Source organism: Acidocella aquatica, assembly GCF_030160635.1.
GTDB lineage: Bacteria > Pseudomonadota > Alphaproteobacteria > Acetobacterales > Acetobacteraceae > Acidocella > Acidocella aquatica.
The window spans coordinates 1-56036 of record NZ_BSOS01000033.1; the positions used below are offsets into that span (position 1 = coordinate 1).

Here is a 56036-nt window from a genome sequence, read left to right on the forward strand (position 1 = left end):
CATGGTGACCCATTGATTCAGAGATTAAGCCGCTTCGCAACCAAAAAATCACAACTGTAATGCTAGATCAATATTGGTTTAGCTTGAATCACCCGATTCAAGCTAAACCAATGAAATTGATCGTAAAACATAAGGTAGAGCGTGATTGACGTGAGGCAATCACGCTCTAGAGTGCGATCGTTTGAGGTTCGCTCAACCGAGCGAGCCGAAAGCGTGAATCGCCCTCAGAAAAATGGCCAGAGCCTGATCGCAATTAAAGCGATCATGCTCTGGCGCAGTATGCGTCTAACATGCCGCAGAACGCTTAAACAAAACGCTGGAATATTCAACGAATAGCTGAATATTCCAGCAGGCAATCGGTCCAGCTGCCGCCATGGGCGGCGGAGTGTGCCGCCGCCTCGATGAACTTCATGCCCTTCGCGCCGTCCAGCACGGTGGGGTAACGCAGCAGGGCCTCGGGCAAGGTTCTGCCATCCCGCCGGGCCTCGATGGCGATAGCGAATTCCGTGTAGAGATTGGCCCATGCATCGCTCAGCGCCTCGGGATGGCCGCGCGGCATGCGCACGAAGCGGCTGGCCTCCACGCCCATTCCGCCACCCAGCCCGCGTGAGATGATCTGCGCTGGCATGCCAACCTGGTTGAAACGCAGATATTCAGGATTCTCCTGGTCCCATTCCAATCCACCGGTTTCGCCAAATACCCGCAGGCGCAATCCGCATTGCGTGCCTGCGGCGGCCTGGCTGACCATCAGCGTGCCGGCAACATCGCCCGCGAAGCGGACATGCATGAAGGCCGTGTCCTCCTTTGGCTTGGGCGAGCCCGTGACCAGAAAATCCGCGCGCAAGGCGGTCATCTCCAGCCCGGTGACAAAGCAGGCGAGGTGATGCGCATGCGTGCCGATATCACCGGTGGTGAAGGTGGGCCCACCCTTGGCGGAATCCAACCGCCAGGCATCCGCGACGTCCATCGCCCATTCCTGGAAATATTCCACATGCACCTGCCGCACCGCGCCGATGGCGCCTTGCGCGATCATCTGCCGGGCCTGCCGCACCATCGCGTGCCCTGAAAAGCTGTAGGTCACGCCAAAAACGAGTCCGGTTTCGCGCTGCAGCCGCACGAGGTCCAGCGCCTCTTCCAGCGTCACGGTCAAGGGTTTGTCGGAGATCACATCGATGCCATGCTCCATGAAAGCGCGCGCGATGGGATGATGTGACGCATTGGGCGTGGTGATCGCCACGGCATCAATCCCATCCGCGCGCGCCGCCTCGGCCGCCGCCATCACCCGATAGTCGGTATAGATGCGATCCTCGGCCAAAAACCAGTCGCGGCCTGATTGGCGGGCGATTTCAGGCCGCGAGGAGAGCGCGCCGGCAACCACCTCCCAACGGCCGGAAAGCCGCGCGCCGTTGGCGTGGACAGGGCCGATGAACGCCCCCTGCCCGCCGCCGGCAATGCCCAGGCGCAACCGGCGCTTGGGCTTGGGAAACGCCAGCTCATCCGCGGCTTCGCCTTTATGCCACGCGTTCACGCCAGTTCCTCCAGGCCGATGATCTTGCGGTTGAGCTGGCTGCTGGCTTCCGCCTTCACGAAATCATCGAAGGCATGGGTTGAAACCCCGATGATATGGTCGCGGATGAAGCGCGCTCCTTCCGCCGCGCCGTCCTCGGAGTTCTTCAGGCAGCATTCCCATTCCAGCACCGCCCAGCCATCGTAATCATAGCCGGTGAGCTTGGAGAAAATGCCCTTGAAGTCGATCTGCCCGTCGCCCGGCGAGCGGAACCGCCCGGCCCGGCTGACCCAGGGCTGAAATCCGCCATAGGCGCCCGTCTTGCCCGTCGGGCGGAACTCCGCGTCCTTGACGTGGAACATTTTGATCCGCTCGTGATAATGATCGATATAGGCCAGATAATCGAGCGATTGCAAAAGCAGATGGCTCGGGTCGTACATGATGTTGCAGCGCGGATGGTTGTTCACGCGCGCCAGGAACATCTCGAAGGTCAGCCCGTCATGCAGATCCTCGGTGGGATGAATCTCAAAGCAGAGATCCACGCCGTTATGCCCGAACGCATCCAAAATCGGCAGCCAGCGTTTCGCTAGTTCGTCGAATCCCTCATCAATCAGCCCATCCGGCCATTGCGGAAAGGGGTAGAGATAGGGCCAGAGCAGTGTGCCGCTGAAAGTTACATGCCGGTCTATGCCAAAACGCGCCGAGGCGCGGGCGGCGAGGTGAAGCTGGTTTACCGCCCATTCCTGCCGCGCTTTCGGGTTATTGCGCAGGTGGGGGGGCGCGAAGGAATCGGCCGGCAGATCAAAGGCCGGATGCAACGCCACAAGCTGGCCCTGCAGATGGCTGGCCAACTCGGTGACCACCAGCCCGTGCGCGGCGAGTTTGCCCTTATATTCGTCGCAATAATCCTGGCTTTCGGCCGCCAGTTCCAGGTTGATGGCGCGCTTGTCCCAGGTCGGGATCTGCACGCCCTTGAACCCCTTGCCCGCCGCCCAGCGCGCAAGCCCCTCGATGTTGTTGAACGGCGCCTCGTCGCGCGCGAACTGCGCGAGAAACACGCCAGGGCCCTTGATGGTTCTCATGACAATGCGCTCGCGGCTGTTATTCTGGAATAGCGTGTGGTGGCGCGCGCAGGCCCCGATGCGGTGTTGAACTCCGCTGACATTGGCTTTCCTCCTCTGGCACGGGAGAGGCCCCATGCCGCTTGCTGACGATTTCTTGGAATGATAATTGACAAATCATGGTACTTGCAATAATTTTTGCATCCCGAGGGCGGGAGTTGTCAATAGGTGAAAAACAGCCATGAGGCGCGATGTGCCATGGCGCGGCGCCCGCCATGGCGTGAACAGGGAAGTAGAAGCGATGTCACTTGATAATGCAATCACCGGCACGTTGGCGCGGCGTTTACGGCTGGGCATGGTGGGCGGCGGGCACGGCGCCTATATCGGCGGCATTCACCGTTATGCCGCCCGTCTGGACGGCCAGTATGAGCTGGTGGCCGGCGCCTTCGATGTCGACCCGGAAAAAGGCAAGGCCTTCGCGGCGGAGGTCTTTATCGACTCCGGCCGCTCGTATGGTGATTATCAGGAGATGATCGAGGCGGAGCGCCAGCGCGCCGATCGCATCGATGTCGTGGCGATCTGCACGCCCAACCACACGCATTTCCCCATCGCCGCGGCGTTTCTGCAAGCCGGGTTCGACGTGATTTGCGAAAAACCGCTGACCACCACACAGGAGGACGCGGTGAAGCTGGTGCAAATCGCCGGGGAGACCGGCCGGTTCCTGGGCGTGACCTATACCTACAGCGGCTATCCGCTGGTGCATGAGGCACGGGCCATGGTGGCGGCTGGCAAAATCGGCAAGGTGCGCGTCGTGCAGGTGGAATATCCGCTGGAATGGATGGCAACCGCGATCGAGCAGGGCGGCAACCAGCAGGCAAGCTGGCGCACTGACCCGAAACGCTCCGGCCGTGGCGGCAGCATCGGCGATATCGGCACCCATGCCTATCACCTCGCCGGCTTCGTCACCGGGCTGAAGCTCGAATCCCTCTGCGCGGACCTGGCAACTTTCGTCGGCGGCCGCGTGCTGGACGACAACGCCCATGTAATGCTGCGCTATGAGGGCGGGGCGCGCGGGCTGCTCTGGTCATCGCAAGTGGCAATCGGCTCCTCAAATGGCATCCGGCTGCGCGTGTTCGGCGAAACGGGCAGCCTGTCCTGGTTCCAGGAGGAACCGAACGTGCTGGTGCATGCGCCGCTGAACGGCCACCCGGTAACGATCAAGCGCGCGAACGCGGCATCAGGCACCGGCGCGCAGGCGCGAACAAGAACACCGCCGGGCCATCCTGAAGGCTATATCGAGGCTTTTGCCAATCTCTACGGCGGCTTCGCGGAGGTGATCCGCGCCGGCCGCGAAGGGCGGGACCCTGGGCCGATCGGCCAGGCCGTACCGGCAGGCTATGACGGGCTGAAAGGTGTGGCCTTCGTGGACGCGGTGGTAGACTCCCACGAAGCAGGCCAGATGGGCTGGGTCAAACCAGCCTATGTGTGAACGCCCTGGAGGAAACAGGCAGCGCCCTGTTTCCTCCAGGCGCGCCGGGGCGGAAGCCTTGCGGCGGTCAGGCAAAAGATCATCTCAGCAATTTTCCACCGTGTGCAGGGTGAAGGCAATATCGTTGCCGCCCGGCTGATCCGCGCCGCCCCTGATCCGGCTGATCATGATATCAATCGCGCGCCGCGCCTGTAGCTCCGGCGCCTGGTCTATGGTCATGGTCATGAGCCCCTCCTTCAACAGGGCCGCGCTCTCCTCCGTCAATTCATGGCCCGCGAACATGATCGCGCGGCCCTGCCCCCTATCGCGCAGGGCATGGCCCACGCCTTCGTTGCCGCCGCCGGTATTGTAGATTGTCACGAGCTCCGGCCGCTCCCGCAGAGCCTGCGCGACATGACGATACGCCAACTCAGGATCGTCATGCGTCATGACCACGGGCGCCACGGCAACATCCGGCGCATGCAGCGCCAATGCGGCGCGGAATCCGTCGATCCGCTGCTTATGAGCCCGAAAACCCGCGCTGGCCGCGATAACGAGCGCCACCCCCTCGCGGCGCCCCATGCGCGCCGCGAAAAAGCCCGCGGTCCGGCCGGCCTTGCCGTGGTCGATGCCCACATAGGCCATGCGCGGCGAATCCGGCACATCCGTCACAATGCAGATCACCGGCCTCCCGGCGGCGGCCGCGGCCGCGATGGCAGCGATGTTCGCTGGATGCTCCTCGCAATAGACGACGATGCCATCCGCCCGGCAACTCATGATCCGAGCCGCGACCCGCGCCGGGTCCGTCATCTCGATGCTGGATCGCAACACGGTAATCGAGCGGTCCAGCGTCGCGGCGACCTGGCTCACGGCCATGCTCAGGCGTTTCATGAACGGCGAGACCGGAGGTGCCAGCATCACCTCGATGCGCAACTGCCGCGAATGCGGCGCGGGCAAAATCCGGCGCAGCCCGAGCGCCCGCGCAGCCTCCAGAACACGCTGTTCGGTCATGGCCGAGACGCTGCCCCGCTCGTTCAGAACGCGGTCAACGGTCGCAACCCCCACCCCCGCGCGCTTCGCCACATCTTCCAAGCCATGGCGGGTCTTACGCCGGTCCATCGCCGCCTCCGTTATTCTTCTCAGGGGCAGAATAGCGAATTGATGGAAATCCATCAAATGTTCCGTCCAGCAAGGGCGGCGTCATCGCTATAGAAGCTGAAATTGCATCCGTAGGGGGAGTCAGTGTCAACAACAACCATAAATCAGCGCGATTACAGCCTGACAGGTGAGGAGGCGCGCCGCGCCGAAGCGCGGGGCCTTGCATCGGCAGATTGGCATCAGGCCACCATCTCACGCAAACAGATGAAAGAGCTGATGCGCCGCAAGGACGGCCCCGCCATTCGCGACACTGCGATCTGGCTCGGCACCATGGCGCTCTGCGCCGTGCTGGGCGTCCATTTCTGGGGCAGCTGGCTGGCCGTGCCGTTTTTCATCGTCTACGGCGTCCTCTACGGCTCCGCCTCGGATTCGCGCTGGCATGAATGCAGCCACGGCACCGCCTTCAAAACAGCCTGGATGAATAACGCCGTTTATCAGCTCGCCTGTTTCATGATCATGCGTGAGCCTGCGGTCTGGCGCTGGAGCCATACGCGCCATCATACCGATACCATTATCGTCGGGCGCGACCCGGAGATTTCCGTAAAGCGCCCTCCTGATTTCGCGGGCCTCCTGCTCAATTTCTTCGCCATCAAGTCAACCATCGCCGCTCTGCAGAAGCTCGCCATCCACGCCACCGGCCGGCTCACAGCCGAGGAGCAGACCTTCATCCCAGAGATGGAGCGGCATAAGGTATTCTTCACCGCCCGCGTCTACATCGCCATTCTTGTTGCCATCGCGGCCCTCTCATTTGTCCTGCATAGCTGGATTCCAGCAATGCTCGCCGGGCTGCCCACGCTCTACGGCGGCGGCCTCACCATCGTCTACGGCATCACCCAGCACGCCGGTCTTTCCGAGGATGTGCTCGACCATCGCCTGAACAGCCGCACCGTCTACATGAACCCGGTTTCGCGTTTCATCTATTGGAACATGAATTACCACGTCGAGCACCACATGTTCCCCATGGTGCCCTACCACGCGCTGCCCGCGCTGCATGCCGCGATCAAATCGCAATGCCCCGCGCCCTACCCCAGCATCATCGCCGCATACCGCGAAATCATCCCCGCCTTGCGCAAGCAGCGCCATGACCCGGATTATCATGTCCGGCGCCACCTGCCATCCGCCGCGCCGGCGGTTGATTACGCCGCCCAGCCCGCCTGAACACATAAAGATATTTTGGAGGAATATAATGGAACATTGGGTTGATGCCTGCGCCGTGAACGACATCGAGGAAGAGGACACCATCCGCTTTGATCACGCGGGCCAGAGTTTCGCCATCTACCGGCTGGAGGATGACCGCTACTTCGCCACCGGCGGCTTCTGCACGCATGAGAATGTGCATCTCGCGGATGGGCTGGTCATGGGCCGCATCATCGAATGCCCCAAACATAACGGCCGTTTCGATATCCCCACCGGCCAGGCCAAGGGCGCGCCCGCCTGCATCAATCTGCGGACCTTCGGCGTGAAGGTCGAGGAAGGCCGCGTCTTCATCAACCTCGGCTAAGGCGTCCGTTCATGCAAACAACACCAGATCCCGGAATCGTCATTATCGGCGCCGGAGAAGCCGGCACCCGCGCGGCCCTCACCTTGCGCGAGAAGCACTATGCCGGGCCCATCACCCTCCTCGGCGCCGAAAGCCATTTGCCCTACGAGCGCCCGCCACTCTCAAAGACCGTGCAAACGGCACCGGAACCGCCAGCCCCCACGCTCATCGGCGGCGCCGGCACGCTGGCCGCGCAGAACATCTCCTATCGCGCGGGTAACACGGCAACGCGCATTGATCGCGCTTCCCAGGAAGTGCATCTGCGCGACGGCACCGCCCTGCGCTACTCCCGCCTGTTGCTCGCAACCGGCGCCCGGCCGCGCACCCTGCCATTGCCGGGCGCCGAACAAAACGGGGTGCTCTATCTGCGTAGTTTTGGCGACGCCATGGCCTTGCGCAACCGGCTCGCGCCCGGCCTCCGCCTTGCCGTGATCGGCGGCGGCTTCATCGGCCTGGAAATGGCGGCCAGCGCCCTGGAGCGCGGCTGCGATGTCACGGTGGTCGAAATGGCGCCGCGCATTCTCGGCCGCGCCGTACCGGCGCAAATCGCCGCGCTCGTGGCCGCCGAGCATCGCGCCGCGGGCATCACCATCATTGAAGGCATCGGCCTCACGGCGATCGAGCAACGCCCGAACGGATGCGCCGTCATCCTCGCCGATGGCCGCGAATTGGAGGCAGACGCCATCATTGCCGGCATCGGCGCCATTCCCGAAACCGCTCTCGCCGAAGCGGCCGGCCTGCCCGTTGAAAACGGCATCCGTGTCGATGGCCGGCTCGCGACCGAAGACCCCCTCATTTTTGCCGCGGGCGATTGCTGCTCCTTTCCACATCCCGTTTTCAGCGGCCGCCGCCTGCGTCTTGAAGCCTGGCGCAACGCGCAGGACCAAGGGCGGCATGCCGCGGGCTCCCTGCTGGGCGAGACGGCGGCTTTCGCAACGGTTCCCTGGTTCTGGTCGGACCAGCACGGCAGCACATTGCAAATCAGCGGCCTGCCCGATGAAGGCAACCAGACCGTGACCCGCGACATCGATGGCATGCCCTTCCTGTTTCACCTAAGGGATGGCTGCCTGGTGGGCGCAAGCGCCTTCGGCCCCATCGGCAAAGTCGCGCGCGATATTCGGCTCGCTGAAATGCTCATCGAATCAGGCGCCAGCCCAGATCCCGCGGCCCTGGCCAACCCGTCCGTCAAACTCAAGACATTTTTGCAACCCCGCGCGGCGGTTGCCTGACGATGCAAAAACTCCTCATCTTTCAATCCCTTTGGGGCATGCAGCGTTTGCGCGGCCAAACCGGCGAGCCAAGCCTCCCGGAAAAAATCGCGCGAATCGCGGCCGCCGGTTTTGATGGCGTCACCGACCATTTCTACGACCGGGCCCATGCCGCCCCCCTGATGGCGCTTCTGCGTGAGCATGGGCTGGCCATCGAGGGTCAGGTTTTTCCGCGCAGCGTTGCCGATCTGGAGCCCGCGCTCGCCATGGCGGAAGAATTCGGCTGCCACCACATCACCATTCAGGCCATGGCCTGCCCGATGACGGTGAATGAGTGCCTCCCGCTTCTGGAAGGCTGGCAGCGGCTCGCGGAAAAAACCGGCGTCGCCGTCAATGTCGAGACCCATCGCGGCCGCATGACCAATGATCTGCTGTTTACCATGCAACTTCTTGAGGCCTTTCCCGGCCTGCGCTTTACCGCCGATCTTTCGCACTATGTAAACGCACGCGAGGTGGAACTGCCGGTCTCCCCGGAGACAGACGCCATGATTACCCGCATTCTGGATCACGCCTGGGCGTTTCACGGCCGCGTCGCCGCATCGCATCAGGTGCAGGTGCCAATCAGTTTTCCGCAGCACCAGCCCTGGGTTGCGCAATTTGAAACCTGGTGGCGCGCGGGCTTCATCAATTGGCGAAACCGCGCGCCGCGCGATGCCACCCTATCGTTCACCTGTGAGCTGGGCCCGGCCCCCTATTCCATTACCGGGCCAGACAATGAGGACCTGACAGACCGCTGGCGCGAGGCCCTATTGCTGAAGGAGATGGCGCGCAACCTCTGGAGCGGCTGATCTCACAGCAGCCCGAGCACCCTCCCGGCATCTTCCTTTCTGCAAATCAGCAAATCCGGCAGATACGGATTTTCGTTGTTATAAACCAGGGGCGAGCCATCAATCCGGCTCACATGCAGCCCCGCCGCCAGCGCCACGGCGGCGGGCGCGCAATTGTCCCACTCATATTGCCCGCCGGAATGCAGATAGATATCCGCCTCGCCGCGCAACACCGCCATCGCCTTCGCCCCCGCCGAGCCCATCGGCACCAGCTCGGCGCCCAAAGCCCGCGCCACCGCCACCGCCTCCGCCGCCGGCCGCGTGCGGCTCACCAGCATGCGCGGCGTGGCGCCCGCCGGTGGCACCACATGCCCCGCCGCCGAGGTCAGCGTCAGCCCCAGCCCCGGCAGCGCCACCGCGCCCACGACCGGCGCGCCGTCAATCGCCAGCGCGATATGCACAGCCCAATCCGTGCGCGCCTCGCCATATTCGCGCGTGCCGTCCAGCGGATCAACAATCCAAACCCGGCTGGCACTCAAGCGCGCCGCATTGTCCTTCTCCTCTTCCGAGAGAATCGCATCATCCGGCCTCTGGCTTTTCAACGCCTCCATGATGAACGCATTGGCCACACGGTCCCCCGCCTTGCCCAGCGCCTTCTCCCCGAACAACCCCGATTGCTGCAAGGTCAGCAGCAATTTGCCCGCCGTATCGGCCAGATGCCTGGCCAGCTCTGTATCGTTCATGGGATCAGCCTTTCGATGATGATATCCACCGCCTGCTCCGGCGTCAGCTTTGTCGTGTCAATCCGTATCTCCGGTGTCTGCGGCGGCTCGTAGGGGCTGTCGATGCCGGTGAAATTCTTCAGCGCCCCGCTGCGGGCTTTTTTATACAGCCCCTTCACGTCGCGCGCCTCGGCCTCGGCCAATGGCGTGTCGATGTGAATTTCGATGAACTCGCCGCCCGCCATCATCTCGCGCACCATCTGCCGCTCGGCGCGGAACGGGCTGATGAACGCGGTGATCACGATCAGCCCCGCATCGGTCATCAGCTTCGCCACCTCGCCCACGCGGCGGATGTTCTCGATCCGGTCAGCTTCGGTAAAGCCGAGGTCCTTGTTCAGCCCATGGCGCACATTATCGCCGTCGAGCAGGAAGGTATGCCGGTTCATGCGCACCAGTTTCTTCTCGACCAGATTGGCGATGGTGGATTTGCCCGCCCCCGAGAGGCCGGTGAACCACAGCACCGCCGGCTTCTGGTTCTTCAGGCTGGCATGCGTCTCGCGGGAAATATCCAGCGCCTGCCAATGCACATTCTGCGAGCGCCGCAGCGCGAAATGCAGCATGCCCGCCGCCACCGTGGCGTTGGTGATCTTGTCGATGAGGATAAACCCGCCGAGCGTGCGGTTGGCCTCATACGGCTCAAAGGGGATCGGCCGGTCGGTGGCGAGGTTGGTCACGCCGATGGCGTTCAGCTCCAGCGTCTTCGCCGCCATATGCTCCATGGTGTTTACATTCACCTGATATTTCGGCGCCTGCACCGTGGCGGTCACCGTCTGCGTGCCAAGCTTCAGCCAATAGGGCCGGCCGGGGATCAACGCTTCATCGGCCATCCATACAATCACGGCCTCGAACTGGTCCGCCACTTCCGGTGGCGCATCGGCAATGCTGATCACATCGCCGCGTGAGCAATCCACCTCATCGGCGAAGCACAACGTCACAGATTGCCCGGCCACCGCCTGGTCCAGATCGCCACCGATGGTGACAATGCGCGTAATCGTCGAGGTCTTACCCGACGGCAGCACCCGCACGGCATCGCCCGGCCGCACCGCACCGCTGGCAATCAGCCCAGAGAAGCCACGGAAGTCCAGATTAGGCCGGTTCACCCACTGCACCGGCATGCGGAACGGTTTGGCCTGGTCCGCCGTGACATCAAGCTCAACCGCCTCCAAATGCGCGATCAACGGCACGCCATCATACCACGGCGTGTTCTCCGATTTGGTGGTGATGTTGTCGCCCATGAAGCCGGAGATCGGCATCGGGGTGAATTCCTTGATGCCGATGCTCTGCGCGAACTTCGTATAATCGGCGACAATCGCATCATATTTCGCCTGATCGTAGCCGATCAGGTCCATCTTGTTCACCGCCAATACGATGTTCTTGATGCCGATGAGATGCGCGAGGTAGGAATGCCGCCGCGTCTGCGTCAGCACCCCCTTGCGGGCATCGATCAAAATCACCGCCAGGTCGGCCGTCGAGGCGCCGGTGACCATGTTGCGCGTATATTGCTCATGGCCGGGCGTGTCGGCGACGATGAACTTGCGCTTCTCGGTGGCAAAAAACCGGTAGGCGACATCGATGGTAATACCCTGCTCGCGCTCGGCCGCGAGGCCATCCACCAGCAGCGCAAAATCAATATTCTGCCCCTGCGTGCCGGCCCGTTTGGAATCCGCCTCAAGTGCCGCCAGTTGATCCTCGAAGATCATCTTCGAATCATACAGCAACCGCCCGATCAGCGTCGATTTGCCGTCATCCACCGAGCCGCAGGTGATGAAGCGCAGCAGCGATTTGTGCTGGTGCTGCACCAGATACGCGTCAATATCCGCGGCGATCAGCGCATCGGTCTGATAGGAGGACTCTTTTGTGGTGCTAACGGACATCAGAAATACCCCTCCTGTTTCTTCTTCTCCATGCTGGCCGCCTGGTCGTGGTCAATGGCGCGGCCCTGACGCTCGGATGTCGTGGTCAGCAGCATCTCCTGGATCACCTGCGGCAGCGTGGTCGCCTCGGATTCCACGGCGCCGGTGAGCGGGTAGCAGCCCAGCGTGCGGAAACGCACGGATTTCATCTCCGGCACCTCGCCGGGGCGCAGGCGGAAGCGCTCGTCATCGACCATGATGGTCAAGCCATCGCGCTGCACCACCGGCCGCTTCGCCGCGAAATACAGCGGCACGATCGGGATGTTCTCCAAATGGATATATTGCCAGATATCAAGCTCGGTCCAGTTGGAAATCGGAAACACGCGGATGCTCTCGCCCTTGGCCTTGCGCGCGTTATATAAATTCCACAGCTCCGGGCGCTGGTTTTTCGGGTCCCAGCGGTGGTTGGCGGAGCGGAACGAGAAAATCCGCTCCTTCGCGCGCGATTTCTCCTCATCGCGCCGCGCGCCGCCAAAGGCCGCGTCAAAGCCGTATTTGTCCAGCGCCTGCTTCAACCCTTCGGTTTTCCACATATCCGTGTGCAGCCCGCCGTGGTCAAACGGGTTGATCCCCCGTTCGGCGGCCTCCGGGTTGTGGTACACCAGCAACTCCATGCCGCTCTCGCGCGCCATGCGGTCGCGCAGCTCATACATTGCCTTGAACTTCCAAGTCGTATCCACATGCAGCAACGGAAACGGCGGCGGGCTCGGGTAGAACGCCTTGCGCGCCAGATGCAGCATCACCGCCGAATCCTTGCCCACGGAATACAGCATCACCGGCTTCTCAGCCTCCGCCACAACCTCACGCATGATATGGATCGACTCAGCCTCCAGCCGCTGTAGGTGAGTCAGGTTCGTGTTGGCCGCGCCCGTCATGGAAATGCCCCTCCAATTTCTTGCTTTCGCTCCGCACTCATGATAACCGCTCGCCTTCAGCTCCACCCCCATATGGGGGCAAAACGGCGAGATCGCGGGAAATGAGAAGCATCGACGAACTGGATATGGTCGAAGCCCTCCACGAGGGGCAGTTCGAGCAGCCGCTATGGTCCACATTCCTGGAGCGGCTGCGCCGGCGTGCCCAGGCCGATTACGCAAGCCTCCTCATCCGCCGCGCGGAGGCGCCGTTCAATGAGCTGATCGAGCTGTTCGCCCGCGCCCCCGGCGATCCCGGCCGCCTGCGCTTCGAGACCATCTACCTGCTCGACCCGCAGCGTTACCATGCGCTGAGGCCCGGCCGGGTGTACGACCTGCAGGACCTGCGCGAGCCGCCCGCCGCACCCCAAAACGCCGGCAACCCGGAGCTTGGGGAATTCCAGCATGCGCAGCTCATGCGCGTGGCCGAGCCGGGCGGCTGCACGGCCTGGGTGGTGATCGCGCGCCGGGCCAGGCCGTTCGGCGCGGCCGAGGGCGCGTTGCTCAGCTCGCTTGCCCGGCATATCGGGCTTGCGGTCCGCGCCTTCGTCGCGGTCGAGCGCGAACGCTACCGCAGCGAGGTCGCGCAGCACGCCCTGCACCGGCTCAACTTTGGCTGGATGTCGCTGGCGGCCGATGGCCAGTTGATCGATTTCGACGTCAACGCCGAGCGGATGCTGCAACGCTCCCAGGTGCTGCGCCGCACCTCCCGCGGCAGGCTGATGCTCGCCTCGCCGGAGGCGGACCGCGCGCTGGGGAAGGCGCTGCGTACCTTCGAGGCCAACCCCCTGGCCCGGCCGCAGGCGATTCACCTGTCGGACGAACCCTGGATTGATATATTGGTCCTCTCCACGGCCGACCGCGCGATGCCCGCAAACCGGACCCGCGCCCCCATGACGATCATCTATATTCACGGCGATGAGCAGACGAGCACGCATCGCGTGGAACAGATCGTTGATCTCTTCGGTCTGTCGCGCAACGAGGCCCGGCTCGCCCTCGCCCTCAGCCGGGGGCGCAGCATCGCCGAGGCGGCGGAGGAGATCGGCATCAGCCTTGAGACCGCGCGCAGCTACTCCAAAAACGTCTACGCCAAAACCGGCACGCGGCGGCAGGCAGATCTCGTGCGGCTGATCCTCATCAGCGTCATCACCCTGGCCTGACCGGCCGCAACCGCCCCCCCGCGCCGATCACCTCCCGGCAATGCGTGGCCAGCATCGCCTCTTCGTCAGCCGGGATCACGCGAACCTCGACACCGCTGGCGGCGGTGCTGATGAGGGGAGCGTTGGCGGCGTTGGCCTCGGGCGCGAGCGCCAGGCCGAGCCAGCCGAGGCGGGCGCAGATGGCGGCGCGGATCTCCGGGGCATGTTCGCCGATCCCCGCCGTGAAGATCAGGCCGTCCAACCCGCCGAGCGAGGTGATGAGACCGGCGATGTGGCGCGCCGCGGTGGCGGCGAAAAGTGTGAGCGCCTCGGCGGCTTCAGGTGCCGGGCTGGCGAGCAGGGTGCGCACATCGCCCGAAAGGCCGGAGACGCCGAGCAGGCCCGATTGCTTGTAGAGCAAGGTGGTCAGCGCCTCGGCGTTCATGCCGCGTGACTGCATGAGGTAGAGCAGCACGCCAGGGTCGATGGCGCCGGCGCGGGTGCCCATCATCAACCCATCAAGCGCGGTAAAACCCATGGAGGTATCAACCGATTTTCCCCCCGCCATGGCGCACAGGCTGGCGCCGTTGCCAAGATGCGCAACGATGACGCGGCCCCGCGCCAGGCCGGGCGCCACCACGGGCAGGCGGGAGGCGATGTATTCATATGAGAGGCCATGAAACCCATACCGGCGCACGCCTTCATCATAAAAATGCCGGGGCAGGGCGAAGCGCGCGGCGGCCTCGGGCAGTGTGTGGTGGAAGGCCGTGTCAAAACTGCCGGTCTGCGCCAGGCCGGGGCGCAGCGCCATCACCGCGCGCACGGCGGCGAGATTGTGCGGCTGATGCAACGGTGCGAGCGCCACAAACGTCTCCAGCTCGCTCAGGGTGGCGGCGGTGAGGCGGATGGGAGCGGTGAATCTGCCGCCGCCATGGACGATACGGTGGCCGCAGGCGATCAGGCGGTCCTCGCCCAGATGCGTGTCCACCCAGTCCAACAGGGCGCCGAGCAGATCCTCATGCGTGAGCGGGGCATGGTCCGGCCATGTATGTTCCAGAGCCAGCTTACCCCCGGTGTGGATGCAGAGATGCGGCGCGGCGCCGATGTTCTCCACCTCGCCGGCGGCGATGCGGATAAGGTCTGGGCCGGTTTCAAACAATGCGAATTTGATGCTGGAAGACCCGGCGTTGAGCGTCAGGATCGCGTCAGGCACCCGCCGCCGCTCCTTGAGCGAACGCCGCATTCGCTTCTGGCGCAACCAACGCCTTCGCCCCGGCCAGGATCACCGCCAGGGCGCAGGAGGCCATGCGCGCGCGCGCATCGTCGGCGCGGCTGGTCAGGATGATGGGCACGCTGGCCCCAAGCACGATGCCGGCAGCGTCCGCATTGGCGAGGAAGGTGAGCTGCTTGGCCAATATATTGCCAGCCTCGATGCTGGGGACGACCAGAATATCCGCCAGCCCCGCGACCGGCGAGGAAATACCCTTCTGCGCCGCCGCGGTCGCGTTGATGGCGTTATCAAAGGCGAGGGGCCCATCCAGCAAGGCGCCGGTGATCTGTCCGCGCTCGGCCATCTTGCACAAGGCCGCGGCATCCAGCGTGGCCTGCATCGCCGGATTCACGGTCTCCACCGCCGCCAGAATGGCGACGCGCGGCGTGGCGATGCCCAGCACATGCGCAAGCTCGATGGCATTCTGGATGATGTGGGTTTTGTCTTCCAGATCGGGCGCGATGTTGATGGCGGCGTCGGTCACCAGCAGAGGCTTGGGGTAGGATGGCACGTCCATGACATAAACATGGCTGAGGCGTTTGCCGGTACGCAGGCCGGTCTGCGCGGCGGTGACCTCGTGCAGCAGCTCATCGGTGTGCAACGAGCCTTTCATCAGCAGCTTGGCCCGCCCCATGCGCACCAGCTCAACCGCGCGGGCGGCGGATTGGTGGCTGTGGGCGGTGGGCTCAATGCGGAAGGCGCTGATATCCAGCCCATGGGTCTTGGCGGTGGCGCGGATTCTGTCCGCCGGGCCGACCAGGATGGGCGTGATAAGCCCCGCCCGCGCGGCCTCCACGGCGGCGAGCAGCGAGACTTCGTCGCACGGATGCGCGATCGCGGTGGGCAGCGGCGAACCCGCACCCGCACGGCTGAGCAGGCTGCGCAAATGCTCATGGCGCAGCAGCCGCACCTCCGGCAGCACAATGGCGCGGCGGCTGATCTTCTCCTCCGGCGCCTTCACCGTGGCGGTGCCGTGCAGGACGATGGCGCCATCCTGGTTGCGGCAGGTGCAATCAAGGATAACACGATGGTTCTGGGCAATTTTCTCCGACACGATAACCGTGGCGGTAACCGTGTCCCCAGGGCTGACAGGGGCCAGAAACCGCAAATCCTGGCCGAGATAGATGGTCCCCGGCCCCGGCAGCTTGGTGCCGAGCACGGCGGAGATCAGCCCGGCGGTGAGCACGCCCTGGGCGATGATATGGTGGAACAGGCCCGATGCCGCATATTCGGCGTCGAGATGCGCCGGGTTGATGTCCCCGGAAATGACCGAGAACAGAGCGATGTCGTCCAGCGTGATCTTGCGCGACAAGCTGGCGCTATCACCGGGCGCGATGTCGCCGAAAACCCGGTTCTCAATAATTTCGGTGTTTATATCCATGCAGGCCTCTCGCAACTTCAGAGCTTTAGAGCAACATCCGGTCAGATGGAATCATTTGAGCGGATAAAGTCGTCCGCAAAACAACGCGTCAGCAGGTTCTCCGGCCTCTGGCTTCAGGCGGCGCGTTCATCGGTTTTGCGCGCCGCCTCGCTGGGGCGTTCGGCCTCCGCCGGGGCGGCCTGGGCGAACAGGGCGCTGAGAAAAACGGTGTTGGCCCGCATCAAGGCCTGACCATAGGCGACCTGCGCCTCGGCGAGGTTGCGCGCCATCTGATTAAGCTGTTCGAAAGCCTTGCCGCTGGGCATGAAATTCTGCGGCGCGGCGAACAGGTTCTGCGGAATCTGGAAGGCTTCGAAAGGGTTCGTTGGTTTCCCGGTCATGGCAGTCTCCTCAGGCAAAAGCTGAGTTTAACCTTTGCATGAAACCGGGGGTGAAAGCTTGACCTGAATCAACATTAACAAAACGCAATGCGGAACGAGGAGCGGTTTCTTAAACATTTCGTGCCTAAACCTGCGGGTATGAAGGCTTCCCGACCTGCGCGCCACCCGGCCGCATCCTGGCTCCTGCCGTCCGCGCTGGCGCTCTTCTCGCTGGCCGCGGCCGTGGGGATAGATCTGCAACCCGCCGCGCGGGGGCCGGTGGCCGCGGTGTTTCCGCCCTGGTGGAGCGGCGCGCGCGCCATGCTGGCCGCCGCGTCCGCTGGGCCTGTGGTGCGCCTGGGCGCGCTGCCGTTCATCGTGGTGGCGCTGCCGGTTGCGGGCGATGGCTTCGCGCGGTTGCGCGGCCAGGGCGCCTGGCTGCTGCTCAATCCACAAGCCCTTGGCGGCTGCGGCAAATGATCGCGCCTGGAAACCCTAAACGCGCTGGAAACCCCAAACCCGCCGAAAAACTGAAACTGCTTGGAAAACCGACATGAAAACCGAGATGGACAAATTACGCGACACGGTCAGCCGCTGGATGGTGCCATGGCTGTGGCTGCATGTGCCCTTGGCGGGCTTCGGCGCCTGGACGGCGGGCAATGGCCTCTGGGGGCCGTGCGTGGCGGCGGCGCTGGTGGCCGGCGTGGCGAGCGCCGCCTGGTCACTTGCGCCGGGGGCGAAATCAACGCGGCTGACCATCGCGGTGGCATATATCGCCCTGGTCTCGATCATTCTGGCCGCCTGCCGGGGCGCCTATATGCAGCTTGACGTACATATGTATTACTTCGCGGCGCTCGCCATCCTGGCCGCCTATTGCGACCGCGATGTGATCCTCGCCGCCGCGGGGGCGACGGCGCTGCAGCATCTGAGCCTGAATTTCCTGGCGCCCGCCCTGGTGTTTCCCGAGGGCGCGAACCTGCCGCGCGTGCTGCTGCATGCGGTGGTCGTGGTGGCCGAGGCCGGGGCGCTGGTCTGGATGACGCAGCACATTGTTGATTTGTTCGACAGTTCGGCCCGGCATCTCGACGAGGCGCTGAGCGCCACCACACAAATGAAGGTGGCGGAGGCCGAGGCGGCGGCGCAGCGCCTGGTGGTGGAGGAAGAGCGCAAGCGGGCGGATGCGCTCCGGGCCGATGCGGCGCGCGACCTGAACCAGGTGGTGAGCGCGCTGGCGCAGGGGTTGGCGCGGCTGGCGGGGGGAGAATTGCGGGAGCATCTGGAGCAGCCGTTTCCGTCCAATTACGAAAAACTGCGCACCGATTATAACGCCGCCGTGGCGCAACTGCGCGAGACCGTGACCTCGATTTTGCGGGCCACGGGAACAATCAACGCCGGCACGGCCGAGATCATCTCCGCCTCCGGCGATCTGGCGCGCCGGACCGAGCAACAGGCCGCAACCCTTGAGGAAACCGCCGCATCGCTTGATGAAGTGACCAGCGCCGTGCGCGCCACCGCCACCGGGGCGGAACAGGCGCGCGGCGTGGTGGGGGCGGCGCGCGGTGAGACGGCGCTCTCCGGCACTGTGGTGGCGCAGGCGGTGGAAGCCATGAGCGGGATTGATGCGTCCTCCCGCCAGATCGGCAATATCATCGGCGTGATCGACGAAATCGCCTTCCAGACCAACCTGCTGGCGCTCAACGCCGGGGTGGAGGCGGCGCGCGCGGGGGATGCCGGGCGCGGGTTCGCGGTGGTGGCCACCGAGGTGCGGGCGCTGGCGCAGCGCTCGGCCGGAGCCGCGAAAGAGATCAAGGCGCTGATCCAGACCTCCGAGACCCAGGTGCGCGAAGGCGTGGACCGGGTGGCGAAAACCGGCGAGGTGCTGGTGCGTCTGGCCGCGCAGGTGGGGGAGATCGCCCAGGCGGTGAACGCGATCAGCGCCTCGGCCAGCGAGCAGGCGGCGGCGCTGGCGCAGGTGAACGACGCGGTGAACACCATGGACCACGGCACGCAACGGACCGCGGCAATGGTCGAGGAAGCCAACGCGGCGGCGCACAGCCTGGGTCAGGAGGTGCGTCATCTGGCGGCGCTGGCCGCAAGGTTTGATGTGGGTGACATCCAAGCCGCCCCGGTGCGCACCCCCCGCGCGCGCCAACTCGTGGAGTCATGACGCCGCCATGCAACTGACAAGGCGCGGCGCGCTGGGTGGGGCGGCGCTTGCCCTGGCGCTCTCCCCGGCGCGCGCGCAAAGCGCCATCGGCGGCCCCTTCAGCCTCACCGGCGGCGCGGGCCAGAGCATCACCAGCGATAATTTCCCCGGCAAATTCCTGCTGATATTTTTCGGCTACACGCATTGCCCGGATGAATGCCCGGCCACAATGTATCAACTGGCCCGGGCGCTGGCCGAAATGGGTGCTGCGGCGCGGCGGCTGCAATGCTTGTTCATCACCATTGACCCTGCGCGCGATACCCCGGCCATCGCCAGCCGTTACGCCGACCTGTTCTCGCCCGATATCATCGGCCTGTCGGGCACACCCGCGCAGGTGGCCCAGGCCATGCAAGCCTACCATGTATATGCCGCCCCCGCCGGCCCGCAGGGCGGTGAAATCACGCATAGCGACTTTATCTACCTCATGGCGCCCAACGGCAGCTTCATCACCGCCTACCCCGGCAACCTCCCCGCCAAAACACTGGCCGCGCGGATAACACCGGCAATGGGCGGCGCATGAGCGCACCCTTTATGCCCGGCGCCGGGCCGTGCTAGGCCCCATGCCATGTTCAGAACCATTGATCCCGCCAGCGACCTCGCCATTGCGCAATCTGCCCGCCTGCAGCCCATTGAGGCCATTGCCGCGGCGTTGAACATCCCGCCCGAGGCGCTCTACCGCTACGGCCCCTACAAGGCCAAGATACCGCTGGATCTCGCAACCAGCGCCATGGCCGCGCCACGCGGCAAGCTTGTGCTGGTCACCGCGATCAGCCCCACCCCGGCGGGCGAGGGCAAAACCACGACGAGCATCGGCCTGGGCGACGCGCTGCGCCGCCAGGGGGTTAACGTGGCGATCTGCCTGCGCGAACCAAGCCTCGGGCCATGCTTTGGCGCCAAGGGCGGGGCCACCGGCGGCGGGCAGGCGCAGGTTGGGCCGATGAGCGAGATCAACCTGCATTTCACCGGCGACCTGCACGCCATCTCCGCCGCGCACAATTTGCTGGCCGCGATGATCGACAACCACATCTACTGGGGCAACACGCTGAACCTGGATACGCGGCGGCTCACCTGGCGGCGGACGGTGGATTTGAACGACCGCGCGCTGCGCGACATCGTGACCGGGCTGGGCGGCCCCGGCAACGGCGCCCCCCGCCAGACCGGCTATGACATCACCGCCGCCAGCGAGGTGATGGCCATCCTCTGCCTCGCGGAATCGCTGGCGGACCTTGAGCAACGGCTGGGCGACATCGTCATCGGCCGCGACATGAACAAGCGCCTGGTGCGCGCGCGCGAACTCAACGCCACCGGCGCCATGGCGGCGCTGCTGCGCGACGCGCTGGCCCCCAACCTGGCGCAAACGCTCGAAGGCACCCCGGCCTTCATCCATGGCGGCCCGTTCGCCAACATCGCGCAGGGCTGCAACTCGGTCATCGCCACCAAAACCGCGCTCGGCCTCGCCGGTTACGTGATCACCGAAGCCGGGTTCGGCGCCGATCTGGGGGCCGAGAAATTCCTCGACATCAAATGCCGCAAGGCCGGGCTGGCCCCCGCCGCCTGCGTCGTGGTCGCCACCGTGCGGGCGCTGAAAATGCACGGCGGCGTGGCCCTGCACGAGCTTGCCAGCGAGCATGTGGAGGCGGTGCGCGCCGGTTGCGCCAATTTGCTGCGCCATGCCGGCAACATGCGCAAATATGGTCTGCCGGTGGTGGTCGCCATCAACCGCTTCACCGCCGACACCCAGGCCGAACTCGCGGCGGTGGAAGCCGCCTGCGCCGCCGCCGGCATAAGGGTGGTTGCCTGCAACCACTGGGCCGAGGGCGGCGCCGGGGCGCTGGAGCTGGCCAGCGCCGTGCGCGAACTCTGCGATACGCCTTCCGAATTCCGGCTGCTCTACCCCGATGAGATGCCGCTGGAAGAGAAAATCCGCACCGTCGCCCAGCAGATTTACGGCGCCACGGAGGTCAGCTTCGAGCCTGCCGCGGCCCAACAACTCCGCGAATTCACAAGCGCCGGGTTCGCGGCCCTGCCCGTCTGCATGGCCAAAACCCAATACAGCTTCTCCGCTGACCCAACCCTGCGCGGCGCGCCGGATCACTTCAGCATCAACATCCGCGAAATCCGCCTCGCCGCGGGGGCGCAGTTTGTCGTCGCCTTCTGCGGTGAAATCCTGACCATGCCTGGATTGCCCCGCCACCCGGCGGCTGAACGCATCTTCCTCGACGCCCAGGGGAATATCAGCGGGCTCTCCTGACGCCCTCCGCCCTTTAGCGGCCCAAAATGTGCGCCACCCTCGGAAAAGAGCATGATCGCCCTTAAAATCATCATGCCCTGGGGCAATATGTGTCCAGAGTGACGCGGAGCGTTCAAGCCAGCGTATTTTCCGCGACTCTAGATCAATATTGGTTTAGCTTGAATCACCCGATTCAAGCTAAACCAATGAAATTGATCGTAAAACATAAGGTAGAACGTGTTTGACGTGAGGCAATCACGCTCTAGGCGAACGGAAAATGCTCTAGGTAGTTTCCGAAGCTTTTCCAGCGGCACAGGTAGACTTACTTAACACCTGATCAGGTTCACACGGCCAAACTGGTGTCCTGCCCCTGAAGTCCGTTGCGTTCCGCGGCGGACGGAAGCGACAAGCAGGCCACTGAAAACAAAGGGCTAGTGTTCCGTGAGGGAAGATATTTCGATGCCACGAATTTTAGTATCGGGATATTAGAGCGCGATCGTTTGAAGTTCGCTCAACCGAGCGAGCCGAAAGCGTGAAACGCCCTCAGAAAAATGGCCAGAGCCTGATCTCACCTAAAGCGATCAGGCTCTAGCAAATGTCTCGCCTTTTCCATTTCACAGTCGAGGATGCAATGACCTTTTCCAGAAGCCTAGCCCTGCGCCGCACCTTGCTTGCCACGGCCATTCTTGCGGGTCCGTTGCTCCTCGCCGCGCCGGCTCCCGCGCGCGCCCAGCTGATGATCGGAATTTCGATCACCATCGCCCCGCCGATGCTGCCGGTCTATGTTCAGCCGCCACTGCCCGAGGAAGGCTATATATGGATCCCCGGCTACTGGGCCTATGGCCCGGTGGGCTATTACTGGGTGCCCGGCACCTGGGTTCTTCCCCCCGAGATCGGCCTGTTGTGGACCCCGCCTTACTGGGCCTGGGAGAATGGCTACTATATTTTCCATAGCGGCTACTGGGCCCGGCATGTCGGCTATTATGGCGGCATTAATTATGGATACGGCTACGGCGGCGAGGGCTACGACGGCGGCCGCTGGCATGACGATCATTTCGACTATAACCGCGCCGCCAACAATTTCGGGCAGATGCGCGTCCGCAATGCCTATGAGCAGCATCTGCGCAACATCAACGATACGCGGGTGAGTTATAACGGCGGCAACGGCGGCCTCAGAATTCCCCCATCGCCGCAAGACCTTCAGGCCGCGCATGAAAACCACATGCGCCCAACCGCCGAGCAGGAGCGCCACATCACCGCCGCCGAAGCTGATCCGGCGCTTGCCTGGCGCCATAACGACGGGCGTCCACCGATCGCCGCCACCTCACGTCCCGGCGATTTTCGTGGAACAGGATGGCAAAACCCCGCGCAACCGATGCTGAACCAACCGGCCTCGCCCATGCAGCCTCGCCCGCTGAACCAACCAGCGCCACCTGCCTACCAGCAACAACAACAGCAACAGCAGATGAACCGCCCCGCCCCACCTGCGTACCAGCAACAACACATGAACCAACCCGCGCCGCCCATGCAGCCTCGCCCGCTGAACCAACCCGCCCCACCGGCGTATCAGCAACAACACATGAACCAACCCGCGCCACCGGCGTACCAGCAGCAACAGATGAACCGTCCCGCGCCACCGGCGTACCAGCAACAACAGATGAACCGTCCCGCCCCACCGGCGTACCAGCAACAACAGATGAACCGCCCCGCCCCACCGGCGTACCAGCAGCAACAGATGAACCGTCCCGCGCCACCGGCGTACCAGCAACAACAGATGAACCGCCCCGCGCCACCGGCGTACCAGCAACAACACATGAACCAACCCGCGCCACCGGCGTACCAGCAACAACAGATGAACCGTCCCGCCCCACCGGCGTACCAGCAACAACAGATGAATCGCCCCGCCCCACCGCCTCCTGAGCCACAAAAGAACAATGGCGGCGGAGCACCCTCACAGCATTGGAATGACCAGAAAAAGGATTAGCCATGTGATGGCTCAGCCTTGCATCGCCATCGCGGCGCAAGGCTGAGCCCACCCGCTATTTCTGCGCCACCATCGCCCGCCCCGGCATGCGGTGCCGGTAGGCCAGCGCCTCGGCGATATGCCCTTTCTGCACCTCCAGTATCCCGGCCAGATCGGCAATCGTGCGGCCTACCCGCATGCTGCGCGTATACCCACGCGCTGAAAGCCGCAGCTTCGCCGCCGCCATTTCCAAAAATGTCTTCGCTTCGGGCGTGAGCCTTATCAAATCCGCCAGCGCCTCGGCATTGGTGGTTGCTCCGTCCTCACCGTAACGCTCGCGCTGGCGCTCGCGCGCGGCGGCCACCCGCGCCGCCACCACAACACTTGCCTCCCCCACCGGCGCCCAGGACAATTCCTTTGGTGTCAGCGGCGTGATTTCAATGATGATATCAATCCGGTCCAGCAGCGGCCCGCTTAATTTCGTCTGATAATCCTCACCGCACCGCGGCGCCCGCCCGCATTCGCGCGCGCCATCGCCCAGATACCCGCAGCGGCAAGGGTTCATCGCGCCGATCAACTGAAACCGTGCCGGATACGTAATATGCGCCGCCGCGCGCGAGACCGTGGTGTGCCCCGCCTCCATCGGCTGGCGCAAAGCCTCCAGCGTGGCGCGCGGAAATTCCGGCATCTCATCCATGAACAGCACGCCCCGGTGCGCCAGTGAAACCTCGCCCGGCTTGGCCCGGTTGCCGCCGCCCGCCACCGCCGCCATGCTCGCGGAATGATGCGGCTCGCGAAACGGCGGGCGGGTGACAAGCCGCCCCCCATCCAGCATCCCCGCCACCGAATGCACCATGCTCACCTCCAGCGCCTCGCGCGGGGTGAGGTCGGGCAGCAGCCCCGGCAGCCGCGCCGCGAGCATCGATTTCCCCGCCCCCGGCGGCCCGATCATCAGCATGTTATGCCCGCCCGCCGCCGCCACTTCCAGCGCGCGCCGCGCCGTCTCCATGCCGCGCACATCCGCCAAATCCAGCGTCCTGCACCCGCCGCCCAGCAACCCGGCGGGCGGTGCCGCAAGCTGCTGCGTGCCCCGGAAATGATTGATCAGGCTCAACAAATCCGGCGCCGCCAGCACGCTAATGTCCCCCGCCCAGCTCGCCTCTGGCCCCTGCGCCTCGGGGCAGATCAACCCCAGCCCGCGCCCCGCCGCGGCAATCGCCGCCGGCAGCACCCCCGCCACCTGGTTGATCCGCCCATCCAGCGAAAGCTCGCCCAGCGCCGCAAACTGCGCCAGCTCCTCGCGCGGCAAAACATCCATCGCCGCCAAAACGGCGAGCGCCACCGGCAGGTCAAAATGGCTGCCCTCCTTCAACACATCCGCCGGCGCCAGATTAACCAGCACGCGCTTGGGCGGCAGCGCCAGCCCCATCGCCGTCAGCGCCGCGCGCACCCGCTCGCGCGCCTCGCCCACCGCCTTGTCGGGCAGCCCCACCATCAAAAAATTGGGCAACCCGGCGGCTATCTGCACCTGCACTTCCACCGGCTGCGCGTCGATCCCCGCGAAGGCAAAACTGTTCACACGCGCGATCGACATAAAACACCCGTTAAAGTTGTTAACAGGTTACGAACGCGCGGCGTGATTGTCTACTCCCGCTTCACCGCGAACGGCCCATTGGCCTGGCAGGTCGGCATCATCTCGATCCGGTTGATATTCACATGCGGCGGCAATGAAATCAGCCACGCCGCCGTCTCGGCGATATCCTCCGGCACCATGGCGTTCGTGCCCGCGTAAACCGCCGCCGCCTTGTTATCGTCACCGCCGAAGCGCACCTTGCTGAACTCCGACCCCTGCACCATCCCCGGCTCGATATCCGTGACGCGGATATTCCTGCCCACCAGATCAGCGCGCAAATTCAGCGAGAACTGCTGCACAAACGCTTTTGACCCGCCATAAACATGCCCGCCGGGATAGGGATAAACCCCCGCCACCGAGCCAAGGTTCAGGATAATCCCGTCGTTGCGCGCCACCATTCCCGGCAAAATCGCCCGCGTCACATGGATCAGCCCGGTGATGTTCGTCGCGATCATGGTGTCCCAGTCGCTCAAATCCGCTTCCCAGGCCGGGCTGAGCCCCAGCGCCAGCCCCGCGTTGTTCACCAGCACGTCGATCCGCCGCCAGCCCTCCGGCAGGCTGTCCACGAACCCGGCCACGGCGGCCTTGTCGGTCACATCCAGCGCCACCGGCAGCAGCCTCTCGCCCAGCTCTCCGGCCAGCGCCGCCAGCCGCTCCACCCGCCGCCCGGTGGCGATCACCCGGTGCCCATCGGCCACGAACCGCCGTGCGAATGCCGCGCCAAATCCCGCTGTCGCGCCCGTAACCAGAATCGTCTTCATCTCATGCTCCCGCCAAATTCGCGCGTGTAAAATCCACGGTCTTCACCGTGCCGCCAAACGTCACCACGCTCTGGCGCGGCGCCGCCTGCGCGAGCACCTTGCCCCGCCGCAGCACATATAGCCGCTCCGCCGAAATCCGTATCGCCTCGATCGGGTCCGCCGCCTGCAACACCACCATGTCGGCGTAACATCCCGGGGCGATGCCGTAGTCCACCAAATTCATCACCTTCGCCGCAGTCTCCGTCACCCCGGCGAAGCAGGCGTGGATTTCCGCCACCCCGGTCATCTGCCCCACATGCAGCGCCATGTTCGCCACCTCCAGCATGTCGTGGCTGCCCAGCGAATACCACGGGTCCATCACGCAATCATGCCCGAAGGCCACGTTCACCCCGGCGGCCAGCAGCTCCTTCACCCGCGTCATCCCGCGCCGTTTGGGGTAGGTGTCGTGCCGCCCCTGCAAGGTGATGTTGATCAGCGGATTCGCAATCGCCGCAACGCCTGCCTCGCGTATCAGCGCAATGAGCTTGCTGGCGTAGTAATTGTCCATGCTGTGCATCGAGGTCAGGTGCGACCCCGCGACCCGCCCGGCCAAGCCATGGCGCACCGTCTCGCCCGCCAGCACCTCGATGTGGCGCGAGAGCGGGTCATCGCTCTCGTCGCAATGCATATCCACCATCAAACCGCGCTCGGCGGCAATGCGCATCAGCGCCTTCACGCTGAGCGCGCCATCCTGCATGGTGCGTTCAAAATGCGGAATCCCGCCGACCACATCAACGCCTTTGTCGAGCGCCCGGTGCAGGTTCTCCTCCGATTTGGCGTGGCGGTAAAAACCATCCTGCGGAAACGCCACAAGCTGGATATCCAGATACGGCTTCATCTCCTCGCGCAGCGCCACCAGCGCATCCACCGCCAGCAGCCGGCCGTCGCAAATATCCACATGGCTGCGGATCGCCAGCGTGCCGCGTGCCATCGACCACATGCAAAGCTGCTTCGCGCGCTCATAAATCGCCTCCTGCGTCAGCGATGGCTTCAGCTCGCCCCACAGCGCGATGCCCTCCAGCAGCGTGCCCGATTCGTTCATCCGCGGCATGCCAAGCGAGAGCGCGGAATCCAGATGCACATGGCTATCGATGAAGGGCGGGCACACCAGCCGCCCGCGCGCTGCAATCTCGCGCCCCGCGCTCGCCTCCAGCCCCGGCTCCACGGCAACAATCCGCTCGCCCCGTACGCCGATATCCACATTATGCCGCCCGTCCGCCAGATTGGCCCCGCGAATGATCAAATCAAGCATGCCGCATCTCCTTTTCCCGCAGATTGGCCGGGTGCTGGTTGCCGTGCAAGCCGGGCGCCGTTACATCTGGTTTATGCGCAAAATCTCCCTCCTGGCTCTGGCTGCCCTAACCGCCTGCTCGCTGCCAGGGCGGCAAACCTTTGCCCCAACGCCCCTCGCGGCTGACCCGGCTTCCATCGCCGCCGCCAACGCCTTCGCCGGGCGCATCCCGCTGGTGAGCATCGCCCCCGGCACCGCCGATTTTGCCGCCCCCCTGTCAGGCGCCGTGCGCCAGGCCCTGGCCATCAAGCCCGGTGCCGCCTTCGATGTTGAGGCGCAAGCCCCCGCCGCCGCCACGCCGGGCGCCAGCGCCGCCGCCCTCGCGCCGCTCACCCCGCTGGCCAGCGCCGTCGCGCAGTCCATCGCGGCGGATGGCGTCGCCCCTGACCATATCATGCTCACCGCGCGCACCGGCGGCACCGCACCGGTCATTCTCGTCTACGTCAAATGAATCTCGCCGCCGCTCTCATGCCGGTCATGCGCCGGCTCGACCCCGAGACCGCGCATAACCTCTCGCTGCGCGCCCTGCGCCTGGGGCTGGCGGGGCGCGATGCCACGCCCGATGACCCCATCCTCGCCACCCCCGCCTTTGGCCGCTTGTTGAAAAACCCCATCGGCCTCGCCGCCGGGTTTGACAAAAACGCCGCCGCCCTCACCGCGCTGGGGCGCCTAGGCTTCGGCTTCGTCGAGGCGGGCACCGTCACCCCCCGCCCGCAGCCGGGCAACCCCCGGCCCCGGCTGTTCCGGCTGGAGGAGGATGCCGCCGTCATCAACCGCATGGGCTTCAACAACGCGGGGCTTGAGGTCTTTCTCGCCAATCTGCGCCGCGCCGGGCGCACCACCGCCGCCGTGGGCGCCAATGTGGGCATCAACAAAGAGGGCGCGGACCCCGAGCGCGACTACCCCGCCCTGGTCAACGCCCTCTCCCCCCATGCCGACTACCTCACCATCAACATCTCCTCGCCCAACACCCCCGGCCTGCGCGATCTGCAGTCCGAGGCGCGGCTCACCGCCATCCTCTCCGCCATCACCACGGATAAGCCGGTGTTCGTGAAAATCGCGCCGGACCTCTCGCCCGAGGGGCTGGAGGCGGTGATCTCGGTCGCCCTGGCGCGCAGCATCGCGGGGCTGATCATCTCCAACACCACGCTGGCCCGGCCGGATACGCTGCGCAGCCCGCGCAAAACCGAGACCGGCGGGCTCTCCGGCGCGCCGCTGTTCGGCCCCTCCACCGCCATGCTGGCACGCGCGCACCAGCTTTGCGGCGGAAAGCTCACCCTCATCGGCGCCGGGGGCATCTCAACGCCCGAGCAGGCGCTCGCCAAAATCCTCGCGGGCGCCTCGCTGGTGCAGCTCTACACCGGCTTCGCCTATGGCGGCCCCGCGCTCATCCCGGCGCTCAAATCCGGCCTCGCCGCCCTGCTGCGCGCGCGCGGCTTCAGCTCTCTCGCCCAGGCGGTGGGGGCAGGGGCATGACCAGCTTCGGCGCGCTCGCGCAAAATTATGACGGTTTCATCGTCGATCTCTGGGGCGTGGTGCATGACGGGGTCAAACCCTATCCCGGCGTGCTGGACTGCCTCTCGCGCCTGCGTAACGCGGGCAAAACCGTGGTCTTTCTCTCCAACGCCCCGCGCCGGCCGGATTCCATCGCCGCCACGCTGGGCGCCATGGGCATCGGCCCCTCGCTCTACACCGGCATCATGTCCAGCGGCGAGGCGGTATATCTGGCCTTGCGTGACCGCACCGATGAATTCGCTGCCCTGGGCAACAAACTCTACCACCTCGGCCCCGCGCGCGACCGCGGCGTGTTTGACACCTTGCCCCTCGGCCAGGTGGACGACCCCGCCGCCGCTGATTTTCTCCTCAACACCGGGCCGGACGACGTGCTCGGCCCGCAGGACCCGGAGCTTTACGCACCGGTCCTGAAAGCCGCCCTGCGCGCGCGCATCCCCATGGTCTGCGCCAACCCTGATCTGGAAGTCGTGCGCGACGGCGTGCGCATCATCTGCGCCGGGCTGCTGGCTGAATACTACAAAGCGGATGGCGGAACCGTGATCCAGCGAGGCAAGCCGGACCCGGCGATCTACAAACCCACCCTCGCCATGCTCGGCACCACGCCGGCGCGCACTCTGGCCATTGGCGACTCGCTGCGCACTGACATCGCGGGCGCCAAGGCCGCCGGCATCGCCTCCTGCTGGGTGCTCTCGGGCATCCACGCCCTGCACCCCGATGCCGCCCCGCAGGAAGCCGCGCAGCTGGGCCTCGCCCCGGTCTCGATCCTTCCCGGTTTCAGCTGGTAAGCCCGCTTCCGCCATCATCCTTCCTTAATCATTGCGGCCCTATAAATCGCCCACCTGAACAGCGGTTAAAGGTCGGTTTCAAAAATGAGCATCATGGACTGGGTCGATAGTGGTGACAACGCGGCGGTTTTGCGCGCGCTGAAAAAATCTTTCGCGGTGATAGAATTTGAGCCCAGCGGCAAGATCATCACCGCAAACGAGAGTTTTTGCGCCCTCACCGGCTACGCGCTGAGCGAGCTGCAAGGCAAGCACCACAGCCTGCTGGTAGACCCTGAATATGCCCGTTCCGAGGCGTATCAGGAATTCTGGCGCCGCCTCAAAAAAGGCGCGTTCGAGACGGGTGATTTCCGCCGCATCGGCCGTGGCGGGCAGGAGGTCTGGCTCCAGGCGTCATACACCCCGGTCACAATGGCGGGCGGGCATGTCAGCAAGATCATAAAGCTGGCGCTGGACATCACGAAAAGCAAAGCGGCGGCGGTGCGCAACGCCAGCCTGCTGGAGGCGATCTCCCGCTCGCAGGCGATGATCGAATTCAGCCTCGATGGTGTGATTTTAGGCGCCAATGAGAATTTCCTGCGCGTCATGGGCTACAGCCTGGAAGAAATCGTCGGCCGCAAACACGCCATGTTCGTCGAGCCCGCCTACGCGGCCGGCGCGCCGTATCATGAGTTCTGGGAGCATCTGCGCGCGGGCGAATTCATGTCCGCGGAGTTCAACCGCACCGGCAAAAACGGCCGTTCGGTCTGGCTCCAGGCGAGCTACAACCCGGTGTTCGGCAGCGGCGGCAAGATCACCAGCGTGATAAAATTCGCGACCGACCTCACCGGGCGGATGGAAAATGTCGCCATTGTCGGCGCTTCGATGTCGCGCCTGGCGGAGGGAGACCTGGAAGCGCGGATTACCGAAAACCTCATGCCATCGCTGGATAATTTGCGGATTGACTTCAACGCCGCGGCGGAAACACTGCAATCGGCGCTGCACAAGGTTTCAGGTGCTGCGTTCACCATTCAGTCCGCGACGGGTGAAATCAGCACCTCCGCGCGCGACCTCTCCCGCCGGACGGAGCAACAGGCCGCCAGCCTGGAGGAAACCGCGGCGGCGCTGGACCAGATAACCGCCACGGTGCAAAAAACCGCCACCGGCGCCCTGCACGCGCGCAAGATCGTCGCCACCGCCACCGGCGATGCCGAAAAATCGGGGGACATTGTGCGCCACGCCGTCTCCGCGATGGACGGGATCGAGAAAAGCTCGCGGGAAATCGGCCAGATCATCGGCGTTATCGACGAAATCGCCTTCCAGACCAATCTGCTGGCGCTCAATGCCGGGGTTGAGGCGGCCCGCGCGGGCGATGCCGGGCGCGGCTTTGCCGTCGTCGCCTCCGAAGTGCGCGCCCTGGCGCAACGCTCCGCCGACGCCGCGAAGGAGATCAAGCGGCTCATCACCACCTCGGGCCGGCAGGTGGCCGATGGCGTCAGCCTGGTGGGGGATGCAGGCAGCGCGCTGGAGCGAATCGCCAGGCAGGTCGCTGAAATCAACACCGTGGTCGCTGAAATCGCGGCCAGCGCGCAGGAGCAGGCAACGGGCCTCGGCCAGGTCAACACCGCCATCAACCAGATGGACCAGATGACCCAGCAGAACGCCGCCATGGTCGAGGAGACCACCGCCGTGAGCGAGAGTCTGGCGCATGAGGGGCATGATCTGGCGCAGCTGATCTCGCGCTTCAAGGTCGGCCGGGCCGCGCCCGCTGCCCCACAACCCGCGCCGCCGCCCAAAAAGAGCATGGCGCGGCCTGCACAATCCAAAACCCCGGTCAGCAGCGCACGCCGCCTGGCGCCCAGGGAAGTTCCGGTGGTGGAGGACGAATGGGCCGAGCTTTGAGCGGCCGGGCCGTCAGTTCGTTGTTTTTTCGACACAAACTCGCACAAATTGGGGTGCAAGCAAAAAATAAACCAAATCTAACAACGCGTTAGAAGGTTTTTAGCGCAAAAGCTTCACGTGAAGCTTTATGGCGCCTTGGCGAGTGCGTCGAACCCTTGCAGCCGCTTCACCAACGCCGTCATCTGGTCCAGCGGGATCATGTTCGGCCCGTCGGAGGGGGCGTTGTCCGGGTCTGGGTGGCATTCAATGAACACCGCGGCGCAGCCCACTGCCAGCGCCGCGCGCGCCAGCACCGGCGCAAAGCGCCGCTCGCCGCCCGAGGATGTGCCCATGCCGCCCGGCTGCTGCACGGAATGCGTGGCATCAAACACCACCGGGTAGCCGGTCTCCGCCATGATCGGCAGTGAGCGCATGTCGCTCACCAGCGTGTTGTAGCCAAAGCTGGCGCCGCGCTCGCATAGCAGGATTTTCTCATTGCCCGTGCTGGCGATTTTGGCGGCGACATTCTTCATATCCCAGGGCGCCAGAAACTGCCCTTTTTTCACGTTGATAGCCTTGCCCGTGGCGCCCGCAGCCAGCAGCAGATCCGTCTGGCGGCATAAAAACGCGGGGATTTGCAGCACATCCACCACTTCGCCGACCGGGCCGCACTGCGCCGCGTCATGCACATCGGTCAGCACCGGCAGGCCGAAAACATCGCGCACTTCGCTGAGGATTTTCAAACCCTCCGCCATGCCGATGCCGCGCGCGGCGCTGGCCGAGGTGCGGTTGGCCTTGTCGAAACTGGATTTATAGATCACGCCGATGCCAAGCTCGCGCGAAAGTCTGGCCAGCACGCCGGCAACTTCCATGGTGTGCGCGCGCGACTCAATCTGGCACGGCCCCGCGATCAGCGTGAAGGGCAGATCGTTGCCAATTGTCAGATTGCCGGCGGTAACATGTTTCATACAAGCCTCGACTGCGCCACGGCGGCGGCGATAAAGCCCTTGAACAGCGGATGCGGGTCAAACGGCTTGGATTTCAGCTCCGGGTGATATTGCACGCCGATGAACCAGGGGTGGTCCGGGTATTCGACGATTTCGGGCAGCACGCCATCCGGCGAGAGGCCGGAGAATTTCAGCCCGGTGGCTTCCAGTTGCTCGCGGAAATGAATGTTGACCTCATAGCGGTGCCGGTGGCGCTCCGAGATTTGCGCCGCGCCGTTGTAAACTTTGCGGACCAGCGAGCCTTCGGCAAGGGCGGCGGGGAAGGCGCCGAGGCGCATGGTGCCGCCAAGGTCGCCACCGGCGCGGCGGCGCTCGATATCGTTGCCGCGGGCCCATTCGGTGAGCAGGCCGACGATGGGGATCTCGCAGGCGCCAAACTCGGTGGAGGAGGCGCCGGGCAGGCCGGCCAGGTTACGCGCGGCCTCGATCACGGCCATCTGCATGCCGAAACAAATACCCAGGAACGGCACCTTGCGTTCGCGCGCGAACCGCACGGCCTCAATTTTGCCCTGCGTGCCGCGCTCGCCGAAGCCGCCGGGAACCAGGATGCCGTGCACGCCATCAAGCTGCTGCACGGTGTCGGGCTGTTCGAACACTTCCGAATCCACCCAGTCCAGCCGCACCCGCACCTTGTTGGCGATGCCGCCATGGGCCAGGGCTTCGGCCAGGGATTTATAACTATCCAGCAAATTGGTGTATTTGCCGACAACCGCGATCCGCACCTCGCCCTCTGGGGCGCGCACGGTCTCCACGATGCGCCGCCAGCGGCTCAGGTCCGGTTCGCTCTCGAAGGGCAGCCCGAAATGGCGCAACGCCTCACGGTCCATTCCGGCTTCATGATACGAGATCGGCACGGCGTAGATCGTGTTCACATCCAGCGCCGGGATCACCGCTTCGGCCCGCACGTTGCAGAAGCTGGCGATCTTGCGCCGTTCGTTCTCGGGAATTTCGCGGTCGCAACGGCAGATGAGCATCTGCGGCTGGATGCCGACGTTGAGCAGCTCCTTCACCGAATGCTGGGTCGGCTTGGTCTTCAGCTCACCGGCGGAGGGGATATAGGGCACCAGCGTGAGGTGCACGAACATCGCGCGTTCGGGGGTGAGTTCGTTGCCGAGCTGGCGGATGGCCTCCAGGAAGGGCAGGCTCTCAATGTCGCCGACCGTGCCGCCGATTTCCACCAGCACGAAATCAAACTGTTCAGACTCGCGCAGCACCACGTCCTTGATGGCGTCGGTGATATGCGGGATCACCTGCACGGTGGCGCCGAGATAATCCCCGCGCCGCTCCTTGGCGATCACATCCGAGTAGATTTTGCCGGTGGTGGCATTGTCGAGCTTGTTGGCGGCCACGCCGGTGAAGCGCTCATAATGGCCGAGGTCAAGGTCGGTCTCCGCCCCGTCATCGGTCACGAACACCTCACCATGCTGGTAGGGGCTCATCGTGCCGGGATCGACATTAAGGTAGGGGTCAAGCTTGCGCAGGCGCACGGAATAACCGCGGGCCTGGAGCAAAGCGCCAAGTGCCGCCGAGGCGATACCCTTACCGAGGGAAGAGACCACGCCGCCGGTGATGAATACAAACCGCGTCATGGAATCCAATCATACATGAGTGGTGAAAAAAGCGAGAGGGGAAAATGCGCGCGCGGCTGGATGGCAGCCACGCGCGGCTGAGCGGGCGAGACTATTGCGCAGGGGGGGCGCCCGGCGCGGGAACCGCCGGGGCGGCGGGCGGGGGCAGGGCATCGGCCGGGGTCTGCGGCAGGCTGGGAATGGCCGGCGCCGAGGTGGGGGCCGGCACGGCGGGGGCGCCTTGTTGCGCCGGGGCGTTGAGGATGGCGGCGGTGTTCTGAGCGGTGCCGCCCTTGTAGAGCATGGCCAGCGAGAGCGAGAGCACGAAAAAGGCCGTGCCCAGAATCGCGGTGGCGCGGGTGAGCAAATTGGCGGTGCCGCGCCCGGACATGAAGCTGCCCATGCCCTGGCCGCCGCCGAGGCCAAGCCCGCCGCCTTCGGAACGCTGGATCAGCACCACGCCGATGAGCGCGATGGTGACGAAGACGTGCAGCACGAGAAGAACTTTAATCATGGCAACCTTTAAGGAAACTGTTGCGGGGCTTCTAGCCGCAGGGCGCGCCCGCAGCAATGGCCAGCAGATCTTCGGCCCGCAGGCTGGCGCCGCCGACCAGCGCGCCGCCGACCTCGGGCAGGGCGAGCAGGGTGGCGGCGTTGCTGGGCTTGACCGAGCCGCCGTAGAGAATTTTTACCCCCGCACCCGCCTCGCCGAGGTGGCGCAGCAGCACAGCGCGGATGGCGGCATGCATGGCGGTGACATCGCCCTCGGTCGGGGTGCGCCCGGTGCCGATCGCCCAGACCGGCTCATACGCCACCACGCCGCTGAAATTTTGCGGCAGGCTGTGGATCAGCTGGCTGCGCACCACGGCTTCGGCATCACCGGAGTCGCGCTGGGCCTCGGTTTCGCCGGCGCAGACGATCGGGGTCAGCCCGGCGGCGATGGCGGCTTCCACCTTGGCGGCGACGTCGGCATTGGTCTCGCCGTGGTTCTCGCGCCGCTCGGAATGGCCAAGGATGACGTATTGTGCACCGGCCTCCCGCAGCATCGCGGCGGAAACATCACCGGTATGCGCGCCTTGCGGGCAAGGCGCACAATCCTGCGCCCCAAGAGCCACTGCACTGCCTGCCAGTGCAGAACCGAAGCGGTCCAGCAGGGTGAAAGGCGGGCAAACCAGCAGGTCGGCATGGGGCGGCGCCTGCCGGATGGCCGCGGCGTAACCCGCCACATCCGCCAGTTTTCCGTGCATTTTCCAGTTTCCTGCAATAAGTTGCCGCATTTTTTCCTCCGGTTTAGCTATGAATATTACAAATGCTGCTATGCAGCAAAAAAGCTTGATTCAGAATGCCGCAATGCAACATGATCTGGTGAAAGTTAAGGAGTACAGACCATGTTGGCATTTTTGATCATTTTCACGCTGGCGATTGCCGGGCTTCTGATTGTGCAGGCGATGGATGTTGAATGCACCAAGCCGCGCACCCGCCGTGGCAAGGTTACGCGCCCGGCCCCGGCCGCGCTGTTTTTCGATACCCTGGCGGGGCTGCGCTAAGCACGGCGGTTGCCCGGCGGTTCGTGTGGCCGCCGCCCCGGCATGTTTCGCCGCGAATGCCCGTATGTTGGTGATCCTTCCCTGCAATTGCCCAGTCCTGGCCGTCTAGCTATAGAGGCGGGGGTTTGGGGTAAATAGGGCCGATGATCGTCTGGGTACGCAAGTTGCTGGAAAACTGGGTTGCGCGAGGTTTTTTCGCGCTTCTGGTGATAGGTTTTGTGTTTTGGGGCATTTCCAATGTCACCACGCTGATCGGCAGCAACACCGCCGTGGCGCGTGTGGGCGGGCAGGATATTGATGTCTCCCTCGTGCAGGCGGCGTATCAGCGGGCGCTGAACCAGGCCAGCCAGAACGGCCAGGGCCAGCCGGACCTCGCCACGCGCAGGCAGCTTGCTCTTGGCGCGCTTTCCGGCGTGTTGCGCCAGCAGGTGTTGCAGGATGAGCAGCGCAGGCTCGGAGTCGTGGTGCCCGACAGCGCGTTGCGCGCGATGATCGGCGCGATCCCCGCGTTCCAGACCAATGGCGCGTTCGACGAGCAGAAGTTCAACCAGGTTTTACAGCAGAACAATATTACGCCGGACCATTTTATCGGCGAGATCAAGGATGACATCGCCGGGCGGCAGATGCTGGGCGCAATCCTCGGGGGCGTCGCGCCGCCCGATGAGCTGTTGAAGCAGTTGTTCAGTTATATCGCCGAGCAGCGCTTTGCCGCGGCGGTGAACATTCCCTTTGCCGCGCAGGCCCAGCCCAAGCCGCCGGGCGATGATGTGTTGCAGCGTTTCTGGCACAACAACCCGGCGCTGTTCACCTCGCCGGAGCTGCGCACGGCCAAGATCGTGATCCTCTCCCCCGCGCTGCTGGCGCCCAAGGAGGTTGTGGCGCAGGCGGATGTGGACGCGGCCTATGACCGCGCCGCGGCGGCCACCCCCCCGGCCGTGCCCTTGCGCAGCGTGCAGGTGATCTCGGTTGACAATCTGGCCGCCTCATCGCGCCTGGAAGCGGCCTGGAAGCGTAATGCGAGCTGGGCGGAGATGCAGGCGATGGCGAAGAAATTCGGCGCCAGCACCATCGAGCTGAAGCAGGCCAAGCAGGTGGAAATTCCTTCTCCCACGCTGGGCGCCGCAGTGTTCGCGGCGCAGCCCGGCCAGGTGAACGGCCCGGTGGCCGGGACCAATGGCATGTATGTGTTCAAGGTGACGGATGTGAGCGCCAGCGGCACGGATGCGGCGGCTTTGCGCGCGCAGGTGTTGCAGAGCCTGCAGATGCAGAAGGCGCAGGCGGATGTGGCGCAGGATGTGGATAATCTGCAGGACGCGCTGGCCGGGCAGACGCCGCTGGACCAGTTGCCGGGAAGCCTGGGGCTGACCGCGGTTGAAGGCACGCTGGATGCGAACGGTAACGCGGCCGGCGGCACGCCGGCGCCGATTCCGGGTGGCGCGGATCTGAAGGCGGCGATTGTGAAAGCGGTGTTCGCGGCCCATGCGGGCGACCCGGCGCAGCTGACCAACGGGCCGGATGGCAGTTATTTTGCCCTGACGGTGAGTGCGGTGACGCCGCCGGCCTTGCAGCCCTATGCGCAGGTGCAGGCGAAGGTGTTGAGCGCCTGGACGCAGCAGGAGATAACCCGCGAGGCGGAGGTGCAGGCGGCGAGCCTGATGCAGGCGGTGAACCAGGGGCAGAGCCTGGCGGATGCGGCCAAGGCCATTGGGGCGAGTGTGAGCATGACGCAGGGTTTCACCCGCGCGGTGCCGCCCAGCGGTATTCCCAGCCAGATGGTGCCGGTGCTCTTTACGCTGAAACCAGGGCAGGCGACGATGCAGCAGACGGACAGCGGCTTTAGCGTCGCGGCGCTGGTGAAGATCGTGCAGCCGGACCCGGCGGCCGACCCCGCCGATTATGCCCAGTTGCAGCAGGCGATGACGAAGGAATTGCAAAACGACGCGGGTGAGAGTTTGCTGAGCGGGTTGCAAAAGCGCGACAAGGTGACCGTTGACCAGAAACTGCTCGCCCAGATTTATCAGTGAGTTTATTAGTGAGTTTATCGGTGAGTTTATCGGTGATTGAAGGATTATGAACGCAATTTCGCCAGACCGTTTTGAAGAGTTTCGTGCCGCCTATGAGCAGGGTCGCGGCGCGCTGGTCTGGCGGCACGGCATTGCCGACCTGCTGACGCCGGTGGCGGCGTTCATGAAGGCGGCGCATGGGCAGCCGTATTCGTTCCTGCTGGAAAGTGTCGAGGGCGGCACCGCGCGCGGGCGCTATTCGGTGATCGGCATGGCGCCTGATCTGATCTGGCGCTGCGAGAAGGGGGTCGCCACCATCAACCGTGACGCGCGCGGCGAGGCGGGGGAATTTCTGCCGGTGGGCGATACGCCATTGGAGAGTTTGCGCGACCTGATCGCCGAGACGAAGCTGCATGTGCCCGAAGGGTTGCCGCCGATGACGGGCGGGCTCTCAGGCTATCTGGGCTACGACATGGTGCGGCTTATGGAGAAGCTGCCGGAGACCAAGCCGGATGTGCTTGGCATCCCCGATGGTGTGCTGGTGCGCCCGGGTGTGTTTATTATTTTTGATGGTGTCACCGATGAGATGACGCTGGCGGCGCCGGTGTATCCGCGCGCCGGAATTTCGGCGGCCTCGGCCTATGCGGCGGCGGAACTGCGGCTCAACAATGTCGCCAAGGCGCTGGATCGCCCGGTGCCGAAGCTGACCGGCACGCTGGAAGGGCCGCTGGAGCAGAGCTGCAACATGGAGAAGGACGAGTTCCTGACCATGGTGGAGACGGCGAAGAACTATATCCGCGCGGGCGATGTGTTCCAGGTGGTGCCGAGCCAGCGTTTTGAGGCAAAATTCTCGCTGCCGCCGTTTGCGCTGTATCGCAGCCTGCGGCGGGTGAATCCGGCGCCGTTTTTGTTTTATCTGGACTTTGGCGATTTTGTCGCCGTGGGGTCCAGCCCGGAGATTTTGGTGCGGCTGCGCGATGGCGTGGTGACCATCCGCCCGCTGGCCGGCACGCGCAGGCGGGGGATGAACAAGGCGGATGATCTGGCGCTGGAGGCCGAGTTGCTGGCCGACCCGAAGGAGCGCGCGGAGCATTTGATGTTGCTCGACCTGGGGCGCAACGATGTGGGCCGGGTCTCCGAGATCGGCTCGGTGAAGGTGGTGGAGAGCTTCGCGGTTGAGCGGTTCTCGCATGTGATGCATCTCTCCTCGACCGTTGAGGGCAGAGTGCGCCCGGAATGCGACCAGCTCGATGTGCTGATCGCGGGGTTTCCGGCGGGTACGCTCTCCGGCGCGCCAAAGGTGCGGGCGATGGAGATCATCGAGGAGCTGGAGCCCTCCCGGCGGGGGCTATATGCCGGGTGCATCGGCTATTTCGCCGCCAACGGCACCATGGACACCTGCATCGGCCTGCGCACCGCGGTGGTGAAGGATGGCGTGATGTATGTGCAGTCGGGCGTGGGGGTGGTGGCGGATTCCGACCCCGAGGCGGAATATGCCGAGAGCGTGCAAAAGGCGCGGGCCTTGTTCCGCGCGGCGGAGGATGCGGCGCGCTATGTGACCGCGCCGGAGCAAATGTCATGATTCTGCTGATCGATAATTACGACAGTTTTACCTTTAACCTCGTGCATTTCCTGGGCGACCTGGGGGCGCAATGCGTGGTCAAGCGCAACGACGCGCTGAGCGTGGAAGAGGCGATGGCGCTGAAGCCGGAGGCGATTGTGCTCTCGCCGGGGCCGTGTACGCCCAACGAGGCGGGGATTTGCGTGGACCTGGTGCGCGCGGCGGCGGGGAAGATTCCGCTGCTGGGGGTTTGCCTGGGGCATCAGGCGATCGGCCAGGCGTTTGGCGGCAAGGTGGTGCGCGCGCCCGAACCGGTGCACGGCAAGACCAGCCCGGTGTATCACGAAAACACCGATTTGTTCGCCGGGCTGCCCAACCCGTTCACCGCGACGCGCTATCATTCGTTGATCGTGAAGCGCTCGGATCTGCCGGAGGAGCTGGTCGTGACGGCGTTCATCCAGGACGGGATCATCATGGGGCTGCGGCATGCCACGTTGCCGGTATATGGCGTGCAGTTTCACCCTGAGAGCATCGCGACCAGCCATGGGCACGATATTTTGAAGAACTTCCTGGACCTCGCGGGCAAATTCAACGAGCCCAAGCAGGCGGCATGACGGCCAGTTTGAAGCCGGTGCTGGCGCGGCTGGGGCGCGGCGAGCGATTGGGCGTTGCCGATGCGCAAGACGCATTCGGCGTGGTGATGGACGGGCTGGCGACGCAAGCGCAGATCGGCGGCATGCTGATGGCGATGCGGGCGCGCGGCGAGAGCGTGGCCGAGCTGACCGGGGCGGTGACGGCGATGCGCGCGCGCATGACGCCGGTGAGCGCGCCCGAGGGCGCCATGGATGTTTGCGGCACTGGCGGCGATGGCGCGGCGAGTTTGAATATTTCCACCGCCGTGACATTTGTGCTGGCGGCCTGCGGCGTGAAGGTGGCCAAGCATGGCAACCGCGCGCTCTCATCAAGGGCCGGGGGGGCGGATGTGCTGCTGGCGCTGGGGGTGAACATCGAGCCGCCGATGGCGCGGCTGGCGGAGATTTTGGCCGAGGTTGGCTGCGTGTTTCTGTTCGCGCCGCGCCACCATCCGGCGTTGCGGCATGCGGCGGCGGTGCGGGTGGAGCTTGGCACGCGCACGATTTTTAATCTGACCGGGCCGATGGCCAATCCGGCGGGGGTGAAGCGGCAGTTGATCGGGGTGTTTGACCCGGTGTGGCTGCGCCCGGTGGCCGAGACGCTGCGCGATCTGGGCACTGAGTCGGCCTGGGTGGTGCATAGTCATGGGCTGGATGAGCTGACGCTGGCGGGCGAGAGCCAGGTGGTGGCGTTGAAGGATGGCGCGATCAGCGAATTTTGCGTGACGGCGGCGGATGCCGGCCTGGCGCCGGTGCCGCTGGCGGCGATAAAAGGCGGCGACGCGGCGGAAAACGCGGCGGCGCTGCGGGCAATGCTGGAAGGCGCGCGCAGCGGGTATCGCGACACTATATTGTTCAACACCGCGGCGGCGCTGATTGTGGCCGGTGTGGTGGGGGATTTGAAGGCCGGCGTGGCCAGGGCCGCGGCGGTGATTGATTCCGGCGCCGCGTTGCGCGTGCTGGAAAAACTGAAAGCAGCCTCAGAGGGGCGGGATTTTAAATGAGTTCGATGGTGATTGAAGACGATATTCTGGCGAAGATATGCGCCGACAAACGACTCGAGATCGCGCGGCGGCAGGCTGTGACGAGCATCGAGGAGCTGAAGCGCCAGATCAAGGATGTGGAAAAGCCGCGCGGTTTTGGCCGGGCGCTGATGGATGCCGCCGCCGCCGGGCGGCCCGGATTGATCGCCGAAATTAAGAAGGCATCACCATCGGGCGGGATGATCCGCGAGCATTTTGACCCCGCCGCGCTGGCGCGGGCTTATGCCGCGGGTGGGGCGGTCTGCCTCTCGGTGTTGACCGACCAGCCGTATTTTGATGGCAGCCCGGAGCATTTGAAGGCCGCGCGCGCGGCGGTGAAGCTGCCGGTGTTGCGCAAGGACTTTATTCTCGACCCCTGGCAGATTTATGAGAGCCGGGCGATGGGGGCTGACTGTATATTGCTGATCATGTCGGCGCTGACCGACGATGAGGCGCACAGCCTGGAAGAGCTGGCGCGCGCGCTGGATATGGATGTTCTGGTTGAGGTGCATGACGAGGCCGAGCTGCAGCGCGCGCTGGGGCTGCAAACTCTGCTGATTGGCATTAACAACCGCAACCTGAAGACCATGGTCACCACGCTGGAGACCACTGAAAAGCTCTCCTGCACATGCCCGCCGGACCGGTTCGTGATCTCAGAATCCGGGATTAAAACGCATGAGGATGTGCTGCGGCTGCGCAAGGTTTGTGTGAGCGGTTTTCTGGTTGGCGAGTCGCTGATGCGCCGGGCGGATGTGACCGCGGCCGTGCATGAGCTGTTGGGAACGGGTTGAGCCGGCTCACGCATACCGACGAGGCGGGGGCGGCGCGCATGGTCGACGTGTCGGCCAAGGATGAGAGCGTGCGCGAGGCGGTGGCCCGGGGCCGGGTGGTGATGCGGGCGGAAACGCTGGCGCTGATCAGCCAGAACAAGGCGGAAAAGGGCGATGTGCTGGCGGCGGCAAGGCTGGCGGGAATCATGGCGGCGAAGCGGACGGCGGAGCTGATTCCGCTGTGCCATCCCTTGCCGTTATCCGCCGTGGCGGTGGAGTTGGCGCTGGGCGATGAGGCGGTGGAAATTACCGCCACCGTGCGCACCACCGGGCGGACCGGCGTGGAGATGGAGGCGCTGACGGCGGTGAGCATCGCGGCGCTGACGATTTATGACATGGTGAAGGCGGTGGACCGGGGCATGCGCATTGAGGCGGTGCGCGTGGTGCGTAAATCCGGCGGGAAATCGGGCGATTTTGCGCAGGATTGAGGCAGCGGCGCATAACGCTTGACGGGCGCGCGAGAACTAAACTAGAACATTTGCTAAGTTGGCGCTTTGTTCCTGTATTGCGCCGCGGCACCGGAGGCTTTGATGCTGACCACCAAACAACATGAATTGCTTGTCTTCATCGACAAGCATTTGCGCCAGACCGGGTGCAGCCCGAGTTTTGAGGAGATGAAGGAGGCACTGGATCTGCGCTCCAAATCGGGGATTCACCGGTTGATCACGGCGCTGGAGGAACGCGGGTTTTTGAAGCGGCATAAGCACCGGGCGCGGGCGCTGGAGGTGGTGCGGCTCTCGGAGGATATGGCGCCGCAGGTGGCGCCGGCGCGGTTTTCGCCAAATGTGATCAAGGGGGATTTTTCTCACCGCTTGCCCGGTGCGCGGGCGGCGAATGTGGCCGGGGCGGTCTCGCTGCCGTTATACGGGAAAATTGCCGCCGGGTTGCCGATTGAGGCGATGCGCGATGAGGCGGAGGAGATCGAGGTGCCGGTGGCGCTGATCGGCGCGGGGGAGCATTTTGCCTTGCTGGTGGAAGGCGACTCGATGATCGAGGCGGGAATCCTGGATGGCGACACTGTGATTATCCGCAAGGGCGAGACGGCGGAGAACGGGCAGATTATCGTGGCGTTGGTGGATGAGAACGAGGTGACGCTGAAACGGCTGCGCCGGCGGGGGAATTCGATTGCGCTGGAGCCTGCGAACGCGCGTTATGAGACGAAGATTTTGCCGCCGGAGCGGGTGAAGGTTCAGGGCCGGCTGGTGGCGCTGTTGCGGCAGTATTGAGGGTTTTATGACACAGGAAGAACTGAGTGCCTGGGCGCTGAAGAACGGCTGGCAGGTTTTGGCGGGGAGTTTGAGCCTGGTGAAGCCATCATCGCCGAAGGAGGCGATTGTGCGGATGATTTTCAAGGCCACGGTGGTGAGCCTGGAGGTTAAAAAACCGGCGGGGAAATGGGAGAAGATCGCCTCCGCCCCGTATGCGCAGGTTGTTTATGACGAGGAGGGCGAACGGCCTGCGGGGCTGGGGTTTGAGAAGATTCCGAGCTTTGCGATGCTGATGCGCGAGAATAAGGACCGGCTGGCGTTCTCAAGGTTTGGGCAGGCCGGTTAGAGCCTGATCGCTTTAAGTGCGATCAGGCTCTGGCTATTTTTCTGAGGGCGATTCACGCTTTCGGCTCGCTCGGTTGAGCGAACCTCAAACGATCGCACTCTAATTACGAGAGTTTCACGCGGGTTTCGCGCGCTGCCATATTCTTGGCCTTTTCGAGTCATAAACAGGACAGACAGAGCGAGTAACGCTTATGTGAGAATGACGGTTTCTGTTTGGTTTGTTGAAGGGGTTTGAAATGGAACGAAAAAGAGCGGGTTTGATCGGCGCGCTGGCCGGCCTCGCCACCATGGGGAGTGCAACTGCTCAGGCTGCCAGCCATGCCGGCCCGATGCCGCCCGAGCCTATGCAAATTTCCTCGTATTCGGATTTGCTCCGGCCTGTTCCAAATGCGGTTGAGCTGTTGAAGGCCCATGATGCGCAACTGCAGGAGCGCGCCCGCAATGCGAAGGTGCTGCCGGTGCAGTATTACGAGGGGGATGACCACCACCATCACCACCACCACCATCATCAGGACTATTATCCGCCGCCGGAATATTACCCGCCGCCGCCGCCGCCGGAATATTATGCGCCGCCGGAGCATCATCACCACCACCATCATCAGGGCGGTGTGACGATTGTGCTGCCGGGCCTGGGCTTGCAGATTAATTAGAGCCTGATCGCTTTAAGTTCGATCATGCTCTAACCGGTTTTTCGAGGGCGATTCACGCTTTCGGCTCGCTCGGTTATGCGAACCTCAAACGATCGCGCTTAATCCTCCGCTGCCCGGTCCCTGGCCCGGGCAGCGCCGAGGATGTGGCGGTATGTGCCGTCAAATATTGTGTTGGTGGAGGATTTCCAGCGGGTCTCCTGGGCCAGGGTTTCGCGGCTGGCGTGGATGCGCCGGCTTTGCAGCTCGCGCTCGGCGGCTTCTTCGATGCCCATTGGCACCAATTCGAAGTCAGGCTCGGCGGGTACGATGCAGATTTGCATGAACGGTTCGCCGGGGCGGAAGATATGCACTCCGCCTTCGTGCGGGGCTTTGAAGACCATGAACGAAATCATTGGCCACCATTCCGTGCGCAGCAGGGCTGGCACGGCGATTGGCACGTCATTGGTCTCGCTCGTATAAAATCGGGGGTGCGGCTCGGTTCGGACGGCCAGGCCGGGCGGCACCTTCAGGTCCAGCAGGAGCTGGTAGGTGTAATAATTTTCGCCAAAGGCGCGGAAGGGCGGCCATTGCACGCCGGTTTGCGGGTTTGGGCCGAAATCGCCGTCAAAGACGAATTTGCCGCCCTGCCGGGAGACGCGCAGCTCATTGTCATAGGGGTAGAAAATCTCGATGCCTGACTGCGCGCCCTCAATGAAGGGCAGGCAGTGCCAGGCCTGCTCATGTGAGCCGTCGCGCCGGGGCTCTTTTGTCCCGGCCCAGCCCGGCACTTCGATTTTTGTGCGGCGGGGGGCGAGGCGCGGTGTGAACAGCCGGTATTTGATGGTTGTCATGGTATTTCCCATTTTTGCAGCCATTGGATATGGGAGCGAAGCGGGGATGGATTTAAGGGGGCGGAGCAAGATTGCTCAGCGCCCCGGCGGCATCAATATGTTTTTTTCAGCACCTTGTTTTTGCGGCGGCGTTCCTGCTCGGTGGGTTTGCCGCCTTCGGGGCGGGCGGGGCGGATGAATTTGGTTTTTTCCGGGCGCGGTCCGGGGTCACGCGCCGGGCCAGCGCCGGGGGCGGTGCTGGGTTCGACCAGCAGGTCAGTCACGCCGGGGGCGGTGATGGCGGCGGCGAAGGCTTCGGCCACGGGGGCCGAGATTTCGAACTTGGTCTCACGGTCAAAAATGCGGATGGCGCCGATTTCCGCCTTGGTGATGCCGCCGAGGCGGCAGATCAGCGGGATCAGCCATTTGGGGTCGGCATTGTGCTTGCGGCCGATGGGCGAGCGGAACCAGGCCATGGGGGCGTTGTCCGTGCGGCGCTCATAGGGCGTGTTTTCCCGCACGGGACGCTCAAAGGGCGCGTTTTCACGCGCGGGGCGCGGGCCGCGCTCGGGCCGGGCGGCGAAGGGTTCGCGCGGGGCGTGGGCCTGGATGGTGACGTTTGCCGGCTCGGGCAGATGTGAACGGTAGAGGCGGATGAGGGCGGCGGCGATGGTCGCGGCGTCCTGGCGTTCCAGCAGTTTGGCGCCCAGGGCGAGTTCATCCTCGGAGGGGGCGGCGGTGAGGATTTCGTCCTCCAGCAGGCGCTCCTGGTCACGGGCCTTGATCTGGGCTGCGGTCGGCGGGTCTTGCCAGATGGCCTCGATATTGGCGGAGCCGAGCAGGAGCTCGGCGCGGCGGCGCTTGGAGGGGGAGACCAGCACGAGGCACATGCCCTTGCGCCCGGCGCGGCCGGTGCGCCCGGAGCGGTGGAGCAGGCTGGCTTTGTTGGTCGGCAGATCGGCGTGGATGACGAGGTCGAGATCCGGCAGGTCGAGCCCGCGGGCGGCGACGTCGGTCGCGATGCAGACCTGGGCGCGGCCTTCGCGCAGGGCGTTGAGGGCGGTGTTGCGCTCGCTCTGGGAGAGCTCGCCCGAGAGGGCGACGGCGTTGAAGCCGCGCGCGAGCAGGCTGGCGTGCAGGTGGCGCACAGTGTCACGCGTGGAGCAGAACACCAGGGCGCGGGAATCGTGGAAGCGCAGCAGGTTGACGAGGCCCTGCTCGATCTCGTGGCCGCCGACGCGGATGGCGCGGTATTCAATGTCGGCATGCGGCTGGTTGCGGGCGACGGTGTCAATCCGCAGGGCGTTTTGTTGATATTTGCGGGCGAGGTTGGCGATTTCGCGCGCGATGGTGGCGGAGAACAAGAGAGTGCGGCGGGACTCGGGCGCGGCGGAGAGGATGAACTCCAGCTCGTCCTTGAAGCCGAGGTCGAGCATCTCGTCGGCTTCGTCGAGCACCACGGCCTCGCATTCGTCGAGCTTGAGGGCGCCGCGGTTTATATGGTCCTGCAACCGGCCGGGGGTGCCGACGACGATGTGGCAGCCGGCGGCGAGCAGGCGCTGCTCACGCCGAGCGTCCATGCCGCCGACGCAGGAGACGACGCGCCCGCCGGCCTGCTCGTAGAGCCAGGTGAGTTCGGCGTGAACCTGCAAGGCCAGCTCGCGCGTGGGGGCGATGACCAGGACCAGGGGGAGGATGGTGGCGGGCAGACGCTCGGCGTCGCCCAGGATGGTGGAGGCCAAAGCCAGGCCGAAGGCCACGGTTTTGCCGGAGCCGGTCTGGGCGGAGACCAGCAGGTCACGGTCCTCGGCCTCGGGTGCCAGCACGGCGAGCTGGACTTCGGTGGGGTCATTGTAGCCGCGCGCGGCCAGGGCGCGAGCGAGCGCCGGATTTTTTATGGGGAAGGGCATGGCGGCTCCTACCCCGGCGCGGGGGCCAGGGCTAGGTGTGCGTGTGAAGTTTGAGCGATGTTTTAGGAAATAACCCGCATTTTAGGTTGCATGAGGGCGCGTGAGGGGCATTTCGGGATTGATGGCGGCGCGGACGTGCCCTATGTTGCCCTGGCTCGGCTGGGCCGGGCAGCTTTAACGATTATACCTGAACGATCACAAGAGGACTGTTTAAATAGTGCGACCCCCGAAAAATGACCGCCAGCGGCAACCGCGTCGCCGCGGTTTTGACGACGATAATTTCTTTGGCAATACGCCGCCCCCCCCGCCGTCTTTTTCCGGGTTTGGGTCTGCGTCCTCCGCACCGGAGGCCAAGGCCACAGTGAAGTGGTATAACTCTGAAAAGGGTTTTGGCTTCGTGGAAATGGCGGATGGCTCGGGCGATGTCTTCTTGCACGCCAACTCCTTGCAGAATGCCGGCTTCCAGGCTGTGACCCCCGGGTCCATCCTGCAGGTGCGCGTTGGCCAGGGGCAGAAAGGCCGCCAGGTTGACCAGGTGATTTCCGTCACCGAGGGCACCGGCGAAGCGCCGGGCGGCCGTGGTGGTTTTGGTGGTGGTGGTGATCGTGGCGGGTTCGACCGTCCGCGCCCCGCGGCAGGCCCGCGCGCACCGCGCCAGCAGGCCAGCGGCCCGGCGGTTGAGATGACCGGCATCGTGAAGTGGTATAACGCCACCAAGGGCTTCGGTTTTATCAGCCCGCAGAGCGGCGGCAAGGATGTGTTCGTGCACGCCACCGCGCTGGAGCAGGCTGGTTTGCCGCCGTTGCAGGAAGGTCAGTCTGTGCGCATGAACGTCGTGCAGGGCGCCAAGGGGCCGGAAGTCAGCTCGATCAGCGTCGACTGAGCTTTTCTCCCCGGAGGTGATTTTTGAGGCGGGCTCACGGCATGTGGGCCCGCTTTTATTTTGGCATTTTTGTTTTGCGGATGTGAAGGGCGGCAGGAATGGCGTTTAAAGTGAATTACGGGCTGGAGCGGGCGGAGCGCAACCGCGCCAAGCAGGCCAAGAAAGAGGCCAAGGCGAAGGCGAAGAAGATGCCGGGCGAGAGCGGGGAGGCGGATGAAGGGGTGCCTCCGGCGGAGACGCCTGAGGGAGAAACGCCTGCCGGAGACGCGGAACAGGCGTGATTCAGCCGGGCAAATGGCGCAGGCTGGCGGCGAAACCGGGGTAGAACGGCTCGATGTCGGCCTCGATTGGCAGCAGGGCTTGCGCCAGGGCGGCGAAATCCACGCCGGGGTAGCGGGTTTGAAGGTTGATCTCGCGGATCGGGTGGGTCACCGGCGCGGGCGAGCCCGAGAGCGGGCGCAGCGTGGCGGCGGGGTCACGCGCCAGGGCTTCATAGGTCAGCACATGGCCGGGCGGCAGGGTGCGGTAGCGCTGAAAGATCCATTGCATGAGCGCGATCTGGCGCGGAAGGGGGGCGGATAGCCGGTCCAGCCGTTCGCGCAGGGCGGGGGCGTAGGCTTCGGCGGCGGGCATGCGGCCCTGACGGACGTTGAAATCCACCGATTGCCATGAGGCCAGCGCGGCGAGAGGGTGGCGGACGATGGCGTAGAACGTGAAGTTTTCCGCCAGTGGCTGGGCCAGGGCGGTGAAGAAGGCCGGGTGCTTGATGAAGAGGTTGAAATCCGCTGTCAGCGGTTTTTCGATTTTGACATCGGCGACCTTGGCGGCGCTGCGCCTGAGGTTTCCGTTGTGGTTCACTTCCTCGAATGTATTATCGACCATGAGGCCCGCGCGGCTCATGGAGGGGGCGAAACCTTCGCGCAGGATGCCCTCGCGCGTGGCGCGGGCGAAGGCGGCGACCTCGCAGACGGCCTGTTCGGCGTTGCCGTGGAGCGGGACGTTCATGGGCTCGGTGAGGGCGACGCAATTGGGCAGCGTATTGAGGCAGGCGCAGATGAGCGTGGTGCCAGAGCGGGGCAGGCCGGTGAGGAGCGTGGTGGTCATGCGGCGTTGAGGAATTGGCGCAACAGGGTAAGGTAGGCGGCGCGCTCACGCGCGAGCGTGTGGTTTGCAGCCATTTTGGCGCCGGATTCGGCAAGAGCGGCGCGTTGGGCCGGGTTGCGGACGAGGGCGCGGGCGGCGGCGGAAAGTGATGCGGCGTTGTATTCGGGCATCAGGCAGGTCTCGCCGGGCAGGCAGAAGCCGCGATTGCCGGTGCAATCGGGCACTACCACGGTGCGGCCAAGCGCCATGGCCTCCAGCGGCGGGAGGAAGAAGCCTTCGGCTCGCAGCGGCAGCAGGATGCAGATGCTGGCGGCGGCCATGCGGGCCAGGAATTCTTCCCGCGGGCACATGGTTGTCAGCAGGTCGAGCTCTGCTTCGCCTTGCAACAGGGCGGCGATTTCATGGGCCATTTCGGGGTTTTTAACGCCGCCGATGAGGATGCGCGCGGGTGTGTTGAGCGGGCGCAGCGGCGGCGGGGTGATCTCGATGCCGTTGGGGATGGCGTGTACCGGGCCGTTGGCGAAGGGGGCGATGGCGTCTGCGGCCTGCTGGCTGACGCAGATGCGCAGCGCGGGGCGCGCGAGGTAGCCGAACAGCGGCGTGCCGGGCTCAGCGTGGCGCAGGCCCTGGATGAGGTTGATGACCGGCGCCGCGCCGGGGGCGATGCCGGCGGCGTCGAGCAGGGACCAGTCCAGCCCGGCGAGGAAATAGGCCGGGAAGGGGCGCAGGGCGGTGATTTGCGGGGCGCCGCAATGGCCGAACGGGTTGCCGGGGCGTCCGGCGGAGCCGGGGGTTTGGTAGAGCACCGGCGCGGCGAGGCCGCTGGAAGCGGTGTGGCGCAGGTAGTCGTAGTATTTAAGGTGTCCGCCGGAGAAGCCGGTGAAGTCGCGGGTGAACAGCATCTCCACGGTTGAGGGATTACAGCGCGGCGCTGTGGGCGCGGGTGACCCCGGCGGCTTGCAGGCGGCTCCAGGCGGCGGCGAGGGAGGCGTTCAGGTCGATGGCGCGGCAGGCGTCCTCGATGACCGTGGTTTTGAAGCCGAAGCGGCGCGCATCCTCGGCGGACCAGGCGACGCAATAGTCGGTGGCGAGGCCGCAGAGGTAGAGTTCGGTGATGCCGCGCGAGGTGAAATAACCGTCCAGCCCGGTTTTGGTGGCGCGGTCGGCCTCCAGGAAGGCTGAATAGCTATCGACGTCAGGGTGCAGGCCCTTGCGCAGGATCAGCCCGGCGTGGGGGATGGCGAGATTAGGGTGCAGGGCGGCGCCTGGGGTTGTTTGCACGCAATGGGTGGGCCAGAGCACCTGTTCGCCGTAGGGGAGGGCTATTGTCTGGAACGGCTCTTTGCCCGGGTGGTTGGCGGCGAAGGAGATGTGGCTGGGGGGATGCCAGTCCTGCGTGAGGACCACGGTGGCGAATTTGGCGGCCAGGCGGTTGATGAGGGGGATTATGGCGGCGCCATCGGGCACGGCCAGCGCGCCGCCGGGGCAGAAATCGTTCTGGACGTCGATGACCAGCAGGGCGGCATTGTTTTGCATGGCAGGGATATAAGCAATTTGCCGCCGGAGATATAGACAGGGTGGCGGGTAATACTGTAAGGCTCCCCCCCTCAAGGAACGTGGGAGGTTGGGTGATGGTTCGCCCGGCCGGTTGTACCACGGTCTATTGGCGCGTGCCAAAGGATTAAGGAGCCAGAAATGGCAAAGAAGATTGTCGGTTATATCAAGCTGCAGATACCTGCAGGCAAGGCGAACCCCTCACCGCCGGTGGGTCCGGCGCTGGGCCAGCGTGGTTTGAACATCATGCAGTTCGTCAAGGAATTCAACGCCGCCACGCAAGGGCTTGAGCCCGGCATGCCGGTTCCGGTCGTGATCACCGCGTTTGGTGACCGTACCTTCAGCTTCGTGATGAAGACCCCGCCGAACACCTACTTCCTGAAGAAGGCCGCGGGCATCACCAAGGGCACGACCACGCCGGGCAAGGGCGCCGCGGTTGGCAAGGTGACGATGGCGCAGCTGCGCGAGATCGCGGAAAAGAAGATGATCCACATGAACGCCAACGATGTTGATGGCGCGGTGCGGATGTTGATTGGCTCGGCGCGCTCCATGGGCGTGACCGTGGTGGAGGGCTGAACCGATGGCACATGATAAACGCTTGACCGCCGCCCGCGCCAATGTGGACCGCAACAAGAATTATGCCCTGACCGAGGCCGTGGCCCTGGCGAAGGCGAATGCGAAGGCGAAGTTCGATGAGACCATCGAGATTTCGCTGAACCTGGGCATCGACCCGCGCCATGCCGACCAGATGGTGCGTGGCCTGATCTCGCTGCCCAACGGCACCGGCAAGGTGTTGCGCGTGGGCGTGTTCGCCCGTGGCGCCAAGGCTGACGAAGCCCTGGCCGCCGGCGCCGATGTGGTGGGCGCCGACGATCTGGCCGAGAAGGTGCAGGCTGGCGATATTCAGTTCGACCGTTGCATCGCGACGCCGGACATGATGGCGCTGGTTGGCCGTTTGGGTAAGATTTTGGGCCCGCGCGGCCTGATGCCCAACCCCAAGCTCGGCACCGTGACCATGGACGTTAAGGGCGCCGTGACGGCGGCCAAGTCTGGCCAGGTTGAGTTCCGCGCCGAGAAGGCTGGTATCATCCATGCCGGTATCGGCAAGGCGAGCTTTGATGACGCCAGCCTGGTTGAGAACGCGAAGGCGCTGATTGACGCCGTGCAGAAGGCCAAGCCGACGGGCGCCAAGGGTACCTATCTGCAGAAGGTTGCGATGAGCTCGACGATGGGCCCGGGCATCCGCGTGGATGTGGCGAGCGTTACGGCCTGAGTTTCAGGCTGACGAGATACATGGCGGCTTAACGGCCGCCATGGGCAGGCGGGGGCAACCCCGCTGATACCTGTCCGAGACCGCCTGTACCGCGAGGTTTGATGGGAGAAATCCCGCAAGTGGTAGACGAGGTGCCAGAGGCTTTGCGTTAAGCAGGGGTTTTGGTGGTTCTGATGAATAGGACAGGCGATTGGTGCTTTGGGATGGTCCTGGAGCACCTTGGGTAACCTGGCGGCGCATCAATGGTGCGTTGCCGCAAGTTGGAGACGGATGTGGATCGCATAGAGAAGCGTGAATTCGTCGCTGAGTTGTCTGCGGTGTTTGCCGAGACCTCGATGGTTGTTGTGACGCGTAATGCGGGCATGACGGTTGCCGAAGTCACGGATCTGCGCCGTAAGATGCGGGCGGCGGGAGCGAGCTTCAAGGTTGCGAAGAATCGTCTGGCTTTGCTTGCTCTTGATGGAACCCGGTTTGACGGTTTGGCCCCCCTGCTGAAGGGGCCCACGGCGATGTCCTGGTCGAAAGACCCGGTTGCCGTGGCGAAAGCCGCTGTCGACTTCGCCAAGACCAATGACAAGTTTGTTTTGATCGGTGGTGCGCTTGGCACCCAGTTGCTTGATGTAGCTGGTGTTAAGGCGCTTGCCGAACTGCCGTCGCTGGATTCGCTGCGTGCCAAGCTGCTGGGGCTGCTCAATGCTCCCGCAACCAAGGTCGCGGGCGTGCTCCAGGCGCCGGCCGGACAGCTTGCACGGGTTTTCGCGGCGTATGCCGATGCCAGCAAGAGCGAGGCGGCCTGAAGGCACTTCGAGATCTTGTCGTAAAATTTGCGGGGCCGCGTGGTGCGGCCTTGCGTGGAACCAATCAAAGCCTACTTACACGAAGGATTTTTTAAATGGCTGACCTTAACGCGCTCGTTGAAGAGCTTTCGAAGCTGACCGTCCTGGAAGCTGCTGAGCTTTCCAAGCTGCTTGAAGAGAAGTGGGGCGTTTCCGCTGCTGCGCCGGTGGCTGTCGCCGCTGCGCCGGCTGGTGGTGGCGCTGCTGCCGCTCCCGCTGAAGAGCAGACCGAGTTCACCGTGATCCTGGCCGCCGCTGGCGACAAGAAGATCAACGTCATCAAGGAAATTCGCACCATCACGGGTCTCGGCCTGAAGGAAGCGAAGGACCTGGTTGAGGGCGCCCCGAAGACCGTCAAGGAAAACGCGACGAAGGACGAGGCTGCCGCGATCAAGAAGACACTGGAAGAGAATGGCGCGACTGTCGAAGTCAAGTAATTCACTTATCACCGCCGTGGCCAATGGCCGCGGCGGTTATATGCCTAAAGGGCAGGCGATTACCGTTGGGTGATCGCCTGCCGCCTGTTTTTGTAAGACAGGTTTTTGTAAGACTGAGCTAAAATTTAAAAGCGAGGGTGAATACGATGAACGCGATTACTGGTGGTCTGGGTAAAGGGTCTTTCACCGGCCGGAAGCGCATTCGTAAGAGCTTTGGGCGCATCCCTGAAGTCGCACCCATGCCAAATCTGATCGACGTGCAGCGCTCAAGCTATGACAGCTTTTTGCAGATGCATGTGAAGCCGGATGCGCGGACGCATTCGGGTATTCAGGAAGTTTTCAAATCGGTGTTCCCGATTGATGATTTTGCCGGGCGCGGCCGCCTCGAGTTCGTGCATTACGAGCTGGAAGAGCCGAAGTATGACGTTGAGGAATGCATCCAGCGCGGCATGACCTATGCGGCGCCGCTGAAGGTGATTCTCCGTCTGATCGTGTGGGACCTCGACGAGGATACCGGCGCGAAGTCGATCCGCGATATTAAAGAACAGCCTGTTTATATGGGCGACATGCCGCTGATGACCGATAACGGCACGTTCGTGGTCAATGGCACCGAGCGCGTGATTGTGTCGCAGATGCACCGCAGCCCCGGCGTGTTTTTTGACCATGACCGCGGCAAGACGCATTCGTCGGGCAAATATCTGTTCACCGCGCGGGTGATTCCGTATCGCGGTTCGTGGCTCGATTTCGAGTTCGACGCCAAGGACATCGTGTATGTGCGCATTGACCGCAAGCGCAAGCTGCCGGTGACGACGCTGCTTTATGCGCTCCCCAGTGTTGCCACCGAGGCGCTGCGCGAGGCGCGCGCGGCCAAGGGCGAGAGCCTGGAGATCGCCGAGATCAAAGGCATGGACGCCGAGGAGATTCTCGGCGCGTTCTATGGCCAGGTGATGTTCACCTGCACCAAGGGCCAGTGGGCCCGCCCCTTTGAGGCGGAAGCCTTCCGTAACCAGAAGCTCATTGAAGACCTGGTGGATGCCAATACGGGTGAAGTAGTCGCCAAGAACGATGAGAAGCTGACCGCGCGCGTGGTCAAGAAGATCGCCGAGAAGACCAAGCGCGTGCTGGTTGCGCGCAATGATCTGCTGGGCCGCTTCATCGCGGTGGATATGTATGATCCGCAGACCGGCGAGATTTTCGCCGAGGCAGGGGAGGAGCTGGTCGAGGCCAAGCTGGCGCTGCTGGAAGACAAGGGTATCGACGAGCTGCCGACCCTGGCGGTTGACCAGGGCAATGGCCCGTGGATTCGCAACACCTTGGCGGTGGACAAGAACAGCAACCGCGAGGATGCGCTGATCGACATCTACCGCGTGATGCGCCCCGGCGAGCCGCCGACCTCCGAGACCGCCGAGGCTTTGTTCCGCGGCCTGTTCTTTGACACTGACCGCTACGACCTTTCCGCCGTGGGCCGTGTGAAGATGAACATGCGCCTTGGCCTGGAAGCCGAGGACACCGTGCGTACGCTGCGCAAGGAAGATATTCTGCGCACAGTGAAGATCATGTGCGAGCTGAAGGACGGGCGCGGCGCGATCGACGATATTGACAATCTCGGCAACCGCCGGGTGCGTTCGGTCGGCGAGCTGATGGAGAATCAGTATCGCGTGGGCCTGCTGCGCATGGAGCGGGCGATCCGCGAACGCATGGGCTCGGTCGATATCGACAGCGTGATGCCGCATGATTTGATCAACGCCAAGCCGGCGGCCGCCGCCGTGCGTGAGTTTTTTGGCTCCTCGCAGCTCTCGCAGTTCATGGACCAGACCAACCCGCTCTCGGAAGTGACGCATAAGCGCCGCCTCTCAGCGCTCGGACCAGGCGGCCTGACGCGTGAGCGCGCCGGGTTTGAGGTGCGTGACGTGCATCCGACGCATTATGGGCGGATTTGCCCGATTGAGACGCCGGAAGGGCCGAACATCGGGTTGATCAACTCGCTGGCTACCTACGCCAAGGTGAATAAATACGGCTTTATCGAGACCCCGTATCAGTTGGTGGTCGATGGTGTTGTGCAGCCCTCGTGGAAGTATCTCTCCGCGATGGAAGAGGAGCGCCTGACGGTGGCGCAGGCCGACGCGAAGAAGGATGGGGATGGCAAGTTCACCGCCGATCTCGTGTCCGTGCGGCGCAACGGCGACTTCCTTCTGGTCAAGCCCGAAGAGGTCACCGCGATCGACGTGTCGCCCAAGCAGCTGGTTTCGGTTGCGGCGGCGCTGATCCCGTTCCTGGAAAACGACGACGCCAACCGTGCGCTGATGGGCTCGAACATGCAGCGCCAGGCGGTGCCGCTGATCCAGTCCGATGCGCCGATTGTCGGCACGGGCATGGAAGCCGCCGTGGCGCGCGACTCCGGGGCGACCATTGTCGCCAAGCGGGCGGGGATGATCGACCAGATCGACGGCGCGCGCATCGTGGTGCGGGCGACGGCCGAGGATGGCTCGACCATGGGTGTGGATATTTACCGGCTGCGCAAGTACATGCGCTCCAACCAGAGCACCTGCATCAACCAGCGGCCGCTGGTGAAGGTCGGTGACCGGGTGGCAGAGGGCGATATCATCGCTGATGGTCCCTCGACCGAGCTGGGTGAATTGGCGCTGGGGCGCAACGCGCTGTGCGCGTTCATGCCCTGGAACGGTTACAACTTTGAAGACTCCATCCTGATCTCCGAGCGGATTGCCCGTGATGACGTGTTCACCTCGATCCATATCGAGGAATTCGAGGTCATGGCGCGTGACACCAAGCTCGGCCAGGAGGAAATCACCCGTGATATTCCCAATGTCGGTGAGGAAGCGCTGCGCAACCTTGACGAAGCCGGCATTGTTTATATCGGCGCCGAGGTGAACCCGGGCGATATTCTGGTCGGCAAGGTGACGCCGAAGGGCGAAAGCCCGATGACGCCGGAAGAGAAGCTGCTGCGCGCGATCTTTGGTGAAAAAGCCTCCGATGTGCGCGATACCTCGCTGAAGCTGCCGCCGGGCGTGGCGGGCACCATTGTTGACGTGCGGGTGTTCAACCGCCGCGGCGTCGATAAGGATGAGCGCGCGCTGGCGATTGAGCGGGCGGAAATTGAGCGGCTGGCGAAGGACCGTGACGATGAGCGGGCGATTCAGGAGCGCTCGTTCCTGAACCGGCTGCGCGAGACGCTGTTGGGCCAGATTGCCGGTTCGGGCTTCAAGGGCATCAAGGCGGGGACTGAGATCACCTCCGAGGTGCTGGCCGAGCATCCGCGCGGCGCCTGGCGCAATGTGGTGGTGCAGGACGACGCCGTGATGGCGCAGATCGAGATCCTCAAGCGCGAGTTCGATGCGGCGGTGAAGCGTCTGCAGGAGCGTTTTGAGAGCAAGGTCGAGAAGCTGCAGCGCGGCGACGAGTTGCTGCCCGGCGTGATGAAGATGGTCAAGGTGTTCGTGGCGGTGAAGCGCAAGCTGCAGCCGGGCGACAAGATGGCCGGGCGCCATGGCAACAAGGGTGTGGTCTCGCGGGTTGTGCCGGTTGAGGACATGCCGTTCCTGCCCGATGGCACGCCGGTTGACCTGGTGCTGAACCCGTTGGGCGTGCCCTCGCGCATGAACGTCGGGCAGATCCTTGAGGTGCATCTGGGCTGGGCCTGCGCGAACCTTGGCAAGCAGATCGGCGTGGCGGTGGAAGAATACCGCCGCACCGGCGAGGCCAAGCTGGAGCTGCTGGACCTGTTGAAGGACATCTACGGTCCGGAGATTTACGATGCGCAGATCGCCGGCATGGATGATGCGGCGCTGATCGAGCTGTGCGGCAATCTGAAGAAGGGCGTGCCGATTGCGACGCCGGTGTTCGATGGCGCGCGCATCCCTGATATCGAGGCGATGCTGGCGAAGGCGGGCATGGATATTTCCGGGCAGTCGGTGCTGGTTGACGGCCGCACGGGTGAGCCGTTCGAGCGCAAGGTGACGGTTGGGTATATGTATATGCTCAAGCTGCATCATCTTGTGGATGACAAGATCCATGCGCGCTCGATCGGGCCGTATT

At 64.3% G+C, this 56036-nt stretch carries 53 protein-coding genes (1 of these 53 running past the window's edge); 32 read left to right on the forward strand and 21 right to left on the reverse strand.

What is annotated here, in order from left to right; genetic code table 11:
• Nucleotides 1-325: 325 nt before the first annotated feature.
• Together QQJ84_RS06615 and QQJ84_RS06620 are read right to left on the reverse strand one after the other, a co-directional pair.
• Complete coding sequence (locus QQJ84_RS06615) at nucleotides 326-1528, reverse strand: Gfo/Idh/MocA family protein (protein ID WP_284257340.1); 1203 nt, start codon at nucleotides 1526-1528, stop codon at nucleotides 326-328.
• Entirely contained in the window at nucleotides 1525-2589 is a 1065-nt protein-coding gene (locus QQJ84_RS06620; protein ID WP_284257341.1) for a sugar phosphate isomerase/epimerase family protein, read from the reverse strand. Before QQJ84_RS06620 ends, QQJ84_RS06615 begins: the two co-directional genes overlap by 4 nt.
• Before the next feature lie 220 nt (nucleotides 2590-2809).
• Here QQJ84_RS06620 and QQJ84_RS06625 point away from each other — a divergent pair, with 220 nt between their 5' ends.
• Nucleotides 2810-4057 carry a Gfo/Idh/MocA family protein gene (locus QQJ84_RS06625; RefSeq protein ID WP_284257342.1) on the forward strand — a complete coding sequence of 416 codons (1248 nt, stop codon included), beginning with the start codon at nucleotides 2810-2812 and terminating at the stop codon, nucleotides 4055-4057.
• Nucleotides 4058-4141: 84 nt separating this feature from the next.
• Here the strand turns inward: QQJ84_RS06625 and QQJ84_RS06630 are convergent, their stop codons facing one another.
• Nucleotides 4142-5155: a LacI family DNA-binding transcriptional regulator gene (locus tag QQJ84_RS06630; protein WP_284257343.1), complete on the reverse strand. Its 1014-nt coding sequence runs from the start codon at nucleotides 5153-5155 to the stop codon at nucleotides 4142-4144.
• Between the two features lie 123 nt (nucleotides 5156-5278).
• On the opposite strand from QQJ84_RS06630, the gene QQJ84_RS06635 reads away from it, so the two are divergent.
• Genes QQJ84_RS06635 through QQJ84_RS06650 form a run of 4 tightly spaced genes read left to right on the forward strand, consistent with a single transcriptional unit; the run spans nucleotide 5279 to nucleotide 8790 of the window.
• Nucleotides 5279-6352: a fatty acid desaturase family protein gene (locus QQJ84_RS06635; protein WP_284257344.1), complete on the forward strand. Its 1074-nt coding sequence runs from the start codon at nucleotides 5279-5281 to the stop codon at nucleotides 6350-6352.
• Between the two features lie 28 nt (nucleotides 6353-6380).
• Entirely contained in the window at nucleotides 6381-6695 is a 315-nt protein-coding gene (locus QQJ84_RS06640) for a MocE family 2Fe-2S type ferredoxin (RefSeq protein ID WP_284257345.1), read from the forward strand.
• 11 nt (nucleotides 6696-6706) lie between these two features.
• A complete protein-coding gene (locus QQJ84_RS06645; RefSeq protein WP_284257346.1) occupies nucleotides 6707-7963 on the forward strand; it encodes an NAD(P)/FAD-dependent oxidoreductase in 1257 nt (418 codons plus the stop codon).
• A 2-nt stretch (nucleotides 7964-7965) separates the two neighbouring features.
• Nucleotides 7966-8790: a sugar phosphate isomerase/epimerase family protein gene (locus QQJ84_RS06650; protein ID WP_284257347.1), complete on the forward strand. Its 825-nt coding sequence runs from the start codon at nucleotides 7966-7968 to the stop codon at nucleotides 8788-8790.
• Nucleotides 8791-8792: 2 nt separating this feature from the next.
• Here the strand turns inward: QQJ84_RS06650 and QQJ84_RS06655 are convergent, their stop codons facing one another.
• From QQJ84_RS06655 to cysD, 3 genes are read right to left on the reverse strand one after another with little or no spacing between them, the layout of a single operon-like run.
• Nucleotides 8793-9512, reverse strand: a complete 720-nt coding sequence (locus QQJ84_RS06655; RefSeq protein WP_284257348.1) for a 3'(2'),5'-bisphosphate nucleotidase CysQ — start codon at nucleotides 9510-9512, stop codon at nucleotides 8793-8795.
• Complete coding sequence (gene cysN, locus QQJ84_RS06660; protein ID WP_284257349.1) at nucleotides 9509-11425, reverse strand: sulfate adenylyltransferase subunit CysN; 1917 nt, start codon at nucleotides 11423-11425, stop codon at nucleotides 9509-9511. The genes QQJ84_RS06655 and cysN overlap by 4 nt, the downstream gene beginning before the upstream one ends.
• Entirely contained in the window at nucleotides 11425-12339 is a 915-nt protein-coding gene (gene cysD, locus QQJ84_RS06665; protein ID WP_284257350.1) for a sulfate adenylyltransferase subunit CysD, read from the reverse strand. Before cysD ends, cysN begins: the two co-directional genes overlap by 1 nt.
• 101 nt (nucleotides 12340-12440) lie before the next feature.
• Here cysD and QQJ84_RS06670 point away from each other — a divergent pair, with 101 nt between their 5' ends.
• On the forward strand, nucleotides 12441-13535 hold the full coding sequence (locus QQJ84_RS06670) for a helix-turn-helix transcriptional regulator (protein WP_284257351.1): 1095 nt from the start codon (nucleotides 12441-12443) through the stop codon (nucleotides 13533-13535).
• Here QQJ84_RS06670 and QQJ84_RS06675 read toward each other — a convergent pair.
• The 3 genes from QQJ84_RS06675 to QQJ84_RS06685 all read right to left on the reverse strand — a co-directional run bounded on the left by QQJ84_RS06675 (nucleotide 13522) and on the right by QQJ84_RS06685 (nucleotide 16545).
• On the reverse strand, nucleotides 13522-14727 hold the full coding sequence (locus QQJ84_RS06675; RefSeq protein WP_284257352.1) for an acetate/propionate family kinase: 1206 nt from the start codon (nucleotides 14725-14727) through the stop codon (nucleotides 13522-13524). The genes QQJ84_RS06670 and QQJ84_RS06675 overlap by 14 nt on opposite strands.
• Nucleotides 14720-16165 (reverse strand): bifunctional enoyl-CoA hydratase/phosphate acetyltransferase, encoded by a 1446-nt coding sequence (locus tag QQJ84_RS06680; protein WP_284257353.1) that lies wholly within the window; start codon nucleotides 16163-16165, stop codon nucleotides 14720-14722. The genes QQJ84_RS06675 and QQJ84_RS06680 overlap by 8 nt, the downstream gene beginning before the upstream one ends.
• Nucleotides 16166-16278: 113 nt before the next feature.
• Nucleotides 16279-16545, reverse strand: coding sequence for a hypothetical protein (locus QQJ84_RS06685; RefSeq protein WP_284257354.1), 267 nt, complete (start codon nucleotides 16543-16545; stop codon nucleotides 16279-16281).
• Nucleotides 16546-16683: 138 nt separating this feature from the next.
• On the opposite strand from QQJ84_RS06685, the gene QQJ84_RS06690 reads away from it, so the two are divergent.
• The 5 genes from QQJ84_RS06690 (at nucleotide 16684) to QQJ84_RS06710 (ending at nucleotide 22944) form a co-directional block, all read left to right on the forward strand.
• On the forward strand, nucleotides 16684-17004 hold the full coding sequence (locus QQJ84_RS06690) for a hypothetical protein (protein WP_284257355.1): 321 nt from the start codon (nucleotides 16684-16686) through the stop codon (nucleotides 17002-17004).
• Between the two features lie 73 nt (nucleotides 17005-17077).
• Nucleotides 17078-18691 (forward strand): methyl-accepting chemotaxis protein, encoded by a 1614-nt coding sequence (locus tag QQJ84_RS06695; protein WP_284257356.1) that lies wholly within the window; start codon nucleotides 17078-17080, stop codon nucleotides 18689-18691.
• 7 nt (nucleotides 18692-18698) lie between these two features.
• On the forward strand, nucleotides 18699-19250 hold the full coding sequence (locus QQJ84_RS06700) for an SCO family protein (RefSeq protein WP_284257357.1): 552 nt from the start codon (nucleotides 18699-18701) through the stop codon (nucleotides 19248-19250).
• 45 nt (nucleotides 19251-19295) lie between these two features.
• Nucleotides 19296-20981, forward strand: coding sequence for a formate--tetrahydrofolate ligase (locus QQJ84_RS06705; RefSeq protein WP_284257358.1), 1686 nt, complete (start codon nucleotides 19296-19298; stop codon nucleotides 20979-20981).
• 610 nt (nucleotides 20982-21591) lie between these two features.
• Nucleotides 21592-22944, forward strand: a complete 1353-nt coding sequence (locus QQJ84_RS06710; protein WP_284257359.1) for a YXWGXW repeat-containing protein — start codon at nucleotides 21592-21594, stop codon at nucleotides 22942-22944.
• Between the two features lie 55 nt (nucleotides 22945-22999).
• On the opposite strand, the gene QQJ84_RS06715 is transcribed toward QQJ84_RS06710, so the two are convergent.
• The 3 genes from QQJ84_RS06715 to QQJ84_RS06725 are packed head-to-tail and all read right to left on the reverse strand — an operon-like array spanning nucleotide 23000 to nucleotide 26608.
• Nucleotides 23000-24517 (reverse strand): YifB family Mg chelatase-like AAA ATPase, encoded by a 1518-nt coding sequence (locus tag QQJ84_RS06715; RefSeq protein ID WP_284257360.1) that lies wholly within the window; start codon nucleotides 24515-24517, stop codon nucleotides 23000-23002.
• 50 nt (nucleotides 24518-24567) lie between these two features.
• Nucleotides 24568-25317, reverse strand: coding sequence for an SDR family NAD(P)-dependent oxidoreductase (locus QQJ84_RS06720; RefSeq protein ID WP_284257361.1), 750 nt, complete (start codon nucleotides 25315-25317; stop codon nucleotides 24568-24570).
• Nucleotide 25318: 1 nt separating this feature from the next.
• A complete protein-coding gene (locus QQJ84_RS06725; RefSeq protein ID WP_284257362.1) occupies nucleotides 25319-26608 on the reverse strand; it encodes an amidohydrolase family protein in 1290 nt (429 codons plus the stop codon).
• Between QQJ84_RS06725 and QQJ84_RS06730 the strand changes: the two genes are divergently transcribed.
• The 4 genes from QQJ84_RS06730 (at nucleotide 26607) to QQJ84_RS06745 (ending at nucleotide 30825) form a co-directional block, all read left to right on the forward strand.
• On the forward strand, nucleotides 26607-27098 hold the full coding sequence (locus tag QQJ84_RS06730; RefSeq protein ID WP_284257363.1) for a hypothetical protein: 492 nt from the start codon (nucleotides 26607-26609) through the stop codon (nucleotides 27096-27098). The genes QQJ84_RS06725 and QQJ84_RS06730 overlap by 2 nt on opposite strands.
• The gene (locus tag QQJ84_RS06735; protein WP_284257364.1) at nucleotides 27095-28123 is read left to right on the forward strand and encodes a quinone-dependent dihydroorotate dehydrogenase; all 1029 of its coding nucleotides are present in this window, start codon (nucleotides 27095-27097) and stop codon (nucleotides 28121-28123) included. Before QQJ84_RS06730 ends, QQJ84_RS06735 begins: the two co-directional genes overlap by 4 nt.
• Nucleotides 28120-28947 carry a TIGR01459 family HAD-type hydrolase gene (locus QQJ84_RS06740; protein WP_284257365.1) on the forward strand — a complete coding sequence of 276 codons (828 nt, stop codon included), beginning with the start codon at nucleotides 28120-28122 and terminating at the stop codon, nucleotides 28945-28947. Before QQJ84_RS06735 ends, QQJ84_RS06740 begins: the two co-directional genes overlap by 4 nt.
• An 84-nt stretch (nucleotides 28948-29031) precedes the next feature.
• Complete coding sequence (locus QQJ84_RS06745; protein ID WP_284257366.1) at nucleotides 29032-30825, forward strand: methyl-accepting chemotaxis protein; 1794 nt, start codon at nucleotides 29032-29034, stop codon at nucleotides 30823-30825.
• A 125-nt stretch (nucleotides 30826-30950) separates the two neighbouring features.
• Here QQJ84_RS06745 and kdsA read toward each other — a convergent pair whose 3' ends face one another.
• The 4 genes from kdsA to tpiA form a co-directional block, all read right to left on the reverse strand.
• Nucleotides 30951-31772 (reverse strand): 3-deoxy-8-phosphooctulonate synthase, encoded by an 822-nt coding sequence (gene kdsA, locus QQJ84_RS06750; RefSeq protein ID WP_284257367.1) that lies wholly within the window; start codon nucleotides 31770-31772, stop codon nucleotides 30951-30953.
• The gene (locus QQJ84_RS06755; RefSeq protein ID WP_284257368.1) at nucleotides 31769-33400 is read right to left on the reverse strand and encodes a CTP synthase; all 1632 of its coding nucleotides are present in this window, start codon (nucleotides 33398-33400) and stop codon (nucleotides 31769-31771) included. Before QQJ84_RS06755 ends, kdsA begins: the two co-directional genes overlap by 4 nt.
• A 91-nt stretch (nucleotides 33401-33491) precedes the next feature.
• Entirely contained in the window at nucleotides 33492-33893 is a 402-nt protein-coding gene (secG, locus tag QQJ84_RS06760; protein ID WP_284257369.1) for a preprotein translocase subunit SecG, read from the reverse strand.
• A 31-nt stretch (nucleotides 33894-33924) separates the two neighbouring features.
• Nucleotides 33925-34656 carry a triose-phosphate isomerase gene (tpiA, locus tag QQJ84_RS06765; RefSeq protein WP_284257370.1) on the reverse strand — a complete coding sequence of 244 codons (732 nt, stop codon included), beginning with the start codon at nucleotides 34654-34656 and terminating at the stop codon, nucleotides 33925-33927.
• A gap of 111 nt (nucleotides 34657-34767) precedes the next feature.
• Between tpiA and QQJ84_RS06770 the strand changes: the two genes are divergently transcribed.
• The 10 genes from QQJ84_RS06770 (at nucleotide 34768) to QQJ84_RS06815 (ending at nucleotide 43177) form a co-directional block, all read left to right on the forward strand.
• Nucleotides 34768-34926, forward strand: a complete 159-nt coding sequence (locus QQJ84_RS06770) for a hypothetical protein (protein WP_284257371.1) — start codon at nucleotides 34768-34770, stop codon at nucleotides 34924-34926.
• Nucleotides 34927-35069: 143 nt separating this feature from the next.
• Entirely contained in the window at nucleotides 35070-36950 is a 1881-nt protein-coding gene (locus QQJ84_RS06775; RefSeq protein ID WP_284257372.1) for a peptidylprolyl isomerase, read from the forward strand.
• 46 nt (nucleotides 36951-36996) lie between these two features.
• Nucleotides 36997-38511 (forward strand): anthranilate synthase component I, encoded by a 1515-nt coding sequence (gene trpE, locus QQJ84_RS06780; protein WP_284257373.1) that lies wholly within the window; start codon nucleotides 36997-36999, stop codon nucleotides 38509-38511.
• Nucleotides 38508-39104, forward strand: coding sequence for an anthranilate synthase component II (locus QQJ84_RS06785; RefSeq protein WP_284257374.1), 597 nt, complete (start codon nucleotides 38508-38510; stop codon nucleotides 39102-39104). The genes trpE and QQJ84_RS06785 overlap by 4 nt, the downstream gene beginning before the upstream one ends.
• Nucleotides 39101-40126, forward strand: a complete 1026-nt coding sequence (gene trpD / locus QQJ84_RS06790; protein ID WP_284257375.1) for an anthranilate phosphoribosyltransferase — start codon at nucleotides 39101-39103, stop codon at nucleotides 40124-40126. Before QQJ84_RS06785 ends, trpD begins: the two co-directional genes overlap by 4 nt.
• The gene (gene trpC / locus QQJ84_RS06795) at nucleotides 40123-40935 is read left to right on the forward strand and encodes an indole-3-glycerol phosphate synthase TrpC (RefSeq protein WP_284257376.1); all 813 of its coding nucleotides are present in this window, start codon (nucleotides 40123-40125) and stop codon (nucleotides 40933-40935) included. The genes trpD and trpC overlap by 4 nt, the downstream gene beginning before the upstream one ends.
• Nucleotides 40932-41402 carry a cyclic pyranopterin monophosphate synthase MoaC gene (moaC, locus tag QQJ84_RS06800; protein ID WP_284257377.1) on the forward strand — a complete coding sequence of 157 codons (471 nt, stop codon included), beginning with the start codon at nucleotides 40932-40934 and terminating at the stop codon, nucleotides 41400-41402. Before trpC ends, moaC begins: the two co-directional genes overlap by 4 nt.
• A 102-nt stretch (nucleotides 41403-41504) precedes the next feature.
• Nucleotides 41505-42200 (forward strand): transcriptional repressor LexA, encoded by a 696-nt coding sequence (lexA, locus tag QQJ84_RS06805; RefSeq protein WP_284257378.1) that lies wholly within the window; start codon nucleotides 41505-41507, stop codon nucleotides 42198-42200.
• Between the two features lie 7 nt (nucleotides 42201-42207).
• Nucleotides 42208-42528: a hypothetical protein gene (locus tag QQJ84_RS06810; protein ID WP_284257379.1), complete on the forward strand. Its 321-nt coding sequence runs from the start codon at nucleotides 42208-42210 to the stop codon at nucleotides 42526-42528.
• 235 nt (nucleotides 42529-42763) lie between these two features.
• A complete protein-coding gene (locus tag QQJ84_RS06815; RefSeq protein WP_284257380.1) occupies nucleotides 42764-43177 on the forward strand; it encodes a hypothetical protein in 414 nt (137 codons plus the stop codon).
• A 98-nt stretch (nucleotides 43178-43275) separates the two neighbouring features.
• On the opposite strand, the gene QQJ84_RS06820 is transcribed toward QQJ84_RS06815, so the two are convergent.
• Together QQJ84_RS06820 and QQJ84_RS06825 are read right to left on the reverse strand one after the other, a co-directional pair.
• On the reverse strand, nucleotides 43276-44007 hold the full coding sequence (locus QQJ84_RS06820; RefSeq protein WP_284257381.1) for a hypothetical protein: 732 nt from the start codon (nucleotides 44005-44007) through the stop codon (nucleotides 43276-43278).
• A gap of 92 nt (nucleotides 44008-44099) precedes the next feature.
• A complete protein-coding gene (locus QQJ84_RS06825; RefSeq protein WP_284257382.1) occupies nucleotides 44100-45896 on the reverse strand; it encodes a DEAD/DEAH box helicase in 1797 nt (598 codons plus the stop codon).
• Between the two features lie 361 nt (nucleotides 45897-46257).
• On the opposite strand from QQJ84_RS06825, the gene QQJ84_RS06830 reads away from it, so the two are divergent.
• Together QQJ84_RS06830 and QQJ84_RS06835 are read left to right on the forward strand one after the other, a co-directional pair.
• Complete coding sequence (locus tag QQJ84_RS06830) at nucleotides 46258-46779, forward strand: cold-shock protein (protein ID WP_348522670.1); 522 nt, start codon at nucleotides 46258-46260, stop codon at nucleotides 46777-46779.
• 98 nt (nucleotides 46780-46877) lie between these two features.
• Nucleotides 46878-47060, forward strand: coding sequence for a hypothetical protein (locus QQJ84_RS06835; RefSeq protein ID WP_284257384.1), 183 nt, complete (start codon nucleotides 46878-46880; stop codon nucleotides 47058-47060).
• A 1-nt stretch (nucleotide 47061) separates the two neighbouring features.
• Here the strand turns inward: QQJ84_RS06835 and QQJ84_RS06840 are convergent, their stop codons facing one another.
• Genes QQJ84_RS06840 through pncA form a run of 3 tightly spaced genes read right to left on the reverse strand, consistent with a single transcriptional unit; the run spans nucleotide 47062 to nucleotide 49419 of the window.
• Nucleotides 47062-47883: a sulfotransferase gene (locus tag QQJ84_RS06840; RefSeq protein ID WP_284257385.1), complete on the reverse strand. Its 822-nt coding sequence runs from the start codon at nucleotides 47881-47883 to the stop codon at nucleotides 47062-47064.
• Complete coding sequence (locus tag QQJ84_RS06845) at nucleotides 47880-48785, reverse strand: glycosyltransferase (RefSeq protein ID WP_284257386.1); 906 nt, start codon at nucleotides 48783-48785, stop codon at nucleotides 47880-47882. Before QQJ84_RS06845 ends, QQJ84_RS06840 begins: the two co-directional genes overlap by 4 nt.
• A gap of 16 nt (nucleotides 48786-48801) precedes the next feature.
• Nucleotides 48802-49419 carry a bifunctional nicotinamidase/pyrazinamidase gene (gene pncA, locus QQJ84_RS06850; protein ID WP_284257387.1) on the reverse strand — a complete coding sequence of 206 codons (618 nt, stop codon included), beginning with the start codon at nucleotides 49417-49419 and terminating at the stop codon, nucleotides 48802-48804.
• Nucleotides 49420-49578: 159 nt separating this feature from the next.
• Here pncA and rplK point away from each other — a divergent pair, with 159 nt between their 5' ends.
• The 5 genes from rplK to rpoB all read left to right on the forward strand — a co-directional run.
• Nucleotides 49579-50013 (forward strand): 50S ribosomal protein L11, encoded by a 435-nt coding sequence (gene rplK, locus QQJ84_RS06855; protein WP_284257388.1) that lies wholly within the window; start codon nucleotides 49579-49581, stop codon nucleotides 50011-50013.
• 4 nt (nucleotides 50014-50017) lie between these two features.
• Complete coding sequence (gene rplA, locus QQJ84_RS06860) at nucleotides 50018-50710, forward strand: 50S ribosomal protein L1 (protein ID WP_284257389.1); 693 nt, start codon at nucleotides 50018-50020, stop codon at nucleotides 50708-50710.
• Between the two features lie 272 nt (nucleotides 50711-50982).
• Nucleotides 50983-51507 (forward strand): 50S ribosomal protein L10, encoded by a 525-nt coding sequence (rplJ, locus tag QQJ84_RS06865; protein WP_284257390.1) that lies wholly within the window; start codon nucleotides 50983-50985, stop codon nucleotides 51505-51507.
• Nucleotides 51508-51602: 95 nt separating this feature from the next.
• Nucleotides 51603-51983 (forward strand): 50S ribosomal protein L7/L12, encoded by a 381-nt coding sequence (gene rplL / locus QQJ84_RS06870; RefSeq protein ID WP_284257391.1) that lies wholly within the window; start codon nucleotides 51603-51605, stop codon nucleotides 51981-51983.
• A 146-nt stretch (nucleotides 51984-52129) separates the two neighbouring features.
• Nucleotides 52130-56036: the 5' portion of a DNA-directed RNA polymerase subunit beta gene (rpoB, locus tag QQJ84_RS06875; RefSeq protein WP_284257392.1), read on the forward strand. Its footprint extends 281 nt past the window's final position; the window shows 3907 of its 4188 coding nt (coding positions 1-3907); it begins with the start codon at nucleotides 52130-52132; the stop codon falls past the right edge of the window.

Coding starts and splice junctions, on each gene's coding strand:
- trpD (WP_284257375.1), top strand. CDS start 39,101: ATGACGGCCAGTTTGAAGCCGGTGCTGGCGCGGCTGGGGCGCGGCGAG.
- secG (WP_284257369.1), bottom strand. CDS start 33,893: ATGATTAAAGTTCTTCTCGTGCTGCACGTCTTCGTCACCATCGCGCTC.
- pncA (WP_284257387.1), bottom strand. CDS start 49,419: ATGCAAAACAATGCCGCCCTGCTGGTCATCGACGTCCAGAACGATTTC.
- QQJ84_RS06745 (WP_284257366.1), top strand. CDS start 29,032: ATGAGCATCATGGACTGGGTCGATAGTGGTGACAACGCGGCGGTTTTG.
- cysD (WP_284257350.1), bottom strand. CDS start 12,339: ATGACGGGCGCGGCCAACACGAACCTGACTCACCTACAGCGGCTGGAG.
- QQJ84_RS06700 (WP_284257357.1), top strand. CDS start 18,699: ATGCAACTGACAAGGCGCGGCGCGCTGGGTGGGGCGGCGCTTGCCCTG.
- QQJ84_RS06740 (WP_284257365.1), top strand. CDS start 28,120: ATGACCAGCTTCGGCGCGCTCGCGCAAAATTATGACGGTTTCATCGTC.
- QQJ84_RS06845 (WP_284257386.1), bottom strand. CDS start 48,785: ATGCTGTTCACCCGCGACTTCACCGGCTTCTCCGGCGGACACCTTAAA.
- rplL (WP_284257391.1), top strand. CDS start 51,603: ATGGCTGACCTTAACGCGCTCGTTGAAGAGCTTTCGAAGCTGACCGTC.
- QQJ84_RS06815 (WP_284257380.1), top strand. CDS start 42,764: ATGGAACGAAAAAGAGCGGGTTTGATCGGCGCGCTGGCCGGCCTCGCC.
- QQJ84_RS06715 (WP_284257360.1), bottom strand. CDS start 24,517: ATGTCGATCGCGCGTGTGAACAGTTTTGCCTTCGCGGGGATCGACGCG.
- QQJ84_RS06785 (WP_284257374.1), top strand. CDS start 38,508: ATGATTCTGCTGATCGATAATTACGACAGTTTTACCTTTAACCTCGTG.
- rplK (WP_284257388.1), top strand. CDS start 49,579: ATGGCAAAGAAGATTGTCGGTTATATCAAGCTGCAGATACCTGCAGGC.
- QQJ84_RS06695 (WP_284257356.1), top strand. CDS start 17,078: ATGAAAACCGAGATGGACAAATTACGCGACACGGTCAGCCGCTGGATG.
- QQJ84_RS06670 (WP_284257351.1), top strand. CDS start 12,441: ATGAGAAGCATCGACGAACTGGATATGGTCGAAGCCCTCCACGAGGGG.
- tpiA (WP_284257370.1), bottom strand. CDS start 34,656: ATGCGGCAACTTATTGCAGGAAACTGGAAAATGCACGGAAAACTGGCG.
- QQJ84_RS06730 (WP_284257363.1), top strand. CDS start 26,607: ATGCCGCATCTCCTTTTCCCGCAGATTGGCCGGGTGCTGGTTGCCGTG.
- QQJ84_RS06820 (WP_284257381.1), bottom strand. CDS start 44,007: ATGACAACCATCAAATACCGGCTGTTCACACCGCGCCTCGCCCCCCGC.
- QQJ84_RS06690 (WP_284257355.1), top strand. CDS start 16,684: ATGAAGGCTTCCCGACCTGCGCGCCACCCGGCCGCATCCTGGCTCCTG.
- QQJ84_RS06755 (WP_284257368.1), bottom strand. CDS start 33,400: ATGACGCGGTTTGTATTCATCACCGGCGGCGTGGTCTCTTCCCTCGGT.
- QQJ84_RS06625 (WP_284257342.1), top strand. CDS start 2,810: ATGAGGCGCGATGTGCCATGGCGCGGCGCCCGCCATGGCGTGAACAGG.
- QQJ84_RS06655 (WP_284257348.1), bottom strand. CDS start 9,512: ATGAACGATACAGAGCTGGCCAGGCATCTGGCCGATACGGCGGGCAAA.
- QQJ84_RS06810 (WP_284257379.1), top strand. CDS start 42,208: ATGACACAGGAAGAACTGAGTGCCTGGGCGCTGAAGAACGGCTGGCAG.
- QQJ84_RS06705 (WP_284257358.1), top strand. CDS start 19,296: ATGTTCAGAACCATTGATCCCGCCAGCGACCTCGCCATTGCGCAATCT.
- QQJ84_RS06835 (WP_284257384.1), top strand. CDS start 46,878: ATGGCGTTTAAAGTGAATTACGGGCTGGAGCGGGCGGAGCGCAACCGC.
- trpC (WP_284257376.1), top strand. CDS start 40,123: ATGAGTTCGATGGTGATTGAAGACGATATTCTGGCGAAGATATGCGCC.
- rplA (WP_284257389.1), top strand. CDS start 50,018: ATGGCACATGATAAACGCTTGACCGCCGCCCGCGCCAATGTGGACCGC.
- QQJ84_RS06725 (WP_284257362.1), bottom strand. CDS start 26,608: ATGCTTGATTTGATCATTCGCGGGGCCAATCTGGCGGACGGGCGGCAT.
- QQJ84_RS06685 (WP_284257354.1), bottom strand. CDS start 16,545: ATGACCGGGAAACCAACGAACCCTTTCGAAGCCTTCCAGATTCCGCAG.
- QQJ84_RS06735 (WP_284257364.1), top strand. CDS start 27,095: ATGAATCTCGCCGCCGCTCTCATGCCGGTCATGCGCCGGCTCGACCCC.
- QQJ84_RS06720 (WP_284257361.1), bottom strand. CDS start 25,317: ATGAAGACGATTCTGGTTACGGGCGCGACAGCGGGATTTGGCGCGGCA.
- QQJ84_RS06825 (WP_284257382.1), bottom strand. CDS start 45,896: ATGCCCTTCCCCATAAAAAATCCGGCGCTCGCTCGCGCCCTGGCCGCG.
- QQJ84_RS06775 (WP_284257372.1), top strand. CDS start 35,070: ATGATCGTCTGGGTACGCAAGTTGCTGGAAAACTGGGTTGCGCGAGGT.
- QQJ84_RS06650 (WP_284257347.1), top strand. CDS start 7,966: ATGCAAAAACTCCTCATCTTTCAATCCCTTTGGGGCATGCAGCGTTTG.
- QQJ84_RS06645 (WP_284257346.1), top strand. CDS start 6,707: ATGCAAACAACACCAGATCCCGGAATCGTCATTATCGGCGCCGGAGAA.
- QQJ84_RS06680 (WP_284257353.1), bottom strand. CDS start 16,165: ATGGATATAAACACCGAAATTATTGAGAACCGGGTTTTCGGCGACATC.
- QQJ84_RS06640 (WP_284257345.1), top strand. CDS start 6,381: ATGGAACATTGGGTTGATGCCTGCGCCGTGAACGACATCGAGGAAGAG.
- QQJ84_RS06710 (WP_284257359.1), top strand. CDS start 21,592: ATGACCTTTTCCAGAAGCCTAGCCCTGCGCCGCACCTTGCTTGCCACG.
- lexA (WP_284257378.1), top strand. CDS start 41,505: ATGCTGACCACCAAACAACATGAATTGCTTGTCTTCATCGACAAGCAT.
- QQJ84_RS06620 (WP_284257341.1), bottom strand. CDS start 2,589: ATGAGAACCATCAAGGGCCCTGGCGTGTTTCTCGCGCAGTTCGCGCGC.
- cysN (WP_284257349.1), bottom strand. CDS start 11,425: ATGTCCGTTAGCACCACAAAAGAGTCCTCCTATCAGACCGATGCGCTG.
- QQJ84_RS06770 (WP_284257371.1), top strand. CDS start 34,768: ATGTTGGCATTTTTGATCATTTTCACGCTGGCGATTGCCGGGCTTCTG.
- kdsA (WP_284257367.1), bottom strand. CDS start 31,772: ATGAAACATGTTACCGCCGGCAATCTGACAATTGGCAACGATCTGCCC.
- QQJ84_RS06630 (WP_284257343.1), bottom strand. CDS start 5,155: ATGGACCGGCGTAAGACCCGCCATGGCTTGGAAGATGTGGCGAAGCGC.
- QQJ84_RS06840 (WP_284257385.1), bottom strand. CDS start 47,883: ATGACCACCACGCTCCTCACCGGCCTGCCCCGCTCTGGCACCACGCTC.
- trpE (WP_284257373.1), top strand. CDS start 36,997: ATGAACGCAATTTCGCCAGACCGTTTTGAAGAGTTTCGTGCCGCCTAT.